Consider the following 47,638-nt stretch of genomic DNA (forward strand, 5'->3'; position numbering starts at 1 on the left):
ACGACGAGCTTTGATCACTGCTTTCTGTCTTCCCATGGATAGCACCTTGAGTTGTAGGTTTACATCACACGTGCCGCTACCGGCACGATTATGCGCACGAACGTCTGAGGTTTGGCTTCCTTGTAAGCCATGACTTGCTGATGAAAAGACGCGGCAAACCCACCCACTGTGTCGTTGGCCACGTCGGTAAATTCAGTTGTTTTGCTGAGGGAAGAGGAGATTCTGGCGGTGAGACGATCGCTATCGGTGGCGTACTGCCCGCACCGAACATGGCGGATTGAGTGTTCTGATTGTCCTGAGCCGGACCTTACCATTCGCGATCTCCATAGTGAATCGTTCACTGCCGGGAACTACCGCTGTTGATATAAGTAAAACAAAAATTTTCATAAAAGCAACATTATATTTACCAAAATATAACGAGCCTGACCTCTTACCTGGAGTCAGTTTCTGACATTAATATTACAAAAATATAACAGGATTACGCTCATAGAAAAAAATGATAGTTCTCCCCTGCCCCGCAGGACAGAGGAGAGCAGGCTACGCCTCCAGCAGCGGCTGAGCCAGATAGCGTTGCGTATCTTTCACGCCGGGCAGCGCAAAGAAGTAACCTCCGCCGATCGGCTTGATATACTCCTCCAGCGCTTCGCCGTTGAGCCGCTTCTGCACCGTCAGGAAGCCCTTCTCCAGATCGTGCTGGTAGCAGACAAACAGCAGGCCCATATCCAGCTGGCCGGCGTTGGTGACCCCCAGCGAGTAACTGTAGCCCCGACGCATCATCAGATTGACCTCGGTCTCTGGCGTACGCGGGTTGGCAAGACGGATATGGCTGTCGAGGGCGATAACGTTGCCGTCAGGATCAGACGTGTAGTCCGGCACGTCGTGTTCATGTTTCATGCCCAGCGGGGCGCCGCTCTGCTTGTCCCGACCAAAAATGGTCTGCTGCTCCTTGAGCGGCGTGCGATCCCAGAACTCAACGCGGAACTGAATAATGCGTACCGCCTGATAGCTGCCACCCACCGTCCAGGCTGGCTCCTGCTGGTCAGGCGTAACCCATACCACGCTCTGCATCAGAGCGCCATTCTGACTGTCCGGGTTGCCGGTACCGTCTTTGAAGCCCAGCAGGTTGATCGGCGTCTCTTTCCCTTTACTGCGTGCCGCGTGGTCAGAGATGAACCCCTCCCGCTTCCAGCGGATGCTGAGCAGATCCGGGGTGTATTTAATGATATCGCGCAGGGCGTGGATCACCGTATCCCCGGTGTTAGCACAGATTTGCAGCAGCAGATCGCCATGGCACAGGGTCGCATCCAGCGAATCGTTGGGGAAGCGCGTCATCTTCTCCAGCTTCGCAGGGCGCTGCGGGCCTAAGCCAAAGCGATCGTCAAACAACGATACCCCCAGCGAGACCGTGATGGTCAGGTTATCCGGGGCAATAAAGCCGCCGAGAATACCGGAGTCCATGGGCGGCATACGCGGGTTAGGCGTATCGGGCGCGGGGCCACCGGTGGTTAAAAACGCAATCCGCTGGGTCAGCAGGCGAAACAGCCGCTCCAGCTCCGATTTGTCGCTGGCCAGCACATCGAAAGCCACCAGCATCATCGAAGCCTGCTGCGGCGTCAGGATACCCGCCTGATGGTTGCCATAGAATGGCTGGGTCTCCATCCGCGCATCCGGCGACAGGGTGCCGGGAGCGCTTTTAGGCTTTGCCGCATGGGCTACCGGACAGCCACCCGCCAGCGCCAGGGCGCCACCCAGCGCGCCCATGCCCTTCAGTAAACGGCGGCGTGAAGGCTCGCTCACGCCGTGCTCATCATGCTCTGTCATGCTTAATCCAGTCCGAGTACACCGCGAAGCTGGGCCAGATCTTCCGCCAGGGTGGTGATCGGTCCTTTCAGCGCCGTGCGATCGGCGTCGGTCAGTTTGTCATAGGTTTCGAAGCCATCTTTAGTGCGGTATTTCGCGAGAATGGTATCCACTTTCTTGAAGTTAGCGTCCACCTTCGCCAGCAGCTCGGCGTTGCCTTTCTGCAGCTGCGGGCGTAGCAGGTCGACAATTTTCTGCGCACCGTCGACGTTAGCCTGGAAGTCCCAGAGATCGGTGTGGCTGTAGCGATCCTCTTCGCCGCTAATCTTGCTGGCCGCAACCTCTTCAATCAGCCCAGCCGCGCCACCGACCACTTTTGACGGCGGGAAGGCCAGCTCGCTAACGCGTTTTTGCAACTCAAGCACGTCGCTATTCAGCTGGTCAGCATACTGCTCCATGCCTTTAGCGGAATTATCGCCAAACAGCGCTTTTTCGAGGCGGTGGAAGCCGGTGAATTTCGGATCGGCAGCCTTCTGCTCGTAGTCATCCTCGCGGGCATCGATGCTGCCGTCGAGGTCAGAGAAAAGCTCGGCGATCGGCTCAATGCGCTCGTAGTGCTGACGCGTCGGGGCATACAGCGATTTCGCTTTCTCAACATCGCCCGCCTTCACCGCGTCGGTAAAGGCTTTGGTCTTCGCCACCAGACCGTTCATCTCCTGAGTCACGTAAGCTTTATACTCGGTAATCGCAGCGCCGAGGCTCAGCAGTGCGTCACCTCTGGCCGCATCCGCCGTGGCGGCACCTTTAACAATCAGCTTGCCCTTCGGGTTGGTCAGCAGGCCGCAGGTCATCTCATATTCGCCCGGCTGCAGGTTGGCGGTTAGCTTCTGGCTAAAGCCAGGAGCAATGTTTTCCCGCTCCTCAACCACCATGACGCCCTTGAGGATCTCCCACTCCAGCGCTTTCTGGCTGTGGTTGAGAATAATAAACTGCGTTTTCCCGGCGTTAACCGTGAGGTTCATCGGCTCACACTGTTTATCGGTTACCGTGACCTTTACCTGAGGAACATCGGCCGCCTGAGCGCTGAACGCGCAGGCGAGCAGCGCGGCAATACCAACCTGTAAAGCACTACGACGAAAATGCGTTGCCATAACCTTTCCCTTAAAAAGTATGTTGTAACTACTATTGTCACTATTAATAAACATCAGGAGGCACCGGGAGACATCTGTGCCCCCGGGCGCGGCGGCAGCATAAACAGCAACAGCGCCGGAATAAGGTAGGCAAACCAGACCACGACTTCACTGACGCTGGGCGCTTCCTGGTAGCCAAAAATGCCCTCCAGCAGGGTGCCGAACAGCGTGTGGGTGCTCAGGGTATTGCTGAGATCGAAGGCCACCTGCTGGAAGTGATTCCAGAGGCCCGCTTCATGGAAAGCGCGGATCGCCCCGGCGGCCAGTCCGGCGGCCACCAGCAGAATGAATAGGCTGGTCCATTTGAAAAACGCAGCCATATTGAGGCGAATGCCGCCCCAGTAGATAAGGAAGCCAATCACCACGGCTGTCGCCAGGCCGGTGAGTGCGCCCACCGGCGGCCAGATCCCCACATCCTGTTGAAACGCCGCCAGCAGGAAGAAGACTGACTCCAGCCCTTCGCGGGCTACCGCAAAGAAGACCATCATAATCAGCGCCCAGCCATGATGATTGCCCTGCTTCAGGGCGTTATCTACCGCCTGCTCAAGCTGGACCTTAACGTTGCGCGATACTTTGCGCATCCAGAAGACCATCCACGTCAGGATCACCACGGCAATCACCGCCACGATGCCTTCAAACAGCTCCTGCTCTTTTTGCGGAAACTCACCGGTGGTTTCGTTGATGATGACACCCAGCGCAAGGCAGAGCGCGGCGGCGAGAAAAACGCCGATCCACATCATGCCAATCCAGCGGCCGCGTTGGGTACGCTTCAGGTAGCTGGCGATGAGGCTAACGATCAGCGCCGCTTCGAGTCCTTCACGTAACATAATGAGAAATGGCACAAACATGCGGTAAACCTTTGAATGTTAAGCAGCGTCAAATGATGCAAAGAAAAGTAAATTTCAATGATAGTGATTATCATTACGCCAGAGATAAACACAAGTAATTTCTGTGCGGAAGTTTCTCAGAATGTTACGCAAGACAAGATGCGCGCGGGAAGGTAAATCGAAGGTTGAATAATTGTGAATAAGAAGTGAGAAAACGCACCGGAGAGCGGCTCCGGTGCGTGAACAACGGTTAGTTTGCTACACGTGGTTCCGGCTTGGTGTGGTAGTGCGCGTCCGCCTCGGCAAAGCGCGTCTGCATGCTTGTCGACGGCGCTTTATCCAGCAGGCTGAAGAGCACGATACCGATGCTGCCGAAGATAAAGCCAGGAATGATCTCGTACAGGCCCAGCAGTTCGAAGTGCTTCCAGACGATAACGGTCACCGCACCGATGATCATCCCCGCCAGCGCGCCGTTACGGGTCATGCGTGACCACAGTACCGAGAAGAGCACCACCGGACCAAAGGCTGCGCCGAAACCAGCCCAGGCGTAGCTTACCAGGCCCAGCACGCGGTTTTCTGGGTTGGCAGCAAGAGCGATAGCCACCAGCGCGACCACCAGCACCATAATGCGCCCGACCCACACCAGCTCGTTCTGGCTTGCGCCTTTACGCAGGAAGGCCTTGTAGAGATCTTCCGTGATAGCGCTGGAGCAGACCAGCAGCTGGCAGCTCAGGGTGGACATTACCGCCGCCAGAATGGCAGAGAGCAGCACGCCCGCCACCCACGGGTTAAACAGCACCTGCGTTAATTCAATAAATACACGCTCGGCGTTCTGGTTTACGCCTCCCGCCAGGGTCGGGTTGTTGCTGTAGTAGGCAATTCCGAAGAAGCCTACGGCTACCGCACCGGCCAGGCAGAGGATCATCCAGGCCATACTAATGCGCCGGGCGTGAACGATGGTGTGGTGGGAGTCCGCCGCCATAAAGCGCGCCAGAATGTGCGGCTGGCCAAAGTAGCCCAGCCCCCAGCCCAGCAGCGAGACGATAGCCACAAAGTTCAGCCCTTTAAGCATGTCGAGGTTTTCAATGCTCTTCTGCTGGATCACCACCAGCGAGTCGTCAAAGCCGCCCACGGAGACCATCACCATTACCGGGGTGAGGATCAGGGCGAAGATCATCAGGCTGGCCTGCACGGTATCGGTCCAGCTTACTGCCAGGAAGCCGCCCACGAAGGTGTAGATAATGGTTGCTGCCGCCCCGGCCCACAGTGCCGTTTCGTAGCTCATGCCGAAGGTGCTCTCAAACAGACGCGCCCCCGCAACGATGCCGGATGCACAGTAGATGGTGAAGAACAGCAGAATAACCAGCGCGGAGATGATGCGCAGCACGCGGCTACGATCTTCAAAGCGGCTGGTAAAGTAGTCCGGCAGCGTCAGGGCGTTGTTGTTTGCCTCGGTATGCACACGCAGACGGCCCGCCACCAGTTTCCAGTTGATCCATGCCCCCAGCGTCAGGCCGATAGCGATCCAACTCTCGGAGATGCCAGAGATGAAAATTGCCCCCGGCAGGCCCATCAGCAGCCAGCCGCTCATGTCAGAGGCACCCGCAGAGAGCGCGGTGACCAGCGGGCCTAAGCTACGTCCGCCAAGAATGTAGTCATCAAAGTTTTTTGTCGATCGCCAGGCGACAAAACCAATTAAAATCATGCCAAAGATGTAAACAAGAAACGTCACCAGCATCGGGGTGCTCATTGCCATTCAAAAGTCTCCAGATCTTATCGTCAGCAAACGTCATGTTTGCTGCGTTGACCTTTTCCGGAACGGGGAAAAGGTATCGTTGTTGCGTTGGGCGACCGTATCCTGCCGGAAGCTATTCCTAACCACAATCGATTTAACATGGCATTCACATGAATTACATCCCCGTTACGATACCATTTTCTAATAGGTTGCACTCGCTCACGCTTTACAAGGTAACACCGTGCAAAAGTGTTAAGCGCCGCATGGTTTCTGGTTTCCAGGGGTGCTAGCGCAACTTTTTAACGTCCGATCATCGTTTACAATCCATTCATTTTTCAGCTTGTTGGCCGTGTCACAATTAACACGGTTGCACAAAGTTGCAACATGGTGGATATTTCTCGCTAACGACACAGAGTGACGATAATAACGAGGAGTAGATGCATGGGTAGCACCACGATGGGGGTTAAGCTTGATGACGCCACGCGTGACCGTATTAAGCAGGCGGCGACGCAGATCGATCGCACGCCGCACTGGCTGATTAAGCAGGCCATCTTTAACTATCTTGAGCGCGTCGAGAGCGGTGACGCGCTGCCGGAGCTACCGGGCCAGAATAACGGCGTAGAGAGCGAACACGCCGACAACAGCGTACTGAAAGATGAACCGCATCAGCCGTTCCTGGAATTTGCCGAGCAGATCCTGCCCCAGTCCGTGAGCCGCGCGGCCATCACCGCCGCCTGGCGACGCGCGGAAACTGACGCCGTGCCGATGCTGCTGGAGCAGGCGCGCCTGCCGGAGCCGGTTGCCGATCGCGCACAGAAACTGGCCTACCGCCTCGCAGAGAAGCTGCGTAATCAAAAAACCGCTACCGGCCGTGCCGGAATGGTGCAGAGCCTGCTGCAGGAGTTCTCCCTCTCCTCGCAGGAGGGCGTGGCCCTGATGTGCCTGGCCGAAGCGCTGCTGCGTATTCCAGACAAGGCCACCCGTGATGCGCTGATCCGTGACAAAATCAGCAACGGCAACTGGCAGTCGCATATCGGCCGCAGCCCCTCGCTGTTTGTTAACGCCGCGACCTGGGGCCTGCTGTTTACCGGTCGTCTGGTCTCTACCCATAACGAAGCCAGCCTTTCGCGCTCGCTGAATCGCATTATCGGTAAGAGCGGCGAGCCGCTGATCCGCAAAGGCGTGGACATGGCGATGCGCCTGATGGGCGAGCAGTTTGTTACCGGGGAAACCATCGCCGAAGCGCTGGCCAACGCCCGCAAGCTGGAGGAGAAAGGGTTCCGCTACTCCTACGATATGCTGGGCGAGGCGGCGCTGACCGCCACCGATGCGCAGGCCTATATGGTCTCCTATCAGCAGGCAATCCACGCCATCGGCAAAGCCTCCAACGGCCGCGGCATCTATGAAGGTCCGGGGATCTCCATCAAGCTGTCGGCCCTGCATCCGCGCTACAGCCGGGCGCAGTATGACCGGGTGATGAGCGAACTCTATCCGCGCCTGAAGTCATTAACCCTGCTGGCGCGCCAGTACGATATCGGGATCAACATCGACGCCGAGGAGGCGGATCGCCTGGAGATTTCCCTCGATCTGCTGGAGAAACTCTGCTTCGATCCGGATCTGGCGGGCTGGAACGGCATCGGCTTCGTGATCCAGGCCTACATGAAGCGCTGCCCGTTTGTTATCGACTACCTGACCGATCTCGCCTCCCGCAGCCGTCGCCGCCTGATGATCCGTCTGGTGAAAGGCGCCTACTGGGATAGCGAAATCAAACGCGCTCAGGTTGAGGGGCTGGAGGGGTATCCTGTCTATACCCGCAAGGTTTACACCGACGTCTCCTATATCGCCTGTGCGAAAAAGCTGCTCAGCGTACCGAACCTGATCTACCCGCAGTTTGCGACCCACAACGCCCACACCCTGGCCGCTATCTATCAGCTTGCCGGGGAAAACTACTATCCGGGCCAGTATGAGTTCCAGTGCCTGCATGGCATGGGCGAGCCGCTCTACGAGCAGGTGGTAGGCAATATTGCCGACGGCAAGCTGAACCGCCCCTGCCGTATCTACGCCCCGGTTGGCACCCATGAAACGCTGCTGGCCTACCTGGTCCGCCGCCTGCTGGAGAATGGCGCGAATACCTCCTTTGTTAACCGCATCGCCGACACCACCCTGCCTCTCGACGAGCTGGTGGCCGACCCGGTGACCGCCGTTGAAAAACTGGCGGCCCAGGAGGGGCAGATTGGTCTGCCGCATCCGAAGATCCCCCTGCCGGTGGATCTCTATGGCGAAGGCCGGATTAACGCCGCCGGGCTGGATCTGGCGAATGAACACCGGCTGGCGTCCCTCTCCTCTGCCCTGCTCAACAGTGCCCTGCACAGCTGGCAGGCTGCGCCGCTGCTGGAGCAGCCGGTTGAAGAGGGCGAGATGACTGCCGTTATCAACCCGGCAGAGCCGAAGGATATTGTCGGCTACGCCCGGGAAGCCACCTCCGCCGAAGTTGAGCAGGCGCTGGAGAGCGCGGTGAACAACGGACCAATCTGGTTTGCCACGCCGCCCGAGGAGCGTGCCGCCATCCTGGAGCGTGCTGCCATGCTGATGGAAGATCAGACCCAGCAGCTGATCGGTATTCTGGTGCGTGAGGCGGGTAAAACCTTCAGCAACGCCATCGCCGAGGTGCGTGAAGCGGTGGACTTCCTCCGCTACTACGCGGGCCAGGTGCGGGACGATTTTGACAACGAGACGCACCGCCCCCTGGGTCCGGTAGTCTGTATCAGCCCGTGGAACTTCCCGCTGGCGATCTTTACCGGCCAGGTTGCCGCTGCCCTCGCGGCGGGTAACAGCGTGCTGGCGAAACCGGCAGAGCAGACGCCGCTGATTGCCGCTCAGAGCGTGGCCCTGCTGCGGGAAGCAGGCGTCCCTGCCGGGGTCGTTCAGCTCCTGCCGGGCCGGGGTGAGACCGTCGGCGCGCAGCTGACCGCCGACAACCGCGTGCGCGGGGTGATGTTCACCGGCTCGACCGAGGTCGCCTCCCTGCTGCAGCGCAGCATTGCGCCGCGCCTCGATGCGCAGGGCCGACCGACGCCGCTAATCGCCGAAACCGGCGGTATGAATGCGATGATCGTTGACTCCTCGGCGCTGACCGAGCAGGTGGTGGTCGATGTGATGGCCTCGGCGTTTGACAGTGCGGGTCAGCGCTGCTCGGCGCTGCGCCTGCTCTGCTTGCAGGAGGATATTGCCGATCACACCCTGAAAATGCTGCGCGGCGCGATGGCGGAGAGCCGGATGGGTAACCCTGGCCGTCTCTCGACCGATATCGGTCCGGTGATCGACGCCGAGGCGAAAAACGCCATCGAGCGCCATATCCAGGCGATGCGGGCGAAAGGCCATGCCGTGTTCCAGGCGGTGCGGGAAAACAGCGAAGATGCAAAAGAGTGGCAGACCGGCACCTTCGTTGCACCGACGCTGATCGAGCTGGACAGCATCGACGAGCTGAAAAAAGAGGTGTTCGGTCCGGTGCTGCACGTGGTGCGCTACAGCCGCAGCCAGCTGGATGACACCATCCGCCAGATCAACGCTTCCGGCTATGGCCTGACGCTCGGGGTGCATACCCGTATCGACGAGACCATCGCTCAGGTCACCGGCAACGCTTACGTTGGCAACCTCTATGTCAACCGCAACATGGTCGGCGCGGTCGTTGGCGTCCAGCCGTTTGGCGGTGAGGGACTCTCCGGTACCGGTCCTAAAGCGGGCGGTCCGCTCTATCTCTACCGCCTGCTGGCAAGCCGACCGCAAAATGCGCTGGGCGTTACCCTGGCACGGCATGATGCAGAGCGGCCGGTGGATGCCCGCCTGCGTAGCGTGCTGGCCCAGCCGCTGGAGGCTCTGAGTGCCTGGGCGACCAGCCGCCCTGAGCTGGTGGAACTCTGCCAGCAGTTTGGCGAGCAGGCGCAGAGCGGCACCCAGCGTCTGCTGCCCGGCCCTACCGGCGAGCGCAACACCTGGACTCTGCTGCCACGGGATAGCGTGCTGTGCATGGCTGACAACGAGCAGGATGCGCTCGTGCAGCTGGCAGCGGTGCTGGCGGTGGGCAGCAAGGTGCTGTGGCCGGAGGATGGGCTGCATCGCGATCTGATGAAACAGCTGCCGCAGGCGGTTGCGGAGCGTATCGCCTTCGCCAAGCCGGCGTCGCTGCTGAGCCAGCCGTTTGACGCGGTGATCTACCACGGCGACTCTGACCAGCTGCGGACGATCTGCGAGCAGGTGGCCGCGCGTGACGGAGCGATTATCTCAGTGCAGGGCTTCGCCCGGGGTGAAACAACGATCGTACTTGAGCGTCTCTATCTGGAACGTTCTCTGAGCGTCAACACCGCCGCGGCCGGAGGCAACGCCAGCCTGATGACAATCGGTTAATCGTGTAAACTCCCCGGTAGCGTTACGCTTATCGGGGCTACAATGTAACCGTAGGCCGGATAAGCGCAGCGCATCCGGCTTTTTTTATGGGGGGGAAAATGAAACGTCTATTTATGGCAGGCGCGGCTTTACTGCTGAGCACCGGCGCGCTGGCGGACGAGTGTGACAATGCCAGCACCCAGTCCGATCTGAACAGCTGTACCGCACAGCAGTATCAGGCAGCGGATAAAAAACTCAATGAGACCTACCAGGCCGCGATACAGCGGGCCGCAGCACCGCAGCGCGAGCTGTTGCAGAAGGCGCAGCAGACGTGGATTAGCCTGCGCGACGCCGACTGCGCGCTGATCGCCTCCGGCACCGAGGGCGGAAGCGTACAGCCGATGATCCATAACCAGTGCCTGCACGATAAAACTGCGGAGCGAGAAGCCTTTCTGGCCTCGCTGATGCAGTGCGAAGAGGGCGATCTTAGCTGTCCGCTTCCGCCGGCCAACTGACCGCGCCATCCTACTCTTCGGTTAATGACGCCGTCGCCGACGGCGCTTTTTTTCTACTGAGCTTTAGCTCGCTGACCAGCACGCCCAGCACAATCAGCACGCCGCCAAACAGCGCCAACAGCGGCAGGCGTTCACCCGCCAGACGACCAAAAATGCCCGCCCAGACCGGCTCACCGGTGTAGATCACCGTTGCTCGGGTAGGCGATACGCTGCGCTGCGCCCAGTTCATGGTGACCTGAATAATGGCGCTGAAAATGCCCAGACCGGCGGCTACCAGCAGCAGCGTGGGGGAGAATGGCGGCACGGACTCTCCGGCCGGACCCGCAGCAGCAAACGCCACCACCGACGCGGTAGCCAGCTGGATCACGGTCACCCGGCGGATATCCACCCTACCCGCCCAGGCGCTAATAAGGATAATTTCAGCGGCAATGGCCACTGCGCTAACCAGAGTGATCCACTCCCCTTCTCCCATTGCCAGCAGGTTGCCATCTGGCCCCGCCAGTAAAACCAGTCCGGCAAAGGCCAGCGCAATCCCCACGCAGGACATCAGACCCGGCAGTCTGCCGAGGCAAAGCCACTGCAATAGCGGCACCAGAGGCACATACATTGCCGTAATAAAGGCAGACTTGCTGCTGGAGATGGTCTGGAGTCCCCAGGTTTGCAGGCCGTAACCAAAAGCAATGGAGACACCGATAGCCACGCCCGCCTTGATCTCAAGCCAGGTAATGCCGCGCAGTACCTTAAGGGATAGCAACGCCACCGCGATAGCCGCTGTGGCAAAGCGCAGGCCGACAAAAAAGAGCGGACCGCTCAGGCTCACCGCGTACTGAACGGCCAGAAACGTGCCGCCCCAGAACATGGTGATGAGGATCAGGAGTGCCTCTTGTGGCTTAACGGAGAATTTATAGCGAGAGAAAAAAGGGATCATTTTACCACCGGCCCAGGACGAAGCCCCGTAGTGTGCGATGGCAGAAGAGTCAGTTCAACGGCTTAGCAGAAAAAAGGCATAAAAAAACCGTCGGGCGAACCCGACGGCGGGACAAACGTAAGATGGGTCATAGAATTAACTTATCTTACGCTGCGATGGTACTGGCATCTAGCGGTTACCGCCACCGCCCTGGCCGCCACCACCATGGCTACTTTTGCCCCCTTTTTTGCCAGCTTCTGATGCGCGCTCAGGGTCGTTTTTGAAGTTACCCCCGCTGTGCTGGCCACCTTTACGACCTGCTTCTGATGCTTTTTCACGATCTTCTGCGAAGTTACCAGAACCACCACGATGTTCTGCCATTTCTGACCTCCAGAATTAATACATTAGACATCATACTGCATTCAGTAAAAGAGAATTCTTTCACCTCACGGCGTATAAAGAGTAGATATTTCGTCGCCGCGTGAAAGTAAGCTTAGTGCAACCAGCGTTAACGGCCAGCGGACAGTAATATTCTGCAACAGGATATCAGGCAAAAGCATGACATTCGCCGTTTCTGATTCATAAGCCTTTCTTATCGCTTACGAAATCAGGCTGACCAAAAGTGTGTCAATTTACTACTGACTGTAACCCCGCTTGCGTCGGCGGGCTCAACGCCCGCCGCTCACGTCTCACTGTAGAGTTTAGTGCTTGTTTTTCAATACCTTAATGGTATATCTGCCGTCCGCTTTTCGATACGCGCCGTGGATATCTGTCTCAAATCCAGGATAGTGTGAGCCGATCTCGCATAGCATCTGAATAAACTCCAGCACCGGGCGGTTATTCTCGGTCAGCATTTCGCCCGGCATCACCAGCGGCACGCCCGGTGGATACGGCAGGATCATGTTAGCGTTAACGCGGCCAATCATCTCATCGATGTAGACCTCTTCGACGTCACCGTTCAGCTCTTTCTGCCAGGCGGCCCACGGATTCATAACCATTTTCGGCAGGGTCTCAAAAGCGCGGTACATCAGCTCAGGCAGATTATGCTTGCCAATCACCTCATGCATTCCCTGCGCCAGCTCCTGAATACGCATCTCCTTATAGAACTCAGGATCGAGAGCATACAGGGCGGGCATCATCTCCTTAATACGCTGGTTACTGTCGTACTCGCGCTTGAAGTCTGTCAGCGCGCGCAGCAGGCTCAGCGCCTTGGTTTCGTCAATGCCGATGCTGAACAGGAAGAGCAGATTGTAAGGGCCAGTCTTCTCGACCACGATGCCGTGATAATCGAGGTATTTCGAGACGATCCAGGCTGGAATACCGCGCACCGTCATTTCGCCCTGCTTATTCATCCCCGGCGTCAACAGCGTTACCTTCACCGGATCCAGATGCATGTGGTTGTCATCTATGTTTCTGAAACCGTGCCAGGTATCCTCGCCTTTCAGCGGCCAGCACGCGGTGGTACTGATATCTTCCGGTTGCCAGACGTCAAAGAACCAGCCCTCGCATTGGGTGCGGAGCTTTTTGATCTCCTGGCGGAATGAGATGGCGCGATCGATAGCGTTCTGTACCAGCCGTTTTCCGGCGCTGCCCTCCATCATCGCCGCCGCGGTCTCAATGGAGGCGACGATACCGTAGTGAGGCGATGTGGAGGTGTGCATCATAAAGGATTCGTTAAAGGTCTCCTCGTTGAAATCGCCCTTAATATGGATCATGGACGCCTGGGAAAAGGCCGCCAGCAGCTTATGGGTTGACTGCGTTTCATAGATCACCTTGCCCTCTGTGCGCTCGCCGCTCATGCCGCACAGCCCTTTATAGATAGGGTTAAAGTTGGTATAGGGCACCCAGGCGGAGTCAAAGTGGATCGAGTTCACCTCAAGGTTCTGCTTGATATAATCGGTGTCATAGAGCAGACCATCGTAGGTTGAGTTGGTAATAACTGCATGCACCGGCCAGCTGGCGCCTGGCGTCGCGTCAACTTTCTGCTGAATGGACACCCGGGAAAACTCGCTCTGCGGAATGCCGCCCAGAATGCCGAAGGCGTTACGGGTAGGACGCAGGTAGATGGGCGTGACGTCGCTCATCATCAGCAGATGGGTCAGGGACTTATGGCAGTTACGATCGATCAGCACCGTACTTTTCACCGGCGCTGAATACATGCCGACGATTTTGTTGGCCGTCGAGGTGCCGTTAGTCACCATGTAGCTACGCTCGGCGTTAAAGGTGCGGGCGATATACTCTTCTGCCTCTCTGTGTGGGCCAGAGTGATCCAGCAGCGACCCCAGCTCCGTTACCGATACTGAAATATCTGACTTCATGGTATTGGCACCAAAGAAGTCATAAAAGAGGCTGCCAACCGGGCTTTTCTGAAACGCGGTTCCTGACATATGGCCTGGCGTACAGAAGGTATATTTCCCGGCGTTAACATAGTTAAAGAGCGCCTTTGTCAGCGGCGGCAGAATTTTATCGTAGTAGGCCTCCGTGACCTGCTGGATTTTATTAGCAATGTCGCAGGCAACGTCGAGTGCATACTCAAAAAAATGAATAGTGGCATCTAAGTCACGCAGGGTAAGATCGAGCGCACTGTTTTTATTAGCAAACATATACATCGGTAGACGATCGTTGAGCGCAGCGATCTGCTGGGTCAGACTCAGGTTATAGCTATCCCAGTCAATAACCACGCCACAGATTTTGGCGTTATTGTTAATGAGCCCCAGCAGATCTTCAACATCCTCTGGATAGAGAATACGAAAATCCATGGCACTTAAGCGCTGGCCCAGCTCCTGCAGTGCGGTCTCTTTAAAAATAACGCCAGGATGATTCATTATTGCTATGGTTTTCATTTTAATATCCTTATTTATTTATCAGAGTGTGTTTATCTTGCTTATCAATAAAAATTCCCCAGAATGACCAGCCTGCAAACGTGGTGAGCGCCCCGAGCATCATCGCCTCTTCTCCGGATGCGTAGAGGGCATAGAAGCTGTAGACGGTGCCGATCAGGGCAGTACAGGCATTGATTCTGAACTGGGATTTGGTGACCCCCGCGAGGCGCTGCATGGGAATAAGCGCCGCCATTGAGAGGACGTAGGGAATAAGGTTGGTAATGACCGCCAGATTAACCAGGCTGTTAAACTGTTTATTAAGGGATGGGCTAATGGTCATTAACGCCAGCAGCGTCTGGATAATGCCGAGAATGATCATGCCGACCACGGGCGCATCGGCTTTCGTGACGCGGGAGAATATGCGCGGGAAATAGCCGATATCCGCTGACGACTTAAAGACGCGGCCCACGGTAAACTGCCACCCCAGCAGGGAGCCGATACAGGCCAGCGTCATCAGCAGCATGATCACTTTACCCACAAAGGGGGTAAACATGCTGGCATAGGCCAGGCCAAACGGCGCGGTAGAGTTAAGCAGGTCAGCATTCGGAACAATGCCGGAGATGACGTTTGTCGACAGGATATAGATCACGGCGCAGGCCAGCGTGCCGCCAAAAACAGCAATAGGGACGTTCTTTTGCGGATTCTCTACCGCGTCCATATTGGCGCAGGCTGACTCCAGGCCTAAAAATGCCCATAGCGTCATTGAAATGGAGGTCGAGACCGCTGAGAAGAAGCTGCTGTTGTTAGGATTCCATGCGCTGATATAGAGCGAAGGCTTAAACCAGAACCAGCCAAACACGCTCAGGCCGACAACCGGAATAATCACGCCCCAGACGGTGACGGAGCCGATACGCCCGGTGATTTTTGCCCCGCCGAAATTACAGAGGGTAGTTACCCAAATAACGCCGATGGTGGCCAGGCAAGCGCCTACTGGAGAGAGGACGACGCCAAAAAAATCGCTGCCGTAGCCTACCGCGGAAATAGCGATGGCGATATTGGCAATTAACAGGCTAATCGCGTAGGTATAGTTGGAAATAAAGTTTCCGGATTTACCAAACGCATATTCTGCATAGCCGCCCATGCCGCCGCTCTTTTGGCTAAACAGACCGCATTTAGAGAAAGCGTAGGCCAGCGCCAGCGATCCTAACGCCGTGACTAACCACGACAGAATTGATATTGTACCGACCTCAGCTAATTTGGTCGGCAGCATAATAATCCCTGAGCCCATCATATTAACCGCAGTTAATACGGTGAGCTGGAGCACACCCATTTTATTCCCAGGCTGACTCATAATGCCCTCTTACAGATATAAAAATAGATTGCCAGTAATCGTTAATTACTGCCCTGTTGAAAATAATTTTGTTTACTTCGCTGTATTATTTATGGCACGGCGGAGCTTACTATTTCGCCAGCACGTGTTTCTCTCAGTGCGTATCCTTCTGTTTTGCGTAACGGCTGGGCCAGATCTGCGCAGGCTCTACGCCAATGGCATCGGCAATAATGCGTTCTGCTTTTGGGTAGGCGCGTGAGAGCACGTTTTTTAAGGTGTCCGGTTTGAGACCGGCCTGAATTGACAGTTCGCGTATTGAGTAGCCGCGCTTGTGAAGCGCGGCGACAATGTCGATGCGACACCAGTCATTCTGCGTGGCTTCAACTTTACTCATAATTCATCTAACCTCTTTTTCAACCCTATGGGATAATCCCGAACGTTAATCACCAGGTGATAACGTGGTAGTATCATTGATCTCTTTTGAGATGAATAAAAGCGTTATCTGAAGAATTTGTGATTTTAAACTCGTTTTATGGTCTCTATGAAGATCAGACTACATACACCGTTGCGGATGGGCTAACAATGGAAGGCGAAGAGACAATTTCATACCGTACAGCTGAGCAGGAGACGCTGGCGGACAGGCTAAGGCTACTGATTGGTAACCGCAGCACCCGTGCCGCCGCTGAAGAGTGGCAGCTTCCCTACTCCACGCTCAATAACTACATCAGCCGGGGAACCGATCCCTCTTTCAACGTTGCAATAAAGATTGCCGAACGGGAGAACGTCTCTCTGGAGTGGTTGGCCTACGGCGGCGCCAACCGCAAGCCACGCGAGTTGAATGAGGCGGAGGCAAAGTGGCACGTTGCGTCCAGGCCGGTGGACGATCCCCTGCAGTTCGCCTGGTCAATGGTCTATTCGTCGCTGGATGACAGCGAGCGTGAAGCGCTGCTGCGCGTTATTCACAAAGAGGGCGTGCAGGGGATCATGAGTCATGCCGAACTCTTAGGACCCCTGGCGCGGCATATCGCTTCGCTCTCTACCAGCGAGAAAGCCCGCTTTACCCAGGAAGCCATGGCGATTATTGAGACGATCAAGCGCAACGCGTAGCGAGGGCTTATTAACGGTTTCGGTAACCCCAATTAAGATCACCCTGATCTCATTTTAGATAAAAGCGCTTGCTTTTGCTCGCCCTCCGGACGTAGATTGTTGTGAAAACAGCGATACACAAGGAGTGGCTATGAGCGAAGAGAGAGCAGTGTTTGAGCAAGAGTTAACGGGTGAACGGGAAGTACGCCGCGAAAAACTGGCGCAGCTACGTGAAGAGGGCATTGCCTTCCCAAATGATTTTCGCCGCAACAGTACCGCAGATGCGCTTTGTGAGCGCTATGCGGGTTGTGATGCCGCGACGCTACAGGGCGATAACGTTCAGGTCGCCATAGCCGGTCGTGTGATGTCGCGCCGGATCATGGGCAAAGCCGCCTTTCTTGTTCTACAGGACTGCGGCGGAAAAATTCAGGTCTATGCCGCCCAATCCTCACTGGGTGAGGCGTCCTACCAGCAGCACATAAAACGCTGCGATCTTGGCGATATCGTCGGCGTGGAGGGTACGCTGTTTAAAACCCAGACCGGCGAGCTTACGCTTCATGCCAGCCGGATCGCACCGCTAACCAAAGCCCTGCGGCCGCTTCCCGATAAGTTCCATGGCTTAGCGGATCGAGAGATGCGTTACCGGCAGCGCTATCTGGACCTGATCGTCAACGACAGCGCGCGCCATACCTTTATCACTCGCTCAAAAATTCTCAGCGCCATTCGCGCGTTCATGCAGGCACGCAGCTTCATAGAGGTGGAGACGCCCATGATGCAGGCCATTCCCGGCGGCGCGTCGGCGAGACCTTTTATGACCCACCATAATGCTCTCGATCAGCAGATGTATCTGCGTATCTCCCCTGAGCTCTATCTAAAAAGGCTGGTGGTCGGCGGCTTCGAGAAGGTATTCGAGATTAACCGCAATTTTCGCAACGAGGGAATTTCAGTTCGCCATAACCCTGAATTCACCATGATGGAGATGTACGAGGCCTATGCCGACTACAACGACCTGATTACCTTTACCGAAGCGCTCTTCCGCCACGTAGCGGAGACGGTATTGGGAACCACTACCGTAACGTACGGCGACTGGACGTTTGATTTCGCCCAGCCCTTTACCCGCCTGACCATGACCGAGGCGATCCTGCGCTACGGTGACGGTATTATCCCTGCGGATCTGGCGACGCTGGATGCGGCGCGGCGTCTCGCCAACCGCCTGGGTATCGTGATTGAAGCAGGCTGGGGACACGGCCGCGTTATCACGGAACTCTTTGATGCGGTTGCTGAAAAGCAGCTGATCCAGCCTACGTTTATCACCGAATACCCGGCCGAGGTCTCCCCGCTGGCGCGCAGAAACGACGCTAACCCGGACATCACCGATCGTTTTGAGTTTTTCATTGGCGGTAGAGAGATTGGCAACGGCTTCTCCGAGCTTAACGATGCTGAGGATCAGGCCGAGCGCTTTAGAGAGCAGGTTATTGCCAAAGAGGCTGGGGATGACGAAGCGATGTTTTATGATGAGGACTATGTGACGGCGCTTGAGTATGGTTTACCTCCCACCGCTGGGTTAGGTATTGGCATCGATCGCATGGTGATGCTGTTTACTAATGCCGCCTCTATTCGCGATGTGATCCTTTTTCCGGCGCTGCGTCCAATAAAACCGTAGCCATTTTTCAGCAAATACGCTTAACAGGAGGATTGAATTGTGCAGCATTATAATTCATTACAACGTCAATACCGGTTGCCTGTGTACGCTTAATGAAAAGGGGGAGTTTACGCTCGCGACCACCCTAAGCGGTTGCAAAGTATTATCCGGCGATCTCCTTAGCAGTAATATGGAGTGCTACGGTCAGACGACGGTGTTTAATTTATCGGCAAATATCTCTCTGGATATTGATATTAAATATCGAACCCGCTCCGAAGCACATGCAGTAAATTTGTTACAGAAAATGACGCAATAAAGCGTCTTTCCTCCCTATTCAGGGATTAGCGCGCAGCTTTTGCGGCTAATCCCTTTGCAAAATAAGCGCGATCCGATTTGCACTCTCAGCCTGACGGCATATCTTTAACTATACCGTAATAAACTACACTGTAAGGGCAACCGAGGAGTGAAAAGATGGCAAAAGTTTTGGTTCTCTATTATTCCATGTACGGGCACATTGAGACCCTGGCACAAGCCGTAGCAGAAGGCGCGGGCAAGGTAGAGGGCGTGGAGGTGGTGGTTAAGCGCGTACCAGAGACCATGCCGCAGGAGCTATTCGAAAAATCGGGCGGTAAGGCGCAGGCAGCTCCAGTCGCTACTCCGCAGGAGCTGGCTGATTACGACGCCATTATTGTGGGAACCCCAACGCGGTTCGGCAACATGTCCGGGCAGATGCGTACCTTCTTTGATCAGACCGGTGGCCTGTGGGCATCCGGCGCGCTCTACGGCAAAGTTGCCAGCGTATTCAGCTCTACCGGTACCGGTGGCGGCCAGGAGCACACAATTACCTCAACATGGACTACGCTTGCACATCATGGAATGGTAATTGTGCCGATCGGCTATGGCACAAAAGAGCTGTTCGATATCTCTGAGGTTCGCGGCGGCACGCCCTACGGCGCGACGACCATTGCGGGTGGCGACGGTTCTCGTCAACCCAGCGAGGAAGAGCTGACCATTGCCCGCTATCAGGGCGAGTACGTGGCCGGCCTGACCGTTAAGTTAAAAGGTTAACCCTAACAGGAGAAGTAAGATGCCAAATCAGGAAGCAAAAGCTCATCACGTCGGCGAATGGGCAAGTATCCGTAATACTTCGCCAGAAATTGCCGAAGCCATTTTTGAAGTTGCCAACTACGACGAGAAGCTGGCAGAGCAGATTTGGGAAGAGGGAAATGACGAAGTGCTGATTCGTGCCTTCAAGAAAACCGATGCCGATTCGCTGTTCTGGGGCGAACAAACCATTGAGCGTAAAAACGTTTAACTCCCCTCGCCTCCCCCGCCTGCGCGGGGGAGCGATAACCTTCTACCACCCTAACGCCGCTCTGATTTCACCCCGATAGAGCGTAGCAATCTGTTCTGGCACCTGCTGAATATAGCTTTTTGCGTGTTCACGCACCTCTCCCGTTAGCCCCTGTAAGTAAGCGATAGCCGCTTCAACCGTTGGTGTTTTACCCTCAATGGAATCTATTCGCGCTGGCAGCGCCGTCCAGATAAGGGCATCGATGCCGCGCTGACGCGCCCAGTCGGCAAGCACGCCCGTTGTCTGGGGAGTAATATGTAGCGATCCTACCCCATCCACCCGCTCCTCCGGGATCCCCTCTCGCTTGCGCAGCGCCTGACACGCCTCGCTGAGAGAGGAGGTAACAAGCGTTTCCCAGAGCACCGGGACAGGTTTTGCGTTTAGGCAGATGGCGGTAGCCAACTCTCCACCGTCACTGACGCGTGTAAACTCAATGGGTAGCGTCGGGCCGTCATGGTGCCACTCGCCCGCCACGGGTAGCTCGCCCGATTTCCAGACCAGCGATCCCCAGCCCAAACACACTATTTTCATCAGCCTTGCTCCTGTAGATGCGTCATATCAACACTAAAGCTTTAACTATGAACGTGATAAAGCGCAACCCGGAGACGATGTATTTTGCTTTACCTTGGCTGGCAAGCCTTCTATAGTAACGCCTGTATATATAACCAGGCTTCGAGGGTGGGTGTGTGTTTGTTGAATTAGTGTATGACAAGCGAAACGTGGCTGGGCTGCCGGGTGCACGTGAAATTATCCTGGACGAGCTGACGCGTCGGGTTCACCGCATCTTCCCGGACGCCGAGGTGCGGGTCAAACCGATGCAGGCCAACGGGCTAAACAGCGACGCCAGCAAAAGCGACAGAGAGAAACTGAACCGCATGCTGGAAGAGATGTTTGAAGAGGCCGACATGTGGCTGGTCGCAGAATAAAACCGCTTCGGCGGTTTTATTTCTATTGGTTAAGCGAGGCTTTCAACGCCTCAATAAACAGGCTGACCCGCTGCGGTAAATAGCGGGTCGTTGGCAGTAACGCCCACACTGAAAGCATCTGCGGCTGAGCATCCCTGAGGGCTATTTCAACCAGTGTCCCGTCAGCAATCTCCTTCATGACATCCCAGCGGGTGAGTTGGGCGAGTCCCATTCCCTGTACACATAGCTCCCTGACCCCCTCCACATTATTTGAACTGAAGCGGCCTTCAACGCTGATGCTCGTGTTTTGCCCGTCCGCCTCAAACGTCCACTGCGGCACGCTGGTTAAGCGCAGGCAGGGGTGATCGCCTAGCTGCCGAAGCATTTCAGGACGTCCGTGGCGTTGAAGATAGGCTGGAGAGGCGCAGAGGATCCGCGGGTTATCAGTAATTTTGCGCGCAATCAGCGTTGAATCGCGCAGCGGCGCAATGCGTATCGCCACGTCAATACCGCCACCGACAATGTCCACGACGTCTTCATTAAGCTGAAGATCGACATTGAGGTGTGGATTAGCCGCTAACAGTTCAGGGATCAGCGGCAGAATGTTTCGCCGCCCAAATCCAGAGGGAGCCGTAACCCGTAATAGCCCAATGGCACCCGCTGTTTTGCCGGAGAACAGCGACTTTGCCCCCTCCTCCGCCTCGACAAGCGCCCTGGCGTAGGGCAGAAACTCTGTTCCCTCTTCGGTCAATGATACCGAACGCGTGGTGCGTTGCAGAAGACGAACGCCCAGATCTTGTTCAAGCCCAGCCAATCGCCTTGAGACAGCCATAGGGGACATGTCGAGCCGCCGCGCGGCTTTCGCCAGGCTGCGGGTTTCGCAAATGGTAAGAAAGAGCGAGACATCCTGCAGATGCATAAGACCCCTTTTTATAACGAATAATGTTATACCGACGTATCAATTCAGCCAGTTTATGCCAGAAGAGAGAGCGATTATATTGATTTTTTGATTTAATACTCATCAGGAGTTTTAGCATGAAAGCATCAACGCTGTTTACTTCATACCCTCTCGGCAAGCTGTCCTTGCGTAACAGGCTGGTTGTGGCCCCGATGACCCGCGTCACGGCGTCTGTGGATGGCATCGCCAGCGAACGTATGAAAGCCTACTACGAAGATTTTGCGCGAGGGGGATTCGCTCTTGTCATTACCGAGGGCATCTATATCGATACCGCCTGGTCACAGACCTACGCCTACCAGGCCGGATTAACCAGCACCAGGCAGTCTGCCGCCTGGAGAGAGATTGTCGAGGCTGTCCATGGTCAAGGAGGCCGCATTTTTGCCCAGATCCAACACGCTGGCGCGCTCTCGCAGGGTAACTATTTTCAGGAGGGTACCGTTGGACCCTCGGCGATCCGTCCCGTAGGTAAACAGATGTCATTTTACCGGGGTGAAGGTGAGTACCCTGTTCCGCGTGAGCTGGAGGAGGCGGAGATCCTCGGCATTATTGCCAGCTTTGCCGACGCCGCGGCACGTGCGGTTGAGGAAGCCGGTTTTGATGGCGTGGAGATCCACGGAGCGAACGGTTATTTGCTTGATCAATTCTTTACCGACTACACCAACCTGCGTACCGACAGATGGGGCGGGGAGATCGCCGGACGGCTTACCCTAAGCCTGGAGACGATCAAAGCAGTCAGAGCGCGCGTAGGTCAGCATGTTCCCGTGGGGATCCGAATCTCCCAGGGCAAGGTCAATGACTTCTTTCATAAGTGGGCTAACGGTGAAGAGGATGCACAGACGGTATTTACGCTACTCGCCAGTGCAGGTCTGGACTATCTGCATCTGACCGAGTACGAAGCGTGGCAGCCTGCCTTTGCGGGTAATCCACTCTCCCTTGTGGCTCTTGCACGGAAGTACGCCCCCGAGCTGACGATTATGGCTAACGGCAGCCTGCACGATGAAGCTAAGGCGACGGAGGTCATGAACAGCGGGGCTAACTTTATTGCTCTTGGACGCGGGGCGCTGGCTAACCATGACTGGCCATTGCGCATTGCGCAGGGCAAACCGCTTCAGCCGTTCGATAGCGCTATCCTCGGCCCCATCGCTGATATTAAAGCGTGCGAACTACCGTAGCGATCACGTCGCTCGCTTTCCAGACACAGGCCGGGCAGCGGACGAATACGCCCGGTCATCGTCCCTGTCTCTGATAACTCCCCCTCCCCTCATAGATCGTGATCCTTTTCTCCTTTTAAGAAATTACCTGCGCAAACCGTAGACAGTTTAACAACTCGGCTTTATCGTTAACATGAATAATAAATCATTATTGAATAAATATTCAATGTGGAGAAAACGATGAACGCTACCTTTGTAAAATCCGTACTGCTCGCTTCCATGATTGCCGCTTCCGGTTCGCTGTTTGCAGCGGATAATGGACTGATCGCTATTATTACCCCTTCACACGACAACCCTTTCTTTAAAGCGGAGGCTGATGGCGCGGCGGCGAAAGCCAAAGAGCTGGGTTACACCACCCTCGTCGCCTCGCATGACGACGATGTGAACAAGCAGAACCAGCTGATTGAGACCGCTATCGCTCGTAAGGCGAAAGCGATTATTCTCGATAACGCCGGGGCCGATGCCACCGTCGGGCCGCTGGAGAAAGCCAAGGCCGCGGGCGTTCCGGCCTTCCTGATCGATCGCGAAATTAACAAAACCGGCATCGCCGTGGCGCAGATCGTTTCCAACAACTACCAGGGCGCACAGCTGGGCGCAGAGAAGTTCGCCAAGCTGCTGGACGGTAAAGGCAAGTACGTCGAGCTGCTGGGGCGCCAGTCGGACACCAATGCCAGCGTTCGCTCCCAGGGTTACCATGACATTCTGGACGACTATCCGGACATGAAGATGGTGGCGCAGCAGACCGCTAACTGGAGCCAGACCGAAGCGTTTAACCGTATGGAAGCCATTCTGCAGACCAATCCAGACATTGTTGGCGTCATCTCCGGCAACGATACCATGGCGCTGGGGGCCGAGGCCGCGCTGAAGGCTGCCGGTAAGACGAATGTTATCGTCGTCGGCTTTGACGGCAGCGACTACACCCGCGACTCCATTATTAACAAAGGCAACATTAAAGCCACCGTACTGCAGCCAGGCTGGGAGCAGGCGCAGATGGCCGTTGTCCAGGCGGACTACTTCCTGAAAAACGGTAAAGCACAGAAAGATGAAAAGCAGCTGATGGATTGCGTCCTGATCGATGAGTCAAACGCTAAAAAACTCAACATGTTTAAACTCGGCGAGTAAGGCGGAGGCGCTATGGGCTTAAAACAATGGGGTGTCGCGCTGATAGGGTGCACCACCCTGTTGCTGACGGCCTGCACGGTGGTGGATCTGGATGAAAACGGCAAGCCAATCATGCCTGCCGATCCAAATGCGAAACAGAGTTTCGACAATCTGACCCCGCAGCAGATCGCGCAACAGACCTGGCAGTCCCGCGTTATGGATGCCGCTAATCAACACGCGCTGGACGCCAGCGCGTTTACCAGCCAGCTGAAAGCCACTACCGGCGCACCGAAGAGCGTTTTTGTTCGTCTGACCAGCCCGGTCACCGCGGTTGACGTGAGTAACGCGCGTGAGCAGAAGCTGACGTTCACCGTCGACAACCAGCCGCTGACCATCCAGCTCGGGCCGGTGATGCGCGGCAACGCCATTCGCGATGCTACCGGCTTTAAGTTTGAAGATTTTACTAATCAGGTGCAGTTCGCCCAGCTCTCCCGCGCCTATAACCGCGAAGCCGCGAAGCAACTGCCGAAAATCGATGCTAGCTGGAACGGTAAACCTGCCACCGTGCTGTTTGCCGTGACGTTGGCCAATGGCAAAGCCCAGGACGCCGCCGCGCTGGATGTGAAACAGGAGGCACAGTAATGAGCGTTACCCCTGTGGATGACATTATCCTGCGCACGCGTGGGATCTCGATGCTCTTTCCCGGCACCGTGGCGCTGGATAACGTCGACTATAACGTCTGGCGCGGCAAGGTGAACGTCATCATTGGCGAAAACGGGGCTGGCAAATCGACGCTGATGAAGATCCTCGCTGGCGTGCAGCAACCCAGCCTCGGCGAGATCCTGCTTAACGGCAAACCGGTGCATTTTTCGAGCACCCGCACAGCAGCAGCGCACGGGATCGGCATGGTGCACCAGGAGCTGAACCTGTTTGAAAACCTCAACGTGGCCGAGAATATTTTTCTGGGCCGCGAGCTACAAAAAGGCGTCGCGCCTATCAATGAAACCGAGCAGGAGCGCCGCGCCGCCGAGCTGCTGCAACGCCTCGACCAGCCCATCTCGCCCAAAGATCTGGTGGGTAACCTGAAGGTAGGCCAGCAGCAGCTGGTAGAGATCGCCAAGGCGCTGGCGGAGGATGCCGACATTCTGATCCTCGACGAACCCACCTCGGCGCTGAGTAAAACCGAAGTGGAGATCCTGTTTCGCGTGATCCGCGAGCTAACCCGCCAGGGGGTCTCCATTATCTATATCTCGCATCGCCTGGAAGAGCTGATGGCCATCGGCGATGTCATCACCATCCTGCGTGACGGCAAGTTCCAGGCGGAAGCAAAGGTCAAAGATATCGACGTGCCGTGGATCGTCCGCGAGATGCTTGGCAGCGATCCGGTTAGCACCTTTCTTGAACCGGGCCGCACCTTTGGCCCGCCGCTGCTGGAGGCGGAGCACATTACCTGCGTTAACGCCGCAGGAAACACGGTGGTTAACGACGTCAGCTTTAAGGTACATGCCGGAGAGATCGTCGGTATTTACGGCCTGATGGGGGCCGGGCGCACCGAACTGTTCGAATGCCTGCTGGGCACCGAGCGCAACTACTTCGGCAAGCTGTGGCTGGACAGCAAGCCGGTACCCCAGCGGCTGGCAACCGCCGACCGCATCCGGATGGGGATGAGCCTGGTACCGGAAGACCGTAAGCGGACCGGGATCTTCCCCATCTCTTCGGTGGCGAGCAACCTGACCATCGCCAGCCTCTGGCGACGCCTCCAGCGCGGGCTGACCATTGCCAGTAAAGAGGAGGATGCCGTCGTGGCGGGCACCATTGGCGACCTGTCGATCAAGGTCTCCTCGCCGGAGGTAGAGATCCAGGCCCTGAGCGGTGGCAACCAGCAGAAGGTGGTGATTGGCCGCTCGCTGCTCACCAATCCGAAGGTGCTGTTTCTCGACGAGCCGACGCGAGGCATTGACGTTGGTGCCAAGGCGGACGTGTTCCGCATGATGGTGCAGCTCTCTCAGCAGGGCATCGCGGTGGTCTTCTCCACCTCGGATTTAAAAGAGATCATGGCGGTTTCCGACCGTATTCTGGTGATGTCCGGGGGCAAACTCACCGCCGACATCGTTCGCGATCGGGCCGAAGAATCAGCGCTGGTCACAGCAAGTGCTCAGGGGTTTTAAAATGAAAACTGTACAATCGGCCGCGTTGACGCCACGCGGCGGGGCATCGCTGTCCCGCGAGAACATTCTGCTTATTTTATTGAAACTACGTACGTTTATTGCTCTTTTCCTTATTGTCGGCTTCTTCACCGTCATGGTGCCGGGGTTCCTGTCGGCTGGCAGTATGGTGATCATGATTAAGCATATCGCCATTAACGCCTTTCTGGCGCTGGGGATCACCTTTGTGATTATCACCGCCGGGATCGACCTCTCCATCGGTGCGACGCTGGGCCTGTGCGGGATGATTGCCGGGTGGATGATCACCAAAGGCATCGTGCTGCCGATGTTTGGCATCGCCATCTTCCCCAGCGTCTGGGTCATTGTGCCCGTGGTGCTGCTGATCGGTGCGCTAATAGGCGGGGTGAACGGCTGGATCATCACCCGCTATAACGTCGCGCCTTTTATCTGCACCCTCGGGACCATGTACGTCCTGCGCGGTGCGGCGATGCTCACCTCCGACGGCCAGACCTTCCCAGGGCTGTCCGGAAACCCGCTGCTGGGCAATACCGGCTTTGATGAGATTGGGGCCGGATCGCTGTTTGGCATTCCGTGGGCGATCTGGATGATGATCGTGCTGGCACTTATTATCGCCTACGTCGCCCGTCGCCTGCCCTTTGGCCGCCACGTCTACGCCATCGGCGATAACGAGCGCGCCGCTGAGCTCTCCGGCGTGAAGGTGAAACAGGTTAAGGTGCTGGTCTACATGCTCTCCGGCTTCTGTGCCGCCATCGCCGGGATCGTGGTCTCCGCCCAGCTGGTAGCCAGCCATCCGGCCAACGGTACTGCCTTTGAGATGAACGCCATCGCGGCGGTGGTGCTGGGTGGCACCTCGCTGGCGGGCGGGCGCGGCACCATTCTCGGCACGCTGATCGGTGCCTTCGTCATCGGTTTCCTGGCAGACGGGCTGGTGATGATGGGCGTCAGCGAGTTCTGGCAGATGGTGATTAAAGGCATCGTGATTATCGTGGCGGTGATCATCGACCAGATGCAAAACCGGATGCAGCAGAAAGCGGCGGTGGTGGCGCAGAAAGCGGTGATGGAGGGCAAGTAGCCCCTGCTCTTCTTCCCCGGGCGATGCGGCCCGGGGAGATTCGCCCTACTTTTTCATCAGGCTACGCGCCGTCGCAAAGTCGGTAATTAACACATCGATGTAGTTACCCTCCAGCGCACCGCGAATGGCGTTGCTTTTCTCTAAGCCGCCCGCCAGGGCGATAACGTGCTGGCAGGCGCGCATCTGCGCCAGCTCCATGCCGATCACCGGATCCTCCTCCTGGCTCAGCACCGGATTGCCGGCGGCGTCGTAGTAGTGCAGGCAGATATCGCCCACCGCACCGCGCTCCGCCAGCAGGGTCAACATCTCTTCGTTGTAGTAGTTACCCGAGTTTTTTAGCAGCTGGGACGGCTCCAGCTCGCCAATGCCGACAATGGCAACATCCACCTCGTCAAACTTTGCCACCGCCGCCGCCACGTCCGGGCTGTTGACCAGCCGGGCGCGCTCCTCCACCGAGTGCTCAATGCTCTGGGAGGGCAGCAGCCACGCCGGGCAGCCCAGGTGCGCCGCCAGCTGCTGGGTGAGGATGGTGGCCTGCACGTTGCCGTTGGGGCCGACGCCGCCCAGCAGCTGGATCACCCCTGCCGCGCGGATATTCTGCGGATGCATCTCGTCCACCATGCAGCGAATGGTGCTGCTCCAGGAGGAGATGCCCACCAGATCTTCCGGCCGAACGCGGGTTTCCACATAGTGCGCCGCCGCGCTGCCGATGGCATGTTTAAGCTGCCCGTTGCTGGCGTTCTCGCCAACGTCCACCACGATGGCCTGGCGAATGCCAAAGCGCTCTTCAATGGCCTTTTCCAGCTCGACAAAAATATTGGTTGGCTGAACCACGGTGATTTTAACCAGGCCCTCTTTCTGGCAGCGCGTCAGCGCCCGTGAGACAAATGATTGTGACAGGTGCAGCAGCGAGGCGATTTCAGACTGCTTTCTGTTTTCGCTGTAGTAGAGCGTGGCGATCTTCACCAGCAAGCGTTGTTCATCCTGCTTCGACATAACATTCCCCTTGATTTTATGTCCGTTATTTTTATGCATACCTGAATAGATAACAAGCACGCCCTGGTTTTTTGCTTGCTGAAGCAACTGTGATCGTTTTCTCCTTTCTCAGAAAATTGCCTGTACACGTCGTGACAAAGGGAAAAGTAAGGCATATCTTACATTCATGAATAATAAATCATAAATGAATATATATTCAAGAGAGATTACTGGAGAGAGAGCAATGTCCCGAATTCCGCAGAACCTGACCATGGGCGTCATTATCGGCAACCGTGGGTTTTTCCCCAGCTATCTGGTAGCCGAAGCACGCGAGCAGGCCACGGCGCTCTTTGCGCGGCTGGGTATCAACACCATTATGCTTGACGACACGCAGACCGAGCTGGGCGGAGTGGAAACCCGCCAGGATGCGAAAATCTGCGCCGAGCTATTTCGCGCCCACCGGGATGAGATCCACGGCGTGGTGGTGCTGCTGCCTAACTTTGGCGATGAAAAAGCGGTAGCCGAAACCCTGCGTCTCTCGGGCCTCAACGTCCCAGTGCTGATTCAGGCCGAAGAGGACAACCTCGATAAGATGGGGCTGGCAACCCGCCGGGACAGCTTCTGCGGCAAGATATCCCTCTGCAATAACATGCGTCAGTACGGCATCCCCTTTACCCTGACCACCCAGCACGTCTGCGCCCTCAGCGGCGAGGTATTTGAAAAGGATCTCCGTCGCTTCGAACAGATCTGCCGCGTGGTGAGCAGCATGCGCGGCGTGCGCGTCGGGGCCATCGGCGCGCGCCCGGCCGGGTTTAACACCGTGCGCTACAGCGAGAAGCTGCTTGAGCGGCTGGGGATCGCGGTTGAGACGCTGGATCTCTCCGAGGTCTTTACCCGCGTTAAGCAGCTGCGCGATGACGATATCCGCGTCGATGAGAAACGCCGCCTGCTGCTCGACAACGCTGATGCCAGTGGGATCCCGGCAGATAAAATTGTCACTATGGCGAAGCTGTTCGTAGTGATCAGCGAGTGGGTTATCGCCAACGACATCGACACCACCGCCATCCAGTGCTGGACCTCGTTGCAGGAGAACCTCGGCATTAACGTCTGCTCAATTATGAGCATCATGTCCGGACAGCTGATGCCCAGCGCCTGCGAGGTGGATGTGATGGGCGCGCTGTCGATGTACGCCCTCGCCAGCAGCAATATGAGCCCCGCGTCGATTGCCGACTGGAACAACAACTTTGGCGACGATCGCGACAAGTGCGTGCTGTTCCACTGCGGCAACTTCGCGGCGGCTAGCCTTGAAGATCCGCATATGGGCACCGCCGATATCATCGGCACCACCGTCGGGAAAGAGAACACCTGCGGGGCGGTGCATGGTCGCCTGAAGAGCGGCAACCTGACCTACTTCCGTCTGAGCACGGACGATCTCACCGGCGAGATCAAAGCCTACGTCGGCGAGGGCCAGTCGGTGGACGATCCGCTGGATACCGTCGGCTGCCGGGCGGTGATTCAGGTTCCGCACCTGGAGAATTTGCTGGCGTGGATCTGCCGCAACGGCTTTGAGCACCACGTGGCCATGAACCACTCCGCCTGCGCCGAGATTTTGCAGGAGGCCTTCACGCGCTACCTTGGCGTTAACACCTATCTGCACCGGTAGGGTTAAGGGTTATGCCGGGCGGCGGATGGGGAGATAGTGAATGCTCATCGCGCCGCCCTCCTCTCTCTGCACTTTTGCCTGCACTTTCCACCGCTTCTCGATCTCATTCGGGGTGAGCACCGCCTCTGGCGTCCCGACGCTGACCACTCTTCCCGTCTCGATCAGCACCAGCTGCTGGCAGTAGTTCGCCGCGAGGTTGAGATCGTGCAGGGCAATCACCACCGTCATTGGAAGCCGGGATATCAACCCCATCAGCTCCAGCTGGTGATGGATATCAAGGTGGTTGGTGGGTTCATCAAGCAGCAGAACGTCTGGCTGCTGGGCCAGCGCCCGGGCAATCTGACAGCGCTGGCGCTCCCCGCCGGAGAGCTGACGCCACAGCCGATGCCGCAGCCCGGCCAGCTGCATCAGGCTCATCGCCTCCTCTATGGCAGCACGATCGTCGGCACGCAGGGAGCCAAACGTCCGGCGGTGTGGCGTACGCCCAAGGCGAACAATCTGCTCTACGCTGAGATCTCCATCAGCCTCCGCATGCTGGGGGACGAAGGCCATCCGACGCGCCAGCGATGTCAGCGGAAGAGCGCTTAACGGATCGCCATTGAGGCGAATACGCGGTTTAAGCGCAGGATAGAGCCCCGCCAGGCAGCGGAGCAGCGTCGATTTACCCGAGCCGTTGGGTCCCAGCAGGCCGATAGTTTGCCCGCCCGCCAGCGTCAGGCTGACATTGTGAAGGATTTTTCGCGACTGGAGGGTGACCTCCAGCCGTTCAGCGCTGATGTTCACTGATTTTTCTCCCGGCTCCGATAGAGGAGCACAACAAAGGCGGGCGCGCCCACCAGGGCCGTGACTACCCCGATAGGCAGCACCTGATGGGTAATCAACGTCCGCGAGACAATATCGGCCACGATCATAAAGTGGCTGCCGATCAGAAAGGCTACGGGCACCGTGACGGCGTGGCCCGCGCCGGTAAGCATCCGCGTTATGTGGGGAATGACCAGACCGACAAAGCCGACCGCGCCGATGGCGCTGACGATGTTAGCGGTGATCAGCGCCGTGGTCAGCAGCAGTGCAATGCGTACAAAGGTCACTGGGATCCCGAGCGTGGTCGAGACCTCATCGCCAAAGGTGAAGGTGTCGAGCGCGCGCGCAAATCGCATTACGATCAGAAACCCCAGCAGCGTCACCCCCAGACTCAGCAGCGCGTCCGGCCAGCGCACGCCGCTTAAGCTCCCCAGCAGCCAGAACATTACGCTACGCGACTGCTCGGCGTTGGCCGAGGTGCTGACCACGTACGCGGTCAGGGCGTTAAATAGCTGGGTACCGGCAATCCCCGCCAGCAAGATACGCGGCGGGCTGTCGCTCATGCCCCGGGTGATCAGCACGATCAGGCCAAACGCCAGACAGGCCCCGACAAACGCACCACCGCTGACGCTCAGGGCGCTGCCGCCGATGCCCAGCAGCATCACCCCTACCGCTCCCAGCGAGGCGCCGGCGGAGATACCCAGCAGATAGGGTTCCGCCAGCGGGTTACGCAAAATGGCCTGCATCACCAGCCCACACAGCGCCAGCCCGCCGCCGCTGCATGCCGCCATCACCGCCCGGCTCATCCGGTACTGCCAGACAATCCCGGCCTCTACGGCAGGGAGTGGAAAGGCGGTTAATCCCAGCCCGTTGCCGATCGCCCTGGCGGTATCGCCAAAAGAGACCGGCATATCGCCAATGGTTGCTGCCAGCACCAGCATCAGCGGCAGCCCCGGCACGCAGGCCAGCATAAGACCGGCAGCGCGCCATCCCGGTAACGCATGGCTCATGGCTTAATGTGCTCCGCCAGCCTGTCGCCAATCAGCTCAACGGCATCCACGTTCCTCAGAGAAGGATTCAGAGACATGGCGGGCACCACGATAATGCGGTTGTTTTTCACGGCCGGGATTGCCCTGGTCACCGGATCGCTGCGCAGGAACTGCTCCTTCACCGCCACGTCGTCAGCCGGGTAGAGACGGCGTTCCATATCAGCAATAACGATGATATCAGGCTGAGCGCGGGCGATGGACTCCCAGGTCACCGCGGGCCACTCATCCTTCGACTCAACAACGTTGGTGAGGCCGAGGGTTTTGCTGATCCAGCCGGGCGCGCCATAGTTACCCGCCACCCAGGGATCGCCATTCAGACGGCTGCTGGAGAACCAGAACACCACCTTCAGCGGCTGCTGAGAATGGGAGCCTGCCTGGCGCTGCGCGTGGGCGATGCGCGCGGCCAGCGCCTGATTGAGCTTCTGACCGTGTTCAGGCACGCCGAAGATAGCCGCCAACTGACTCACCTCCTCTTCAATCGCCTGCAATGAGAAGGGAACGCTGCGCGCCCCGTCGGCGTTAGAGGTATCAGTCACGTTTTTACCGATGCAGTCGGCGGGTGAGATCCAGGTTTTGATCCCGAGGCTGGCAAACTGCTCCCGGGTGCCTACCTCTCCCTGCGGCCCAATGTGCCAGTGATACTGGGCGAGAACCAGATCCGGCCTCTGGGCTACCACCGCTTCAAACGACGGGGAGTTCTCCGCCAGTTTTTTTAGATCCTTGCCCTCTCCGGCGAGTGACTCCGGCAGTTTGCCAAACCACACCGAGGTGGCGCTGATTTTACTTCCCAGCCCGAGGGCCAGCAGCAGCTCGGTTTCGTGCTGCCCAACGGTAACCACCCTTTGCGGCGGCGCGGTAAAGGTTTGCTTCACGCCGCAGTTCTCCACCGTGACGGGAAAACCGGCGGCGGGCGCGGCGGTGGCAAAGCCGAGCAGCGCGACGAGCAGAAGCAGACGACTATTGCGCATCGCTGCTCTCCTCAAACCACGGGTCGATGGGATCCTCGTAGTACGTCCACTGCTGCGGCCCCTCGGCCATCTCCCGATCCGTCAGCAGGGCTGCATCCAGCTGCGCCCGCAGCCGCGCCTCGTCCATCTCCATTCCGATAAACACCAGCTCCTGACGGGCATCGCCGACCCCCTCAAGCCAGTTAGTCATAATAAACTGCAACGACTCCTCATCCTCCGGCCAGCGCTCCCGGGGAGTGCTGGCCCACCAGCTTCCCGCCAGCCCCTGACGCGCCACGCCGCCCGCGTGAGACCATGAGCCGGCAAACTCCGGTCGGCTGGCCAGCCAGAAATACCCTTTCGAGCGCACCACGCCCGTCAGTTCGTTCTCCAGCACCTGCGCAAAGCGGGCCGGGTGGAAAGGACGCCGGGCGCGGTAAGCAAAGCTGGTGATGCCATACTCCTCCGTCTCCGGGGTATGTTCTCCACGCAGCTCCTTAAGCCAGCCCGGCGACTGGGCGGCTTTAGCGAAATCGAACAGTCCGGTGTTCAACACTTCGCTCAGCGGCACCTTGCCGAATCGTGCAGTAACTATTTTCGCCCCTGGGTTAAGGGAGTGCAGAATAGCCAGCAGCCTGCGCTGCTGCTCGTCGCTAATCAGATCGATTTTGTTAATCACCAGCACATCGCAAAACTCCACCTGCTCGATCAGCAGATCCACCACGCTGCGGGTATCGTCTTCCCCTAACGATTCACCCCGCGAGTGAATGCTCTCTTCCGAGCCGTAGTCGTTAAGAAAGTTGAAGGCATCGATGACGGTCACCATGGTATCGAGGCGCGCCACGTCGGCGAGGCTTCGTCCCTCATCGTCGGCGAAGGTAAAGGTCTCCGCGACCGGGAGCGGCTCCGCGATACCAGTGGACTCGATCACCAGCTGGTCAAAACGCCCCTCCCGCGCCAGGCGGTTCACCTCAACCAGCAGATCCTCCCGCAGCGTGCAGCAGATGCAGCCGTTGCTCATCTCCACCAGCTTCTCGTCGGTACGCGACAGCTCGGCCCCGCCGTCCCTCACCAGCGCGGCGTCGATATTGACTTCTGACATATCGTTAACGATAACCGCCACGCGCCTGCTCTCCCGGTTATTCAAAATATGGTTAAGCAGCGTGGTTTTCCCTGCGCCTAAAAAACCGGACAGGACGGTAACCGGTAATCTTTTTACTTCGCCTGTTTTAGTGCTTGTATCTGCCATTACGCTCACCCTGTGTTATTTTTAGATATGTTATAACATAACAATAAAGGGACTCAAGCACGCATATTAAATTGACATCAATTGTATTTAGATCAATATTTATAGCATTGTAACGAGACGGTTAATCTGGCGTTTGTAAAGCCGGACGCTGATTGAAAAATAGTGAAGATATGAAGCAAGAAAAACCTCAGGCATGCGGAGCACCGGCGCAGAGCGAAGCGCCCGTTACAGTGGATCAGTTCCTCTGTTTCGCTCTCTATTCCGCTTCGCTGGCCATGACCAAGCTTTACCAGTCGCGGCTGAAACCTCTGGGGCTGACCTACCCGCAGTATCTGGTTCTGTTAGCCCTGTGGGAGAAGGACAACGTAACGGTCTCTGAGATTGGCGCGCGCGTGCAGCTCGACTCCGGCACCCTTAGCCAACTGCTGAAACGGCTTGAAGAGTCGGGATTGATTAGCAGGCGGCGTGATGTGGGCAAGGATGAGCGCAAGGTGCTGATCACGCTCACCGAGCAGGGTCAGGCGCTAAAGATCCGCGCTGCCGGCGTCCCGGCAGACATGATTTCAGTAATGGACACGCCGATTGAAGAGCTGTCGGACCTGACGGTCAGGGTAGCGAAACTACGGCATAAATTGATCAATGCGATTCCGTAAGGTAAATGTTTTGGAAAACGTACAGCTTGAAAACAGTGATGATATGCACGCGGTCGTTGGACAGATGGCGTTGCAGTTGCTGAAAACGGGTCAACCTCTACAGGCGCAAAACATGGTGGCATTCCTGCATCAGCAGGCGGATCAGACCGCTAATTGCCCGTACACTCTGGCGATAAGCGCAATCGCCGACAGAGTACGCTGATCTCTGTGGCGAATAGTGCGAACAGGCGTCGTGCTCTGGCTATCAGTGGATCATTTTACTGCCGGAAGGGTATTCGTTACCTGGCTGAAAGCTGCCGTACTCCGAGGGTTGAGCCATAAGGCTGCTTTGTACTTCAATAATGGCGCTGGTGCATGCCTGCTTTCGAAACGCCATTTTTTCTGAGACCGCCATAAGCTGAAGTTTTTCTATCAAACTGTATGGCGTAATGGGATCGCCTTCGCTCAAAAGAGCAAGAATGGCTTCTCCCAGCACAATATCGGTCAATCTTTTATCATCAAATCTAGTCATATCTGTGCCAGTTACTTCTTTTGCCGGATATTCAAACGGTACGACGCTAAACAATTTAGCCCGTAATGTACAGGGTTTTCATCTGTAACATACTGATTTCAGACTTTAATTCCCAGTATCGATCGTGCGGTTCAAGCTATGGCGATACCGGGAGAGATCTCTTCGGGCTAAAAGGTACCTCCGAGATTGTAGCCTGCCTTCACGTTTCTGCCATAATCCGCAGCATAATTCGCTGGTGAGACCGCGGGTTAAACCAGACGAATCCCGGCATCGACAAAAAAGAGCGCGCCCGTACAGCCGCGTGCGTCGTCAGAGGCGACAAACAGCGCCATCGCGGCCACATCCCGGCCCTCCAGAGTAATATCAAGCGACTGCATGGCTGGCAAAGAACTGATGATCGAGATTCACCCCAAGGCTGGCATAACGGGTATAACGGTGCTCGGTCATCGCGTCTCCTCTCTTCCCGCTGTCAGCAGCGCCTGCATGACAGCGCCGTCCAGGGTATCCTGCTCCACGCCAAGCAGATGAGCAATGGTTGCGCCGGGATCTGCCATCCGGTACGGGCCATGACGCTGGCGATCGTGATAGTAACCGTTGCGAATTCCCGCCCCGAAGGCAAGCAGTATACCGTAATTAGAGGTATGCCCCGTCTCTGCCGTCGGCTTTTGCGGGCCGTGATTGGCCCCCGGTGCGACCACGGGACAGATATCCTCGCCGTCGAGGCTGGTTCCCCAGACAAAGCCGGTATCGTAGGTGAAAAGCACATCGCCAGCATGCTCTCCCCAGTAGCCGATCCCCACTGCATCCTCTTTGCGCACCGCCCACGCCACGGCGTAGCGCCTCTGCCCGTGGTGCTCAATATGCCAGCTGCGCAGCAAGTGCAGAAGCTGGTCCTGAACTGCACCATACGCCGCCGGGGCAACACTATCGCCGTTGATAAAGATCTCCAGCCCGCCGCGCTCATCCTTTAGATAGACCTGGCTTTGGCTGCGTACCGGTAGGCCGTTTGCGTCCAGCGTCACCAGCCCCTGTTTCGCCAGGTAGCGGTTTATGTCGCACATAAAGTGGTTAGGCACCGCTCCGTGATCGGAGGCCAGCAGCAGCGTGGTCTCGTCATCCATGCCGTCGATGATGTTGCCGATCGAGCGATCGAGCACCTTATAGCACTCGCGAATAACGGCTTCATAGCGCGGAGCCTGCTGCGGATCGTAAAACGGCGAGGCCGGATCGTACTGCCCAAGACAGAGATGGTGCGACTCATCGATCAGGTGATGCACCGCCGCCCAGAGGGTATAGCCGTGCTGATGCGTTAAACGGATAGCGCTCTCCGCCAGCCACAGCGACTGGCGTTCGGCATCCTCCAGAGTAGAAGCCAGATGCGCCTCATCCGGCGAGGCCTTCACCGCCCACTGGCTGTGGAACGGTCCCAGCTCGTCAATAAGCTGCCGCGCCAGCGCTTCGTCTGAGGCAAGGCGTTGGGGGTAGCTCACTTCACTCTGGATGATCTCAATCGCCCGCGTATGCGGTGCAAACCGCGCCAGCCAGAAGCGGACTGCACCGCCTTCGGCTATGTCCCCCAGCGGCAACCAGCTGCTCCACGCTCCCGGCGTTAAGGTGACCTGCGTACCGTCCACGCCCAGCGTGCGGGTCTGCACATCCAGGGCGAGCGTCACCTCTGCGCCGTGCGCTGAACGGATCGCCAGGCGGTAACGCCGCCCCTCTTCATCGCCAATCAGCGGCTGCCACAGCCCCTTGTCATGATAGGCCAGCGGCGAGGAGGGCGGCCAGCCCAGCGTTTGCTGGCGGGCTTTGCCGGAGGCATCAAAGCGGGCGGCGTCGGTAGTAAATATCGCCGGGGCGGCAAAGGTGTGCGGATTCGGCTCCGGGGCGGACCAGTAGGGAGAGAGTGTAAAATGGGGCGTCGGCGCGGCCACGCTCTCCGGGAAGTGGACCAGCGCGGCGCGTAGCCCCTGCGCTGCCATCTTGTGCAGCAGCGGCTGCGTGCGTGAATAGTCAGCCGGTAGCGCCTGGCCGCGCCACGAGGTGCCGGGGCTTTGCCCGCTAATAAACGCCGCCCAGTTCACATCGCCCCAGGCAGAGATGTAGGGCAGCAGCTCGGTGGCCGCGCCCTGCTCCAGCATCCGGCTGATATGCGGCAGCTCGCCCTCGGCGGTAAACTTCTGGATCAGCGGCATCATCAATCCATCGACGCCAAACACAATCACTTTCTTACTCATGCCCCTCTCCCGGTTAATTCAGCCGCACGCCGCTGTCGGCATCAAACAGATGCGCATGACGGGCATCCGGCAGAACGTTGAGCGTCTCACCCGGCTGGGCCGCCACGCGCTGATGAAACAGCGTAGTGACCTTTTGCTGACCAATGTTGAGCATGATCTGCGTCTCTGACCCGGTTGGCTCCACCACGTTGACCTGCGCCTTAATCGACGGCCCGGTGGCGAGGGTAAAGTGCTGGGGGCGCACGCCGTACAGCACCCGCTGCCCAACGCTCAGGCCCGGCGTCTGCGTTACCGGCAGCGCTACGCCATCATCGGTAAGCACCACGCCCGACTGCTCTACGCGTCCGGTGAAGAGGTTCATTGAGGGCGAGCCGATAAAGCTGGCGACAAAGGCGTTCGCCGGTCGATCGTACAGCTCCAGCGGGGTGCCCACCTGCTCAATGTGTCCGTCGCGCAGCACGACAATGCGATCCGCCATGGTCATGGCCTCGATCTGATCGTGGGTTACGTAGATCATGGTGGTATTAAGCCGCTGATGCAGGGCTTTGATCTCGGTGCGCAGCTCCACGCGCAGCTTGGCGTCGAGGTTGGAGAGCGGCTCGTCAAAGAGAAATACCCTCGGGTGGCGGAGGATTGCCCTGCCCATCGCCACACGCTGGCGCTGCCCGCCGGAGAGCTGAGCCGGCTTGCGCCCCAGCAGCGGCGTCAGACCTAGCGTCTCGGCGGCCTGGCGCACCTGTTTAGCGATCCCATCTTTCGCTACGCTCTGCATCTTCAGCGAAAAGCCGAGGTTCTCCGCCACCGTCATGTGCGGGTAGAGGGCGTAGTTCTGGAAGACCATCGCCATGTTGCGCGCCTGGGGCGAGAGGTCGTTGATCGTCTCCCCGTCCAGGATCAGCTCGCCGCCGTCGATGCTCTCCAGCCCGGCGATCATCCGCAGCAGCGTGGACTTGCCGCAGCCGGAGGGGCCCACCAGAGCGATAAACTCACCGTGGTGAATAGCCAGATCGAGACCGGGGATGATGGTCTGCCCGTTAAAAGTTTTTACGATATTCTGTAGCGTCAGGGTTGCCATAGTTAATCCTTCACTCCTCCGGCGGTTAAGCCATGAACCAGATAGCGGCGCACCAGCAGCGTAAAGGCCACGACCGGCAGCATCACCAGCGTGCCGCTGGCGGCAATTTTGCTCCACTCCCACCCTTCGTATTGCAGGAAATTCACAATGGCGACCGGGGCGGTAACGGCGTTAGTCCGGGTTAAGATCAGCGCGTAGAAAAAGTCATTCCACGAGAAGATGAAACAGAGAATGGCGGTGGCTGCGAGAGCGGGCTTCACCAGCGGCAGCGAGACCAGCCAGAAGCTGCGCCACAGCGGGCAGCCGTCCATCCAGGCCGCCTCCTCCAGCGCCACCGGCACGGCGGAGAAAAAGGTTTGCATCAGCCAAATCACAATCGCCAGGTTAAAGGTGAGATAGACGATAGCCAGACCAATAATAGTGTCCTGCAATCCCAGCCAGCGCCAGGCCAGGAAGAACGGAATGGTAAAGGCGATGGGCGGTGCCATGCGCGTCACCAGGATCCAGAGCGCCACGTAGCGGCGGGCGCGAAAACGCCAGCGGGTCAGCACCCAGGCCGCCGGCACGCCCAGCAGCAGAGAGAAAAAAGTAGAGAGCAGGCTCACCATCAGACTGTTGCCAAACGGCTCGAGAAAGTTTCCGGCAATCAGCGCCCGATAGGCGTCCAGCGTCGGCGTAAACAGCAGGGTTAGCTCGAACGCATCCAGCGCCGGGCGCAGGGACATAATCACCATCCACAGGAAAGGCGCGAGGATGATCGTCATCAGCAGCAGGGCCAGCAGCGTGCGCTTCCCCTTCAGCCGCCACGTTTTACGCCGGACGGCGCTTCTCACCTGCGGGCGGCCCACCTCACTCTGTTGTATTGTCATCGTTCCACCCCGCCCGGCCAATCAGCCAGCTTAAGATAAATACGCCCACCAGGATCACCACCGCGATGGCGCTGCCGTAGCCCCACCAGGAGAAGTTAAACGCCTGGATAAAGCCGTAGTAGTTGGTCACCTCCGTTACCGAGCCAGGCCCGCCGTCGGTGAGGATGTAGATCAGCGGAAAGGCCTTGAAGCTGTCGATAAGACGAAACAGAATGCAGACCGCCAGCACTGGCTTCAGGTGTGGAAAAACCACGTAGCGGAAAATGTTGAACGGTGATGCACCGTCGAGGCTGGCCGCCTCCCGTGGCTCATTGGGCACCATCTGTAACGCCGCCAGCACCATCAGCATGGTGAAGGGGAACCACTGCCAGACGTCGGCCACCATAATTGCCCATAGCGCGGTGTCAGGGTTGGCGATCAGCGAATCCAGCGGCAGGTTAAACCTGTCCAGCACCTGGTGCAGCGGACTGATATCCGGGGTGTAGATAATCTTCCAGATCAGCGCCACGATAATCGGCGGCAGCACCATCGGGATCAGCAGCAGCGTGCGTACGCCGTTCAGCCAGCGCGAGGTGCCGTTCAGCAGCAGCGCCAGCAGCAGGCCAATCAACACCTGAAAAAAGACGCTGACCACTGAGAGTTTAAGCTGGGTCATCAGCGAGTTGAGAAAACGATCGTCATGCAGCAGCTGCTGATAGTTAACCAGCGGATTGCTGAAGGTGAAGGTCGCCTCTGGATTGGTCAGGCTGAACGGCGTCAGGCTGACGATCAGCAGCGCCGCCGCCGGTATCAGCGTCAGCAGGGTCAGGACCACCAGCGAAGGGGCCAGCCCCAACATCCAGGCATAACGCTGGCGCTGACGCCAGCCGAGTGATTGTCCCATCGCCGTCCTCATGAGAGTTTCGCGCCCGCGCGTTTCAGGTCGGCAAGCGTCCCGGCCTGCGCCTGGGCCATCGCCTCTTTGGCTGACAGCTGGCCCGAGGCGATCAGCGCGATAGCTTTATTGAGCTGCTGATCGACCTGCGGATAGAACTCCACGGTGCGATACTTCATGTAGCCCCCCTTGCCCGCCTGGTCGATGGCGTCGATGGAGAGCTGGGCCAGGTCGACGCCGTTAATGACCTGCCTGCTGCGGAACGCCTGTGAGTCGATATCGCTGCGGCGGGTAGGCGAACCGTAGCCTGCCTCCAGCGCCCGGGCGGTCATCTGCTTCGACAGTGACCACTGGATAAAGGCCCACGCCGCCTCTTTGTTTTTCGAACCGGCCGGAATACCCAGCGCATGGGTCGCCATGCCGGGGAAGGCCCCTTTCGGCCCGCTGACCATCGAACCAAAATGAGCCGTTTTTAGGGTGCGTGAGGTCTGGGCATTGCCCAACTGGGCGAGGTAGGTCTGGCTGGCGTCGGAGACGTTGACCCGCCCCTGCTTTAACGCCTGCAGAGACTGGTCGGCGGTATAGGTGATCCCACCGTTAGGGCCGAAGTCGCGGATCAGGCGGGCAAAGTAGTCCGCCGCCTCGACGGCTTCCGGCGTATCGAGGGTTGGGAAGAGATCGTCCGGCGGGGTACGGAAAACGTTACCGCCAAAGGCCTGTAGATAGGGGATAAAGGTCCAGCCGTAGTGGTTGTCGGTGACGTAGCCCGCTACGCGATCCTTTTTGTTCACCGCCTGCAATACCTTCACCAGCTCGTCGGTGGTTTTAGGAAACCCCAGCCCGGCCTGCTGGATCAGGTCGTAGCGCGAGGCTCCCGCCAGCATGGCTTCAACCACATAGGGGATCCCGTAGAGCTTGCCGTCGCGCCCGGTCTCCGCCGCCAGCGTGGCGGGCAGGAAGTCCTGAAGCCCCCAATTTTGCGGGGTCAGGTTTGGGTTGGCGATAAACTCATCCAGCGGCGTCAGCCAGCCAGCGTTGATCCAGCGGCTGGTGTAGATAAAGGTCACGTTCACCACGTCATAGGCCGAGCCGCGGGTTGACAGCTCAAGGTCGGCGCGCTGGTTATAAACCGGAAACGCCGGGGTATCCAGCTGCACCCGCGCCCCGGTCAAGGCTTCAAACTCCGGCAGCCACTTGCGGATCAGCTGCGGCCACGCGGTGCTGAAGGTAGAGACGTTAAGGGTCACGCCCTCATATTTACGTGCGACGCTGGCGCCGCGGGCGATGGCGGGCATCATGCTGTAGACGCCGAACGCCGCCATGGCTTTTAACAGATCACGACGCTGCATAGTTCACATCCGTATGCTGGTTTGCAGAGAGGGGTTCATTGCCTGCGGGCTGCGGGCGAGTAACGGTGCGGCTGCGGCTGCCGTCGATCCCCACCGCCGGTTCGCCCTCAACCGTGACCCGGCGCACCACGCGAGACTGGTCACCGTAGTCGTTAACGGCATAGTGCTGGGTGCTGCGGTTGTCCCAGATGACGACGTCATCCTGCTGCCACTGCCAGCGCACGGTATTCTCCAGGCGGATGACGCGATTTTGCAGCAGCTCGAAAATCTGCGCCGACTCGCGGCTGCTTAGCCCCACCAGCTTTTTGACGAAGTGGCCAAGCAGCAGCGCACGCTCGCCGCTTACCGGGTGGACATGCACCAGCGGATGCTCCGCCTCCCACACCGAAGAGACAAAGACGTTGTTGTGGTGATTGAGACGATGCTCTTCGGTGACGATGCGCTCCGCGCCGTAGTCATAGTTATTGCTATGGATGGCGCGCAGGGAATTTGCCAGCTGCTTCAGCGACTCCGGCAGCTGCTCGTAGGCGCGGGCGGTATTGGCCCAGACGGTGTCGCCGCCGTACTCGGGAATGGTCACACCGCGCAGAATAGATATTTTCGGGAAGGCGTCAACGAAGGTGACGTCCGTATGCCAGGAGTCAGCCCGGCCGCCGCCTTTGGAGGCATCCAGCTCAAACAGGCGAGTGCCCTGCGGGGCGGGTACGGTCGGGTGCGCCACAATGTTGCCAAAGCGGGCACCGAATGCCTGGTGACTCTCATCGGTTAAATGCGACTGCTTACGGAAGAACAGCACCTTATATTTCACCAGCGCGTTTTCTATCTGGCGAAAAACGGCATCGTCCAGTTCAGCTGAGAGGGAAATATTACGCACCTCCGCACCAATATTTCCGGCGACGGGATGAATATCTAATAACTCGACATCTTGATTAGCAATGCGGCTGTCTAAGGTCATGGCTGTTTTCCTTCAGTATTGTCGGGAAAACAACTTTATTAATAAACTAATGCAGGCAAAAATATCTTTTGGTCATAATATAGTAATTCGCTTTGCATAAGCTAAGTTAAAAAACGCAAGAGCGGATAATTCCGCTCTTATGCATTATTGACTTAGCGCCACAAACTCCTGCCAGCTTACCTCATCGATCCAGATCCCCTCCTCTATCCGGCGGGCATAGGCGCGAAGCTCCGGCTCACCCGGGATCTGCACGTCGCGGCCATCCTGCCCGGTACGTACCCAGTCGACCTGCGCCAGCAGCGCCTGCTTGTAGTTCTCTCCCGCGCCCAGCCGCTCGGGGTCGAAAAGAATCGACAGCATGTTATTGATGATGCCCGCCCGGGGAGGGATGTTATGGCTCTCGGTCTCGCCGCCGGTTAGCGCCGCGCCGAGCAGGCTGCATATCAGCGACAGCCCGGCCCCCTTATGACCGCCAAAGGGCAGCAGCGCGCCGCGCGGTTCGGTCATCAACGCCGCCGGATCGGTGGTCGGCTGGCCGTTGGCATCGACGATACACCCCTCCGGTACTTGGCGACCCTCGTTCCAGGCCACGCGGGCTTTGTTCCCGGCAATGGCGCTGGTAGCGAAGTCGAGCACCACCGGCGGACGGCCCTGCAACGGTACGCCGACACAGAAGGGGTTAGTGCCCAGTCTGGCCTGCAGGCCGTCGAACGGCAGCACCGCCGAGAGGGCGGCCACGTTGGCAAAGTGGATCGAGACCAGCCCGGCGTCGGCAACCTGCTCTGCCCAGGCACCAATGCGCCCCAGATGGTGAGAGTTCGAAAGGCCGACCATCGCCACGCCAAACTCCCGCGCCCGGGCAATGCCCGCCGCCATTGCCTGCTCGCCCAGCAGTTGACCAAAGCCATGCCCGCCGTCAAAGGAGATAACCGGCCCGGCATCGCGGACCGGTGCTAAATGGGCGTTGGGATTGAGATCCCCCGCGACGATAGCGCGAATATAGCGCGGCAGCAGCGTGACGCCGTGGGAGTCATGCCCCTTTAACGAGGCTTCAACAAGATTATCCGCTACCTTTTGCGCGATATCCGGCGCGGTATTAACCGACACAAGATGCTGCTTTAATAGCGTGCGAAGCTGCTGATGTGAAAACAGAGGCATAGATGTTCCCGCAATATTATCCCTGATACGCCAGGGGATATTTAAAAGAGTTTTGATTATAACGGGATCGTTTCCGCTGCCTTATCTCATTTCCGGGAATCTATTTCTGGTTAAATCATTTCCTTTAGCGCCGCCCCTCTGACCATGATTGTTCACTATTAATGAATACTTTTTCTGGGGTTTGGCATGAATAAACGGAATAGCTTAGTGGCCTGGACGCTGGCGCTTTCAACGCTGGGTGGAATAAGCCAGTCGGCGTTTGCCGAGGGGAATATCAGCATTGCCCAGCAGTTTGGTATCGGCTATTTAATTCTGGACGTGGTGCGTGACCAGCAGCTGATTGAAAAGGAGGGCAAAAAAGAGGGGCTGGATATTAACGTCGAGTGGCGCACCATCTCCGGCGCAACCGGGATGAACGAGGCGTTGCTCTCAGGCGCGCTGGACGTCGCCTCGGCGGGCCTGCCGCCGCTGCTGACCCTCTGGGATCGCACCAAAGGCCGACAGAACGTCAAGGCCATCGCCTCGCTGGGATCGATGCCCAACTACCTGCTCAGCAACAATCCGGCGGTGAAGAGCGTTAAGGATCTGACCGATAAAGACCGCATTGCAGTTCCGGCGGCTGGGGTCGGTTTCCAGTCGCGTACTTTGCAGATCGAAACCGCCAAACTGTATGGCAACGACGATTTCAAGCGCTTCGATAAAATCAGCGTTAGCCTGCCGCATCCGGACGCCAGCGCGGCCCTGATTGCCGGTGGATCAGAGATCACCACCCACTTCTCCAGCCCGCCGTTCCAGTACCAGGCCCTGGAGCACAGCAACGTGCACAAAATTCTCAGCTCCTACGATGTGCTGGGCGGACAGGCGACATTTAACGTTCTCTACACCACGCAGAAGTTCCACGATGAGAACCCAAAAACCTATAAAGCGTTCTACCGGGCGCTGAGCGAGGCGGCAAACATTATCAACGCCGATAAAAACGCCGCGGCCGAGACCTACATTCGCGTAGAGAAGTCGCGCCTGCCGCTGCCGCTGGTGCAGAAGATCGTCAACGATCCGGAAATCAGCTTTACCGTCTCCCCCGAGCGCACCGGCGTCTACGCCGAGAAGCTCTTTGAGCTTGGCGTCCTGAAGAACAAGGCCAGCTCGTGGCAGGATTACTTTTTTAACGAAGCGTGGGAAAACCGAGGCAGCTAAGCCGCAACACAGGAGGCCCAGATGGCAACTCAGCACAGCGATGGACCACTATTGCAGGTCAGCAACGTCGATATTGAATACCGGACCCGCGAGCGGCAGGTGCGTGCCACCCACGACGTCAGCTTTGATGTCTGGCCGGGGGACCGCTTTATTCTGCTGGGGCCGTCGGGCTGCGGCAAATCGAGCCTGCTGAAGGCTGCCGGCGGCTTTCTCTCCCCCCGCAGTGGAGAGATTTCGCTGGCGGGATCGGTAATTAAGGGGCCAGGGCCGGAGCGGATGATGGTGTTCCAGGAGTTCGATCAGCTGCCGCCGTGGAAAACGGTGCTGGAGAACGTGATGTTCCCTCTGCTGGCGAGCCGCAAGGCCAGCCGCGCCGAGGCCAAAGATCGGGCGCTGCATTTCCTCAACAAGGTGGGGCTGGCGGAGTTTGCCGACGTGATGCCACATATGCTCTCCGGGGGGATGAAGCAGCGGGTAGCGATTGCCCGGGCGCTGGCGATGAAGCCGCGTATCCTGCTGATGGATGAGCCGTTCGCCGCGCTGGATGCCCTCACCCGCCGCACGATGCAGGAGGAGCTGCTGGCCCTGTGGGAGGAGGAGCGCTTTACCCTGCTGTTTGTCACCCACTCCATTGAGGAGGCGCTGGTGGTGGGCAGCCGGATCCTGGTGCTCTCCCCGCATCCTGGTCGCGTGCGGGCCGAGCTGAACTGCCACCAGTTTTCCCTGAACGACTTTGGCAGCGAGGCGTTCCAGCACGCCGCCAGCCATATTCACGATCTGCTCTTCCCGGCTAACGGGAATGTCCCCGCTCACTCAACCGGCAAGGAGCCTGCCTATGTCGCAGCCACCGTACATCCGTCCTGAATTTGAGCGCGAGCTGCCGCCGCTGCGCAATCTGCCGGTAGAGACGCCGCTCCCTGTTGGCCAGCGCCTGTGGAACCAGGCCTGGCTGCGCAAATCTCTGATCGTGCTGCTGGTGCTGGCGCTGTGGGAGATTGCCGCCCGCATTCAGCAAAACGATCTGATGCTGCCCGGCGTGCTGCAAACCCTGCGCGTCTTTAGCGAGGATATGCACAACGGCGAGCTGCCGGGAAAGATTGCCAACTCGCTCAGCATCCTGCTGAAGGGCTACCTGATCGGCAGCGTGCTGGCGCTGGTAGCCAGTGCCCTGGCGGTCACTACCCAGTTTGGCCGGGACCTGCTCAGCACCCTGACCTCTATGCTTAACCCGCTCCCGGCTATCGCCCTGCTGCCGCTGGCGCTGCTCTGGTTCGGGCTGGGCAACGCCAGCCTGATCTTCGTTATCGTGCACTCGGTTACCTGGCCCATCGCCCTCAACACCTGGTCGGGGTTCAGCAGCGTGCCGGAGACCCTGCGCATGGCGGGACGCAACTACGGCCTTAGCGGGCCGCGCTACGTCGCCACCATCCTGATCCCGGCCTCGCTGCCTGCCATCCTCTCCGGTCTGAAGATCGGCTGGGCCTTCGCCTGGCGCACCCTGATCGCCGCCGAGCTGGTGTTTGGTGCCTCCAGCGGCGAGGGCGGGCTGGGCTGGTATATCTTCCAGAACCGCAACGAACTGTTTACCGATCGGGTCTTTGCCGGGCTGCTGACGGTGATCGCCATCGGTCTGCTGGTAGAGGGGGTAGTCTTCGCCACCCTGGAGAAGGTCACCGTTAAGCGCTGGGGAATGCAGCGCTAGTCTGCGATTACTCCATCAGCTATCAATCCATCAACAATCAGCTGCGGTCTGCCCTGCGTGCAGCGCTCCACCCGAGCGCGCACGCCGTAGACCGTTGCCAGGTTAGCCGGGGTAATCGCCCTCTCCGGCGCGCCGCTGGCCACCAGCTCACCCGCCTTTAGCATCAGCACCTGCTCACCGTGGCGCAGCGCAATGTTGAGATCGTGCACCACAATCACCGTCACCATATTGCGCCGCCGCGTCTCCCGGGCAACCACCTCCATGACCTGAAACTGATGGTTGAGATCCAGCGCGCTCAGCGGCTCGTCGAGCAGCAGCAGCGACGGCTGGCGGATCAGCGACTGAGCGAGGCCCACCAGCTGCCGCTGGCCGCCGGAGAGCTGGTCCAGATAGCTCAGCGCCAGGTGGGCAATGCCCAGCTCCGCCAACAGCGCCAGCGCCCTGGCCTCTTCGTCCTGCCCCTCCCCACCGCCCGAGGCGCGCCGGGCAGCCAGCACCGACTCCAGCACGTGCAGATGCACCCCCTGCGGCAGCGACTGAGGCAAGAGCACTACCCTCTGCGCCCGACGGGCAAAGGGCAGCGCCAGCAGCGGCTCGCCGTCGAGGTACGCCTGGCCGCCAGCCCGATTCAGCCCGGCAAGGGCGCGCAGCAGGGTCGATTTACCGCAGCCGTTCGGTCCGGTCAGGATGGTCATCTGCCCGCGCGGCAGCAGCGGCGCGGTGAGGTCGGCAATCACCTGCCGCTTGCCATAGCTCACGTTCAGGCGGTCAATCTTCAGGCCATCGGTCATAGCGTCCCCCGGTGGCGCAGAATAATGCTTAAAAAGAAGGGCACCCCCACCAGAGAGGTGACAATGCCAGGGGGGATCACCACGCCGGGGAAAATATTCTTCGAGGCGATGGAGGCCAGGGAGAGGATCAGCCCGCCCAGCAGGGCGCTGCCCGGCAGGTAGAAGCGGTGATCCTCGCCAAACAGCATGCGGGCGATGTGCGGCGCGACCAGGCCGATAAAGCCGATCGGCCCGACAAAGGCCACCGACAGCGCCGACAGCAGGCTGATGCGCAGCAGCGAGGCCAGCCGCAGGCGGCGGACGTCGATGCCGAAGCTGGCTGCCCGCTCCTCGCCCAGGCGCAGGGCGGTCAACTGCCAGCTGCTGCGCAGTGACAGGGGCAAAACCAGCGCAAAGGCCAGCCCCAGAATGGCCAGCGTCGGCCAGGAGGCCCGCGACAGGCTGCCCATCGTCCAGAAGATCAGCCCCTGCAACGTCTCTTCGGTGGCGACAAACTGCATCATCGACACCAGGGCATTAAAGGTGAAGACCAGCGCGATGCCGAACAGCACCACCCCGGCGT

46 protein-coding genes are annotated in these 47,638 nt (G+C 58.2%); 19 read left to right on the forward strand and 27 right to left on the reverse strand.

Features of this window, described 5'->3' with window-relative positions:
- Window positions 1-140 precede the first annotated feature (140 nt).
- Window positions 141-281 carry a hypothetical protein gene (locus RTP97_RS10230; RefSeq protein WP_312413239.1) on the forward strand — a complete coding sequence of 47 codons (141 nt, stop codon included), beginning with the start codon at window positions 141-143 and terminating at the stop codon, window positions 279-281.
- 256 nt (window positions 282-537) lie between these two features.
- On the opposite strand, the gene efeB is transcribed toward RTP97_RS10230, so the two are convergent.
- The 4 genes from efeB to putP form a co-directional block, all read right to left on the reverse strand.
- A complete protein-coding gene (gene efeB, locus RTP97_RS10235) occupies window positions 538-1,821 on the reverse strand; it encodes an iron uptake transporter deferrochelatase/peroxidase subunit (RefSeq protein WP_312413240.1) in 1,284 nt (427 codons plus the stop codon).
- Between the two features lie 2 nt (window positions 1,822-1,823).
- Window positions 1,824-2,951 carry an iron uptake system protein EfeO gene (efeO, locus tag RTP97_RS10240; protein ID WP_312413242.1) on the reverse strand — a complete coding sequence of 376 codons (1,128 nt, stop codon included), beginning with the start codon at window positions 2,949-2,951 and terminating at the stop codon, window positions 1,824-1,826.
- A gap of 53 nt (window positions 2,952-3,004) precedes the next feature.
- Window positions 3,005-3,838, reverse strand: coding sequence for an iron uptake transporter permease EfeU (efeU, locus tag RTP97_RS10245; protein ID WP_312413244.1), 834 nt, complete (start codon window positions 3,836-3,838; stop codon window positions 3,005-3,007).
- A 229-nt stretch (window positions 3,839-4,067) separates the two neighbouring features.
- Window positions 4,068-5,573 (reverse strand): sodium/proline symporter PutP, encoded by a 1,506-nt coding sequence (putP, locus tag RTP97_RS10250; protein ID WP_312413246.1) that lies wholly within the window; start codon window positions 5,571-5,573, stop codon window positions 4,068-4,070.
- 420 nt (window positions 5,574-5,993) lie between these two features.
- On the opposite strand from putP, the gene putA reads away from it, so the two are divergent.
- The gene (gene putA / locus RTP97_RS10255) at window positions 5,994-9,956 is read left to right on the forward strand and encodes a trifunctional transcriptional regulator/proline dehydrogenase/L-glutamate gamma-semialdehyde dehydrogenase (protein WP_312413249.1); all 3,963 of its coding nucleotides are present in this window, start codon (window positions 5,994-5,996) and stop codon (window positions 9,954-9,956) included.
- Window positions 9,957-10,054: 98 nt separating this feature from the next.
- On the forward strand, window positions 10,055-10,450 hold the full coding sequence (locus RTP97_RS10260; RefSeq protein ID WP_312413252.1) for a lysozyme inhibitor LprI family protein: 396 nt from the start codon (window positions 10,055-10,057) through the stop codon (window positions 10,448-10,450).
- A 10-nt stretch (window positions 10,451-10,460) separates the two neighbouring features.
- Here RTP97_RS10260 and RTP97_RS10265 read toward each other — a convergent pair whose 3' ends face one another.
- The 5 genes from RTP97_RS10265 to RTP97_RS10285 all read right to left on the reverse strand — a co-directional run bounded on the left by RTP97_RS10265 (window position 10,461) and on the right by RTP97_RS10285 (window position 15,903).
- The gene (locus RTP97_RS10265; protein ID WP_312413254.1) at window positions 10,461-11,378 is read right to left on the reverse strand and encodes a DMT family transporter; all 918 of its coding nucleotides are present in this window, start codon (window positions 11,376-11,378) and stop codon (window positions 10,461-10,463) included.
- A 168-nt stretch (window positions 11,379-11,546) separates the two neighbouring features.
- Entirely contained in the window at window positions 11,547-11,738 is a 192-nt protein-coding gene (locus RTP97_RS10270) for a general stress protein (protein WP_042392600.1), read from the reverse strand.
- Window positions 11,739-12,058: 320 nt separating this feature from the next.
- Window positions 12,059-14,200: a lysine decarboxylase gene (cadA, locus tag RTP97_RS10275; protein ID WP_312413257.1), complete on the reverse strand. Its 2,142-nt coding sequence runs from the start codon at window positions 14,198-14,200 to the stop codon at window positions 12,059-12,061.
- Window positions 14,201-14,210: 10 nt separating this feature from the next.
- Window positions 14,211-15,530, reverse strand: coding sequence for a putrescine-ornithine antiporter (gene potE, locus RTP97_RS10280; RefSeq protein WP_312413259.1), 1,320 nt, complete (start codon window positions 15,528-15,530; stop codon window positions 14,211-14,213).
- Window positions 15,531-15,663: 133 nt separating this feature from the next.
- Entirely contained in the window at window positions 15,664-15,903 is a 240-nt protein-coding gene (locus RTP97_RS10285) for a helix-turn-helix domain-containing protein (RefSeq protein ID WP_312413261.1), read from the reverse strand.
- A gap of 119 nt (window positions 15,904-16,022) precedes the next feature.
- On the opposite strand from RTP97_RS10285, the gene RTP97_RS10290 reads away from it, so the two are divergent.
- From RTP97_RS10290 to RTP97_RS10305, 4 genes are all read left to right on the forward strand, one after another.
- A complete protein-coding gene (locus RTP97_RS10290; RefSeq protein WP_312413263.1) occupies window positions 16,023-16,616 on the forward strand; it encodes a helix-turn-helix domain-containing protein in 594 nt (197 codons plus the stop codon).
- A 130-nt stretch (window positions 16,617-16,746) separates the two neighbouring features.
- Complete coding sequence (gene lysS / locus RTP97_RS10295; protein WP_312413266.1) at window positions 16,747-18,258, forward strand: lysine--tRNA ligase; 1,512 nt, start codon at window positions 16,747-16,749, stop codon at window positions 18,256-18,258.
- 450 nt (window positions 18,259-18,708) lie between these two features.
- Window positions 18,709-19,305, forward strand: coding sequence for an NAD(P)H:quinone oxidoreductase (gene wrbA / locus RTP97_RS10300; RefSeq protein ID WP_312413269.1), 597 nt, complete (start codon window positions 18,709-18,711; stop codon window positions 19,303-19,305).
- Between the two features lie 19 nt (window positions 19,306-19,324).
- Window positions 19,325-19,552, forward strand: a complete 228-nt coding sequence (locus tag RTP97_RS10305; protein ID WP_042392585.1) for a YccJ family protein — start codon at window positions 19,325-19,327, stop codon at window positions 19,550-19,552.
- 42 nt (window positions 19,553-19,594) lie between these two features.
- On the opposite strand, the gene RTP97_RS10310 is transcribed toward RTP97_RS10305, so the two are convergent.
- A complete protein-coding gene (locus RTP97_RS10310) occupies window positions 19,595-20,122 on the reverse strand; it encodes a hypothetical protein (protein ID WP_312413272.1) in 528 nt (175 codons plus the stop codon).
- A 155-nt stretch (window positions 20,123-20,277) separates the two neighbouring features.
- On the opposite strand from RTP97_RS10310, the gene RTP97_RS10315 reads away from it, so the two are divergent.
- Window positions 20,278-20,517 carry a DinI family protein gene (locus RTP97_RS10315; protein WP_103819550.1) on the forward strand — a complete coding sequence of 80 codons (240 nt, stop codon included), beginning with the start codon at window positions 20,278-20,280 and terminating at the stop codon, window positions 20,515-20,517.
- 22 nt (window positions 20,518-20,539) lie between these two features.
- Here RTP97_RS10315 and RTP97_RS10320 read toward each other — a convergent pair whose 3' ends face one another.
- Window positions 20,540-21,415 (reverse strand): LysR family transcriptional regulator, encoded by an 876-nt coding sequence (locus RTP97_RS10320; RefSeq protein WP_312413274.1) that lies wholly within the window; start codon window positions 21,413-21,415, stop codon window positions 20,540-20,542.
- A 116-nt stretch (window positions 21,416-21,531) separates the two neighbouring features.
- Between RTP97_RS10320 and RTP97_RS10325 the strand changes: the two genes are divergently transcribed.
- The 5 genes from RTP97_RS10325 (at window position 21,532) to RTP97_RS10345 (ending at window position 27,024) form a co-directional block, all read left to right on the forward strand.
- Window positions 21,532-22,626 carry an NADH:flavin oxidoreductase gene (locus RTP97_RS10325; protein WP_312413276.1) on the forward strand — a complete coding sequence of 365 codons (1,095 nt, stop codon included), beginning with the start codon at window positions 21,532-21,534 and terminating at the stop codon, window positions 22,624-22,626.
- Window positions 22,627-22,845: 219 nt separating this feature from the next.
- The gene (locus RTP97_RS10330) at window positions 22,846-23,787 is read left to right on the forward strand and encodes a D-ribose ABC transporter substrate-binding protein (protein WP_312210603.1); all 942 of its coding nucleotides are present in this window, start codon (window positions 22,846-22,848) and stop codon (window positions 23,785-23,787) included.
- Between the two features lie 12 nt (window positions 23,788-23,799).
- Window positions 23,800-24,408 (forward strand): DUF2291 family protein, encoded by a 609-nt coding sequence (locus tag RTP97_RS10335; RefSeq protein WP_312413278.1) that lies wholly within the window; start codon window positions 23,800-23,802, stop codon window positions 24,406-24,408.
- A complete protein-coding gene (locus RTP97_RS10340; RefSeq protein ID WP_312413279.1) occupies window positions 24,408-25,934 on the forward strand; it encodes a sugar ABC transporter ATP-binding protein in 1,527 nt (508 codons plus the stop codon). The genes RTP97_RS10335 and RTP97_RS10340 overlap by 1 nt, the downstream gene beginning before the upstream one ends.
- Before the next feature lies 1 nt (window position 25,935).
- The gene (locus RTP97_RS10345) at window positions 25,936-27,024 is read left to right on the forward strand and encodes an ABC transporter permease (protein ID WP_312413282.1); all 1,089 of its coding nucleotides are present in this window, start codon (window positions 25,936-25,938) and stop codon (window positions 27,022-27,024) included.
- Between the two features lie 45 nt (window positions 27,025-27,069).
- Here RTP97_RS10345 and RTP97_RS10350 read toward each other — a convergent pair whose 3' ends face one another.
- Window positions 27,070-28,020, reverse strand: coding sequence for a sugar-binding transcriptional regulator (locus RTP97_RS10350; RefSeq protein ID WP_312229139.1), 951 nt, complete (start codon window positions 28,018-28,020; stop codon window positions 27,070-27,072).
- Between the two features lie 223 nt (window positions 28,021-28,243).
- On the opposite strand from RTP97_RS10350, the gene RTP97_RS10355 reads away from it, so the two are divergent.
- Entirely contained in the window at window positions 28,244-29,662 is a 1,419-nt protein-coding gene (locus RTP97_RS10355) for an L-fucose/L-arabinose isomerase family protein (protein WP_312413285.1), read from the forward strand.
- Between the two features lie 9 nt (window positions 29,663-29,671).
- On the opposite strand, the gene RTP97_RS10360 is transcribed toward RTP97_RS10355, so the two are convergent.
- Genes RTP97_RS10360 through zigA form a run of 4 tightly spaced genes read right to left on the reverse strand, consistent with a single transcriptional unit; the run spans window position 29,672 to window position 33,708 of the window.
- Window positions 29,672-30,445, reverse strand: a complete 774-nt coding sequence (locus RTP97_RS10360) for an ABC transporter ATP-binding protein (protein ID WP_312413288.1) — start codon at window positions 30,443-30,445, stop codon at window positions 29,672-29,674.
- Complete coding sequence (locus tag RTP97_RS10365; protein WP_312413290.1) at window positions 30,442-31,473, reverse strand: iron chelate uptake ABC transporter family permease subunit; 1,032 nt, start codon at window positions 31,471-31,473, stop codon at window positions 30,442-30,444. The genes RTP97_RS10360 and RTP97_RS10365 overlap by 4 nt, the downstream gene beginning before the upstream one ends.
- The gene (locus tag RTP97_RS10370; RefSeq protein WP_312413293.1) at window positions 31,470-32,480 is read right to left on the reverse strand and encodes an ABC transporter substrate-binding protein; all 1,011 of its coding nucleotides are present in this window, start codon (window positions 32,478-32,480) and stop codon (window positions 31,470-31,472) included. The genes RTP97_RS10365 and RTP97_RS10370 overlap by 4 nt, the downstream gene beginning before the upstream one ends.
- The gene (gene zigA / locus RTP97_RS10375; protein ID WP_312413295.1) at window positions 32,470-33,708 is read right to left on the reverse strand and encodes a zinc metallochaperone GTPase ZigA; all 1,239 of its coding nucleotides are present in this window, start codon (window positions 33,706-33,708) and stop codon (window positions 32,470-32,472) included. Before zigA ends, RTP97_RS10370 begins: the two co-directional genes overlap by 11 nt.
- Before the next feature lie 170 nt (window positions 33,709-33,878).
- Here zigA and RTP97_RS10380 point away from each other — a divergent pair, with 170 nt between their 5' ends.
- Entirely contained in the window at window positions 33,879-34,361 is a 483-nt protein-coding gene (locus tag RTP97_RS10380) for a MarR family transcriptional regulator (RefSeq protein WP_312413395.1), read from the forward strand.
- A 10-nt stretch (window positions 34,362-34,371) separates the two neighbouring features.
- A complete protein-coding gene (locus tag RTP97_RS10385) occupies window positions 34,372-34,563 on the forward strand; it encodes a hypothetical protein (RefSeq protein ID WP_312413296.1) in 192 nt (63 codons plus the stop codon).
- Between the two features lie 42 nt (window positions 34,564-34,605).
- On the opposite strand, the gene RTP97_RS10390 is transcribed toward RTP97_RS10385, so the two are convergent.
- The 9 genes from RTP97_RS10390 to RTP97_RS10430 form a co-directional block, all read right to left on the reverse strand.
- A complete protein-coding gene (locus RTP97_RS10390; protein ID WP_312413298.1) occupies window positions 34,606-34,872 on the reverse strand; it encodes a hypothetical protein in 267 nt (88 codons plus the stop codon).
- A gap of 248 nt (window positions 34,873-35,120) precedes the next feature.
- Complete coding sequence (locus RTP97_RS10395) at window positions 35,121-35,249, reverse strand: SDR family oxidoreductase (RefSeq protein WP_312413301.1); 129 nt, start codon at window positions 35,247-35,249, stop codon at window positions 35,121-35,123.
- A 66-nt stretch (window positions 35,250-35,315) separates the two neighbouring features.
- Entirely contained in the window at window positions 35,316-37,109 is a 1,794-nt protein-coding gene (locus RTP97_RS10400; RefSeq protein ID WP_312413303.1) for an alkaline phosphatase family protein, read from the reverse strand.
- 13 nt (window positions 37,110-37,122) lie between these two features.
- Entirely contained in the window at window positions 37,123-38,184 is a 1,062-nt protein-coding gene (locus RTP97_RS10405; RefSeq protein ID WP_312413305.1) for a sn-glycerol-3-phosphate ABC transporter ATP-binding protein UgpC, read from the reverse strand.
- A gap of 2 nt (window positions 38,185-38,186) precedes the next feature.
- Window positions 38,187-39,053: a carbohydrate ABC transporter permease gene (locus tag RTP97_RS10410; protein WP_312413307.1), complete on the reverse strand. Its 867-nt coding sequence runs from the start codon at window positions 39,051-39,053 to the stop codon at window positions 38,187-38,189.
- Complete coding sequence (locus RTP97_RS10415; protein ID WP_312413309.1) at window positions 39,034-39,936, reverse strand: sugar ABC transporter permease; 903 nt, start codon at window positions 39,934-39,936, stop codon at window positions 39,034-39,036. Before RTP97_RS10415 ends, RTP97_RS10410 begins: the two co-directional genes overlap by 20 nt.
- A gap of 8 nt (window positions 39,937-39,944) precedes the next feature.
- A complete protein-coding gene (locus RTP97_RS10420) occupies window positions 39,945-41,276 on the reverse strand; it encodes an extracellular solute-binding protein (RefSeq protein ID WP_312413311.1) in 1,332 nt (443 codons plus the stop codon).
- Window positions 41,263-42,231, reverse strand: coding sequence for a TauD/TfdA family dioxygenase (locus RTP97_RS10425; RefSeq protein ID WP_312413313.1), 969 nt, complete (start codon window positions 42,229-42,231; stop codon window positions 41,263-41,265). The genes RTP97_RS10420 and RTP97_RS10425 overlap by 14 nt, the downstream gene beginning before the upstream one ends.
- A gap of 144 nt (window positions 42,232-42,375) precedes the next feature.
- Window positions 42,376-43,389, reverse strand: a complete 1,014-nt coding sequence (locus tag RTP97_RS10430) for a malate/lactate/ureidoglycolate dehydrogenase (protein ID WP_312413315.1) — start codon at window positions 43,387-43,389, stop codon at window positions 42,376-42,378.
- A gap of 186 nt (window positions 43,390-43,575) precedes the next feature.
- Between RTP97_RS10430 and RTP97_RS10435 the strand changes: the two genes are divergently transcribed.
- The 3 genes from RTP97_RS10435 to RTP97_RS10445 are packed head-to-tail and all read left to right on the forward strand — an operon-like array spanning window position 43,576 to window position 46,285.
- Window positions 43,576-44,583, forward strand: a complete 1,008-nt coding sequence (locus RTP97_RS10435; protein WP_312413316.1) for an ABC transporter substrate-binding protein — start codon at window positions 43,576-43,578, stop codon at window positions 44,581-44,583.
- 21 nt (window positions 44,584-44,604) lie between these two features.
- On the forward strand, window positions 44,605-45,447 hold the full coding sequence (locus RTP97_RS10440) for an ABC transporter ATP-binding protein (protein WP_312413318.1): 843 nt from the start codon (window positions 44,605-44,607) through the stop codon (window positions 45,445-45,447).
- Window positions 45,419-46,285 carry an ABC transporter permease gene (locus RTP97_RS10445; RefSeq protein ID WP_312229124.1) on the forward strand — a complete coding sequence of 289 codons (867 nt, stop codon included), beginning with the start codon at window positions 45,419-45,421 and terminating at the stop codon, window positions 46,283-46,285. The genes RTP97_RS10440 and RTP97_RS10445 overlap by 29 nt, the downstream gene beginning before the upstream one ends.
- Here RTP97_RS10445 and RTP97_RS10450 read toward each other — a convergent pair.
- Together RTP97_RS10450 and RTP97_RS10455 are read right to left on the reverse strand one after the other, a co-directional pair.
- The gene (locus RTP97_RS10450; RefSeq protein WP_312413320.1) at window positions 46,282-47,076 is read right to left on the reverse strand and encodes an ABC transporter ATP-binding protein; all 795 of its coding nucleotides are present in this window, start codon (window positions 47,074-47,076) and stop codon (window positions 46,282-46,284) included. The two genes, RTP97_RS10445 and RTP97_RS10450, sit on opposite strands and share 4 nt — an antisense overlap.
- Window positions 47,073-47,638 (reverse strand): iron ABC transporter permease (locus RTP97_RS10455; protein ID WP_312413323.1); only part of this gene is annotated, 566 nt, incomplete at its 5' end. The genes RTP97_RS10450 and RTP97_RS10455, both read right to left, overlap by 4 nt.

The organism is Pseudescherichia sp. (assembly GCF_031998825.1).
Taxonomy (GTDB): Bacteria; Pseudomonadota; Gammaproteobacteria; order Enterobacterales; family Enterobacteriaceae; genus Pseudescherichia.

Excerpts from the sequence above, each read along its gene's own strand:
- zigA (WP_312413295.1), bottom strand. The coding sequence starts at position 33,708 with ATGGCAGATACAAGCACTAAAACAGGCGAAGTAAAAAGATTACCGGTT.
- RTP97_RS10430 (WP_312413315.1), bottom strand. The coding sequence starts at position 43,389 with ATGCCTCTGTTTTCACATCAGCAGCTTCGCACGCTATTAAAGCAGCAT.
- RTP97_RS10230 (WP_312413239.1), top strand. The coding sequence starts at position 141 with ATGAAAAGACGCGGCAAACCCACCCACTGTGTCGTTGGCCACGTCGGT.
- RTP97_RS10380 (WP_312413395.1), top strand. The coding sequence starts at position 33,879 with ATGAAGCAAGAAAAACCTCAGGCATGCGGAGCACCGGCGCAGAGCGAA.
- RTP97_RS10355 (WP_312413285.1), top strand. The coding sequence starts at position 28,244 with ATGTCCCGAATTCCGCAGAACCTGACCATGGGCGTCATTATCGGCAAC.
- RTP97_RS10395 (WP_312413301.1), bottom strand. The coding sequence starts at position 35,249 with ATGCAGTCGCTTGATATTACTCTGGAGGGCCGGGATGTGGCCGCGATG.
- lysS (WP_312413266.1), top strand. The coding sequence starts at position 16,747 with ATGAGCGAAGAGAGAGCAGTGTTTGAGCAAGAGTTAACGGGTGAACGG.
- efeB (WP_312413240.1), bottom strand. The coding sequence starts at position 1,821 with ATGACAGAGCATGATGAGCACGGCGTGAGCGAGCCTTCACGCCGCCGT.
- cadA (WP_312413257.1), bottom strand. The coding sequence starts at position 14,200 with ATGAAAACCATAGCAATAATGAATCATCCTGGCGTTATTTTTAAAGAG.
- RTP97_RS10350 (WP_312229139.1), bottom strand. The coding sequence starts at position 28,020 with ATGTCGAAGCAGGATGAACAACGCTTGCTGGTGAAGATCGCCACGCTC.
- RTP97_RS10370 (WP_312413293.1), bottom strand. The coding sequence starts at position 32,480 with ATGCGCAATAGTCGTCTGCTTCTGCTCGTCGCGCTGCTCGGCTTTGCC.
- RTP97_RS10425 (WP_312413313.1), bottom strand. The coding sequence starts at position 42,231 with ATGACCTTAGACAGCCGCATTGCTAATCAAGATGTCGAGTTATTAGAT.
- putA (WP_312413249.1), top strand. The coding sequence starts at position 5,994 with ATGGGTAGCACCACGATGGGGGTTAAGCTTGATGACGCCACGCGTGAC.
- RTP97_RS10420 (WP_312413311.1), bottom strand. The coding sequence starts at position 41,276 with ATGCAGCGTCGTGATCTGTTAAAAGCCATGGCGGCGTTCGGCGTCTAC.
- RTP97_RS10410 (WP_312413307.1), bottom strand. The coding sequence starts at position 39,053 with ATGACAATACAACAGAGTGAGGTGGGCCGCCCGCAGGTGAGAAGCGCC.
- RTP97_RS10440 (WP_312413318.1), top strand. The coding sequence starts at position 44,605 with ATGGCAACTCAGCACAGCGATGGACCACTATTGCAGGTCAGCAACGTC.
- RTP97_RS10335 (WP_312413278.1), top strand. The coding sequence starts at position 23,800 with ATGGGCTTAAAACAATGGGGTGTCGCGCTGATAGGGTGCACCACCCTG.
- RTP97_RS10305 (WP_042392585.1), top strand. The coding sequence starts at position 19,325 with ATGCCAAATCAGGAAGCAAAAGCTCATCACGTCGGCGAATGGGCAAGT.
- potE (WP_312413259.1), bottom strand. The coding sequence starts at position 15,530 with ATGAGTCAGCCTGGGAATAAAATGGGTGTGCTCCAGCTCACCGTATTA.
- RTP97_RS10435 (WP_312413316.1), top strand. The coding sequence starts at position 43,576 with ATGAATAAACGGAATAGCTTAGTGGCCTGGACGCTGGCGCTTTCAACG.
- RTP97_RS10405 (WP_312413305.1), bottom strand. The coding sequence starts at position 38,184 with ATGGCAACCCTGACGCTACAGAATATCGTAAAAACTTTTAACGGGCAG.
- RTP97_RS10325 (WP_312413276.1), top strand. The coding sequence starts at position 21,532 with ATGAAAGCATCAACGCTGTTTACTTCATACCCTCTCGGCAAGCTGTCC.
- RTP97_RS10415 (WP_312413309.1), bottom strand. The coding sequence starts at position 39,936 with ATGGGACAATCACTCGGCTGGCGTCAGCGCCAGCGTTATGCCTGGATG.
- RTP97_RS10265 (WP_312413254.1), bottom strand. The coding sequence starts at position 11,378 with ATGATCCCTTTTTTCTCTCGCTATAAATTCTCCGTTAAGCCACAAGAG.
- RTP97_RS10285 (WP_312413261.1), bottom strand. The coding sequence starts at position 15,903 with ATGAGTAAAGTTGAAGCCACGCAGAATGACTGGTGTCGCATCGACATT.
- efeO (WP_312413242.1), bottom strand. The coding sequence starts at position 2,951 with ATGGCAACGCATTTTCGTCGTAGTGCTTTACAGGTTGGTATTGCCGCG.
- RTP97_RS10340 (WP_312413279.1), top strand. The coding sequence starts at position 24,408 with ATGAGCGTTACCCCTGTGGATGACATTATCCTGCGCACGCGTGGGATC.
- RTP97_RS10345 (WP_312413282.1), top strand. The coding sequence starts at position 25,936 with ATGAAAACTGTACAATCGGCCGCGTTGACGCCACGCGGCGGGGCATCG.
- RTP97_RS10365 (WP_312413290.1), bottom strand. The coding sequence starts at position 31,473 with ATGAGCCATGCGTTACCGGGATGGCGCGCTGCCGGTCTTATGCTGGCC.
- RTP97_RS10330 (WP_312210603.1), top strand. The coding sequence starts at position 22,846 with ATGAACGCTACCTTTGTAAAATCCGTACTGCTCGCTTCCATGATTGCC.
- RTP97_RS10445 (WP_312229124.1), top strand. The coding sequence starts at position 45,419 with ATGTCGCAGCCACCGTACATCCGTCCTGAATTTGAGCGCGAGCTGCCG.
- RTP97_RS10310 (WP_312413272.1), bottom strand. The coding sequence starts at position 20,122 with ATGAAAATAGTGTGTTTGGGCTGGGGATCGCTGGTCTGGAAATCGGGC.
- RTP97_RS10450 (WP_312413320.1), bottom strand. The coding sequence starts at position 47,076 with ATGACCGATGGCCTGAAGATTGACCGCCTGAACGTGAGCTATGGCAAG.
- putP (WP_312413246.1), bottom strand. The coding sequence starts at position 5,573 with ATGGCAATGAGCACCCCGATGCTGGTGACGTTTCTTGTTTACATCTTT.
- RTP97_RS10270 (WP_042392600.1), bottom strand. The coding sequence starts at position 11,738 with ATGGCAGAACATCGTGGTGGTTCTGGTAACTTCGCAGAAGATCGTGAA.
- efeU (WP_312413244.1), bottom strand. The coding sequence starts at position 3,838 with ATGTTTGTGCCATTTCTCATTATGTTACGTGAAGGACTCGAAGCGGCG.
- RTP97_RS10390 (WP_312413298.1), bottom strand. The coding sequence starts at position 34,872 with ATGACTAGATTTGATGATAAAAGATTGACCGATATTGTGCTGGGAGAA.
- RTP97_RS10320 (WP_312413274.1), bottom strand. The coding sequence starts at position 21,415 with ATGCATCTGCAGGATGTCTCGCTCTTTCTTACCATTTGCGAAACCCGC.
- RTP97_RS10400 (WP_312413303.1), bottom strand. The coding sequence starts at position 37,109 with ATGAGTAAGAAAGTGATTGTGTTTGGCGTCGATGGATTGATGATGCCG.
- RTP97_RS10260 (WP_312413252.1), top strand. The coding sequence starts at position 10,055 with ATGAAACGTCTATTTATGGCAGGCGCGGCTTTACTGCTGAGCACCGGC.
- wrbA (WP_312413269.1), top strand. The coding sequence starts at position 18,709 with ATGGCAAAAGTTTTGGTTCTCTATTATTCCATGTACGGGCACATTGAG.